The 55759-nt window shown below is 68.2% G+C and carries 59 protein-coding genes (2 of these 59 cut by a window edge); 20 read left to right on the top strand and 39 right to left on the bottom strand.

What is annotated here, in order from left to right:
* On the bottom strand, nucleotides 1-376 hold the beginning of the coding sequence (locus tag AWC31_RS29960; RefSeq protein ID WP_067852556.1) for a bifunctional riboflavin kinase/FAD synthetase. It extends 599 nt beyond the left edge of the window; only the first 376 of its 975 coding nucleotides appear in the window; its start codon is at nucleotides 374-376; its stop codon lies beyond the left edge, outside the window.
* An 81-nt stretch (nucleotides 377-457) separates the two neighbouring features.
* Between AWC31_RS29960 and mntR the strand changes: the two genes are divergently transcribed.
* The 3 genes from mntR (at nucleotide 458) to AWC31_RS29945 (ending at nucleotide 3619) form a co-directional block, all read left to right on the top strand.
* Nucleotides 458-1162 carry a manganese-binding transcriptional regulator MntR gene (gene mntR / locus AWC31_RS29955; RefSeq protein WP_085148180.1) on the top strand — a complete coding sequence of 235 codons (705 nt, stop codon included), beginning with the start codon at nucleotides 458-460 and terminating at the stop codon, nucleotides 1160-1162.
* Between the two features lie 73 nt (nucleotides 1163-1235).
* The gene (locus AWC31_RS29950; RefSeq protein WP_085148177.1) at nucleotides 1236-2405 is read left to right on the top strand and encodes an LLM class flavin-dependent oxidoreductase; all 1170 of its coding nucleotides are present in this window, start codon (nucleotides 1236-1238) and stop codon (nucleotides 2403-2405) included.
* Complete coding sequence (locus AWC31_RS29945; RefSeq protein WP_085148174.1) at nucleotides 2402-3619, top strand: SfnB family sulfur acquisition oxidoreductase; 1218 nt, start codon at nucleotides 2402-2404, stop codon at nucleotides 3617-3619. The genes AWC31_RS29950 and AWC31_RS29945 overlap by 4 nt, the downstream gene beginning before the upstream one ends.
* A 21-nt stretch (nucleotides 3620-3640) precedes the next feature.
* On the opposite strand, the gene truB is transcribed toward AWC31_RS29945, so the two are convergent.
* From truB to AWC31_RS29930, 3 genes are read right to left on the bottom strand one after another with little or no spacing between them, the layout of a single operon-like run.
* Nucleotides 3641-4531: a tRNA pseudouridine(55) synthase TruB gene (gene truB / locus AWC31_RS29940; protein WP_165766073.1), complete on the bottom strand. Its 891-nt coding sequence runs from the start codon at nucleotides 4529-4531 to the stop codon at nucleotides 3641-3643.
* A complete protein-coding gene (gene pptT / locus AWC31_RS29935; RefSeq protein WP_085148168.1) occupies nucleotides 4528-5202 on the bottom strand; it encodes a 4'-phosphopantetheinyl transferase PptT in 675 nt (224 codons plus the stop codon). Before pptT ends, truB begins: the two co-directional genes overlap by 4 nt.
* Nucleotides 5199-6161 carry an ACP phosphodiesterase PptH gene (locus tag AWC31_RS29930; RefSeq protein ID WP_085148165.1) on the bottom strand — a complete coding sequence of 321 codons (963 nt, stop codon included), beginning with the start codon at nucleotides 6159-6161 and terminating at the stop codon, nucleotides 5199-5201. The genes pptT and AWC31_RS29930 overlap by 4 nt, the downstream gene beginning before the upstream one ends.
* Before the next feature lie 158 nt (nucleotides 6162-6319).
* Here AWC31_RS29930 and AWC31_RS29925 point away from each other — a divergent pair, with 158 nt between their 5' ends.
* Nucleotides 6320-6904, top strand: a complete 585-nt coding sequence (locus AWC31_RS29925) for a DUF3558 domain-containing protein (RefSeq protein ID WP_085148162.1) — start codon at nucleotides 6320-6322, stop codon at nucleotides 6902-6904.
* A 16-nt stretch (nucleotides 6905-6920) separates the two neighbouring features.
* Entirely contained in the window at nucleotides 6921-8564 is a 1644-nt protein-coding gene (locus AWC31_RS29920; RefSeq protein WP_085148160.1) for a CocE/NonD family hydrolase, read from the top strand.
* Here AWC31_RS29920 and AWC31_RS29915 read toward each other — a convergent pair.
* Complete coding sequence (locus AWC31_RS29915; protein WP_085148158.1) at nucleotides 8553-9116, bottom strand: DUF1802 family protein; 564 nt, start codon at nucleotides 9114-9116, stop codon at nucleotides 8553-8555. The two genes, AWC31_RS29920 and AWC31_RS29915, sit on opposite strands and share 12 nt — an antisense overlap.
* Nucleotides 9113-9379: a DUF2277 domain-containing protein gene (locus AWC31_RS29910; RefSeq protein ID WP_085148155.1), complete on the bottom strand. Its 267-nt coding sequence runs from the start codon at nucleotides 9377-9379 to the stop codon at nucleotides 9113-9115. The genes AWC31_RS29915 and AWC31_RS29910 overlap by 4 nt, the downstream gene beginning before the upstream one ends.
* A 22-nt stretch (nucleotides 9380-9401) precedes the next feature.
* On the opposite strand from AWC31_RS29910, the gene AWC31_RS29905 reads away from it, so the two are divergent.
* The 3 genes from AWC31_RS29905 (at nucleotide 9402) to AWC31_RS29895 (ending at nucleotide 12171) form a co-directional block, all read left to right on the top strand.
* A complete protein-coding gene (locus tag AWC31_RS29905; RefSeq protein WP_085148152.1) occupies nucleotides 9402-10154 on the top strand; it encodes an enoyl-CoA hydratase in 753 nt (250 codons plus the stop codon).
* A gap of 72 nt (nucleotides 10155-10226) precedes the next feature.
* The gene (locus AWC31_RS29900; RefSeq protein WP_085148149.1) at nucleotides 10227-11144 is read left to right on the top strand and encodes a GNAT family N-acetyltransferase; all 918 of its coding nucleotides are present in this window, start codon (nucleotides 10227-10229) and stop codon (nucleotides 11142-11144) included.
* 187 nt (nucleotides 11145-11331) lie between these two features.
* Complete coding sequence (locus tag AWC31_RS29895) at nucleotides 11332-12171, top strand: EamA family transporter (RefSeq protein ID WP_234817043.1); 840 nt, start codon at nucleotides 11332-11334, stop codon at nucleotides 12169-12171.
* Here AWC31_RS29895 and AWC31_RS29890 read toward each other — a convergent pair.
* From AWC31_RS29890 to AWC31_RS29880, 3 genes are read right to left on the bottom strand one after another with little or no spacing between them, the layout of a single operon-like run.
* The gene (locus tag AWC31_RS29890; RefSeq protein WP_085148146.1) at nucleotides 12158-12997 is read right to left on the bottom strand and encodes a sugar phosphate isomerase/epimerase family protein; all 840 of its coding nucleotides are present in this window, start codon (nucleotides 12995-12997) and stop codon (nucleotides 12158-12160) included. The two genes, AWC31_RS29895 and AWC31_RS29890, sit on opposite strands and share 14 nt — an antisense overlap.
* Nucleotides 12994-14184 (bottom strand): dihydrodipicolinate synthase family protein, encoded by a 1191-nt coding sequence (locus AWC31_RS29885; RefSeq protein ID WP_085148143.1) that lies wholly within the window; start codon nucleotides 14182-14184, stop codon nucleotides 12994-12996. Before AWC31_RS29885 ends, AWC31_RS29890 begins: the two co-directional genes overlap by 4 nt.
* On the bottom strand, nucleotides 14181-15341 hold the full coding sequence (locus AWC31_RS29880; protein WP_067852511.1) for a Gfo/Idh/MocA family protein: 1161 nt from the start codon (nucleotides 15339-15341) through the stop codon (nucleotides 14181-14183). The genes AWC31_RS29885 and AWC31_RS29880 overlap by 4 nt, the downstream gene beginning before the upstream one ends.
* Before the next feature lie 168 nt (nucleotides 15342-15509).
* Here AWC31_RS29880 and AWC31_RS29875 point away from each other — a divergent pair, with 168 nt between their 5' ends.
* The 4 genes from AWC31_RS29875 to AWC31_RS29860 all read left to right on the top strand — a co-directional run bounded on the left by AWC31_RS29875 (nucleotide 15510) and on the right by AWC31_RS29860 (nucleotide 19444).
* Entirely contained in the window at nucleotides 15510-16541 is a 1032-nt protein-coding gene (locus tag AWC31_RS29875) for a LacI family DNA-binding transcriptional regulator (RefSeq protein WP_085148140.1), read from the top strand.
* 133 nt (nucleotides 16542-16674) lie between these two features.
* Nucleotides 16675-17556: an ABC transporter permease gene (locus tag AWC31_RS29870; RefSeq protein ID WP_085148137.1), complete on the top strand. Its 882-nt coding sequence runs from the start codon at nucleotides 16675-16677 to the stop codon at nucleotides 17554-17556.
* 19 nt (nucleotides 17557-17575) lie between these two features.
* Nucleotides 17576-18607: an ABC transporter substrate-binding protein gene (locus AWC31_RS29865; protein WP_085148134.1), complete on the top strand. Its 1032-nt coding sequence runs from the start codon at nucleotides 17576-17578 to the stop codon at nucleotides 18605-18607.
* Between the two features lie 15 nt (nucleotides 18608-18622).
* Entirely contained in the window at nucleotides 18623-19444 is an 822-nt protein-coding gene (locus AWC31_RS29860) for an ABC transporter ATP-binding protein (RefSeq protein WP_085148131.1), read from the top strand.
* A gap of 84 nt (nucleotides 19445-19528) precedes the next feature.
* Here AWC31_RS29860 and AWC31_RS29855 read toward each other — a convergent pair whose 3' ends face one another.
* Nucleotides 19529-19972: a MerR family transcriptional regulator gene (locus tag AWC31_RS29855; RefSeq protein WP_085148128.1), complete on the bottom strand. Its 444-nt coding sequence runs from the start codon at nucleotides 19970-19972 to the stop codon at nucleotides 19529-19531.
* Between the two features lie 45 nt (nucleotides 19973-20017).
* On the opposite strand from AWC31_RS29855, the gene AWC31_RS29850 reads away from it, so the two are divergent.
* The gene (locus AWC31_RS29850; protein WP_085148126.1) at nucleotides 20018-20626 is read left to right on the top strand and encodes a class I SAM-dependent methyltransferase; all 609 of its coding nucleotides are present in this window, start codon (nucleotides 20018-20020) and stop codon (nucleotides 20624-20626) included.
* A gap of 80 nt (nucleotides 20627-20706) precedes the next feature.
* Here the strand turns inward: AWC31_RS29850 and AWC31_RS29845 are convergent, their stop codons facing one another.
* The 7 genes from AWC31_RS29845 to rimP form a co-directional block, all read right to left on the bottom strand.
* Nucleotides 20707-22041: an MATE family efflux transporter gene (locus AWC31_RS29845; protein ID WP_067852497.1), complete on the bottom strand. Its 1335-nt coding sequence runs from the start codon at nucleotides 22039-22041 to the stop codon at nucleotides 20707-20709.
* Entirely contained in the window at nucleotides 22034-23035 is a 1002-nt protein-coding gene (locus AWC31_RS29840) for a DHH family phosphoesterase (RefSeq protein ID WP_110775333.1), read from the bottom strand. The genes AWC31_RS29845 and AWC31_RS29840 overlap by 8 nt, the downstream gene beginning before the upstream one ends.
* Nucleotides 23004-23504 (bottom strand): 30S ribosome-binding factor RbfA, encoded by a 501-nt coding sequence (rbfA, locus tag AWC31_RS29835; protein ID WP_067852495.1) that lies wholly within the window; start codon nucleotides 23502-23504, stop codon nucleotides 23004-23006. The genes AWC31_RS29840 and rbfA overlap by 32 nt, the downstream gene beginning before the upstream one ends.
* A 2-nt stretch (nucleotides 23505-23506) precedes the next feature.
* Nucleotides 23507-26305 carry a translation initiation factor IF-2 gene (infB, locus tag AWC31_RS29830; RefSeq protein ID WP_085148120.1) on the bottom strand — a complete coding sequence of 933 codons (2799 nt, stop codon included), beginning with the start codon at nucleotides 26303-26305 and terminating at the stop codon, nucleotides 23507-23509.
* Between the two features lie 102 nt (nucleotides 26306-26407).
* Nucleotides 26408-26632, bottom strand: a complete 225-nt coding sequence (locus AWC31_RS38005; protein ID WP_234790936.1) for a DUF448 domain-containing protein — start codon at nucleotides 26630-26632, stop codon at nucleotides 26408-26410.
* 177 nt (nucleotides 26633-26809) lie between these two features.
* Nucleotides 26810-27838 (bottom strand): transcription termination factor NusA, encoded by a 1029-nt coding sequence (nusA, locus tag AWC31_RS29820; protein ID WP_067852491.1) that lies wholly within the window; start codon nucleotides 27836-27838, stop codon nucleotides 26810-26812.
* Complete coding sequence (gene rimP / locus AWC31_RS29815; protein WP_085148117.1) at nucleotides 27835-28383, bottom strand: ribosome maturation factor RimP; 549 nt, start codon at nucleotides 28381-28383, stop codon at nucleotides 27835-27837. Before rimP ends, nusA begins: the two co-directional genes overlap by 4 nt.
* A gap of 127 nt (nucleotides 28384-28510) precedes the next feature.
* Here rimP and AWC31_RS29810 point away from each other — a divergent pair, with 127 nt between their 5' ends.
* Nucleotides 28511-29086, top strand: a complete 576-nt coding sequence (locus AWC31_RS29810; RefSeq protein ID WP_234817042.1) for a hypothetical protein — start codon at nucleotides 28511-28513, stop codon at nucleotides 29084-29086.
* Nucleotides 29083-29550 (top strand): ferritin-like domain-containing protein, encoded by a 468-nt coding sequence (locus tag AWC31_RS29805; protein ID WP_085148115.1) that lies wholly within the window; start codon nucleotides 29083-29085, stop codon nucleotides 29548-29550. The genes AWC31_RS29810 and AWC31_RS29805 overlap by 4 nt, the downstream gene beginning before the upstream one ends.
* Before the next feature lie 7 nt (nucleotides 29551-29557).
* On the opposite strand, the gene AWC31_RS29800 is transcribed toward AWC31_RS29805, so the two are convergent.
* The 10 genes from AWC31_RS29800 to AWC31_RS37680 all read right to left on the bottom strand — a co-directional run bounded on the left by AWC31_RS29800 (nucleotide 29558) and on the right by AWC31_RS37680 (nucleotide 41549).
* Nucleotides 29558-31303, bottom strand: a complete 1746-nt coding sequence (locus AWC31_RS29800; RefSeq protein WP_085148112.1) for a proline--tRNA ligase — start codon at nucleotides 31301-31303, stop codon at nucleotides 29558-29560.
* A 25-nt stretch (nucleotides 31304-31328) separates the two neighbouring features.
* The gene (locus tag AWC31_RS29795; RefSeq protein WP_234790934.1) at nucleotides 31329-32003 is read right to left on the bottom strand and encodes a VOC family protein; all 675 of its coding nucleotides are present in this window, start codon (nucleotides 32001-32003) and stop codon (nucleotides 31329-31331) included.
* Nucleotides 32004-32027: 24 nt separating this feature from the next.
* Complete coding sequence (locus tag AWC31_RS29790; protein WP_067852484.1) at nucleotides 32028-33632, bottom strand: MFS transporter; 1605 nt, start codon at nucleotides 33630-33632, stop codon at nucleotides 32028-32030.
* A 33-nt stretch (nucleotides 33633-33665) separates the two neighbouring features.
* Nucleotides 33666-34877 (bottom strand): uroporphyrinogen-III C-methyltransferase, encoded by a 1212-nt coding sequence (gene cobA / locus AWC31_RS29785; protein WP_067852482.1) that lies wholly within the window; start codon nucleotides 34875-34877, stop codon nucleotides 33666-33668.
* Nucleotides 34878-34896: 19 nt separating this feature from the next.
* Nucleotides 34897-36270 (bottom strand): cobyrinic acid a,c-diamide synthase CobB, encoded by a 1374-nt coding sequence (locus tag AWC31_RS29780; protein ID WP_085148109.1) that lies wholly within the window; start codon nucleotides 36268-36270, stop codon nucleotides 34897-34899.
* A 72-nt stretch (nucleotides 36271-36342) separates the two neighbouring features.
* Nucleotides 36343-36957 (bottom strand): cob(I)yrinic acid a,c-diamide adenosyltransferase, encoded by a 615-nt coding sequence (cobO, locus tag AWC31_RS29775; RefSeq protein WP_067852478.1) that lies wholly within the window; start codon nucleotides 36955-36957, stop codon nucleotides 36343-36345.
* Between the two features lie 12 nt (nucleotides 36958-36969).
* On the bottom strand, nucleotides 36970-38838 hold the full coding sequence (locus AWC31_RS29770; protein ID WP_234817041.1) for a magnesium chelatase subunit D family protein: 1869 nt from the start codon (nucleotides 38836-38838) through the stop codon (nucleotides 36970-36972).
* Nucleotides 38835-39308 (bottom strand): GNAT family N-acetyltransferase, encoded by a 474-nt coding sequence (locus tag AWC31_RS29765; RefSeq protein ID WP_067852474.1) that lies wholly within the window; start codon nucleotides 39306-39308, stop codon nucleotides 38835-38837. Before AWC31_RS29765 ends, AWC31_RS29770 begins: the two co-directional genes overlap by 4 nt.
* 13 nt (nucleotides 39309-39321) lie before the next feature.
* On the bottom strand, nucleotides 39322-40854 hold the full coding sequence (gene mqo / locus AWC31_RS29760) for a malate dehydrogenase (quinone) (RefSeq protein WP_374214014.1): 1533 nt from the start codon (nucleotides 40852-40854) through the stop codon (nucleotides 39322-39324).
* A gap of 80 nt (nucleotides 40855-40934) precedes the next feature.
* Nucleotides 40935-41549, bottom strand: a complete 615-nt coding sequence (locus tag AWC31_RS37680; protein ID WP_085148107.1) for a TetR/AcrR family transcriptional regulator — start codon at nucleotides 41547-41549, stop codon at nucleotides 40935-40937.
* Nucleotides 41550-41645: 96 nt separating this feature from the next.
* Between AWC31_RS37680 and AWC31_RS29750 the strand changes: the two genes are divergently transcribed.
* Genes AWC31_RS29750 through mtr form a run of 3 tightly spaced genes read left to right on the top strand, consistent with a single transcriptional unit; the run spans nucleotide 41646 to nucleotide 45013 of the window.
* Entirely contained in the window at nucleotides 41646-42572 is a 927-nt protein-coding gene (locus AWC31_RS29750; RefSeq protein WP_085148102.1) for a TIGR03564 family F420-dependent LLM class oxidoreductase, read from the top strand.
* Between the two features lie 27 nt (nucleotides 42573-42599).
* Entirely contained in the window at nucleotides 42600-43619 is a 1020-nt protein-coding gene (locus tag AWC31_RS29745; protein ID WP_067852469.1) for an alpha/beta hydrolase, read from the top strand.
* An 8-nt stretch (nucleotides 43620-43627) separates the two neighbouring features.
* Nucleotides 43628-45013 carry a mycothione reductase gene (gene mtr, locus AWC31_RS29740; RefSeq protein ID WP_085148099.1) on the top strand — a complete coding sequence of 462 codons (1386 nt, stop codon included), beginning with the start codon at nucleotides 43628-43630 and terminating at the stop codon, nucleotides 45011-45013.
* On the opposite strand, the gene AWC31_RS29735 is transcribed toward mtr, so the two are convergent.
* The 5 genes from AWC31_RS29735 to AWC31_RS29715 are packed head-to-tail and all read right to left on the bottom strand — an operon-like array spanning nucleotide 45010 to nucleotide 47984.
* Entirely contained in the window at nucleotides 45010-45765 is a 756-nt protein-coding gene (locus AWC31_RS29735; RefSeq protein ID WP_067852465.1) for an energy-coupling factor ABC transporter ATP-binding protein, read from the bottom strand. The two genes, mtr and AWC31_RS29735, sit on opposite strands and share 4 nt — an antisense overlap.
* The gene (cbiQ, locus tag AWC31_RS29730) at nucleotides 45762-46541 is read right to left on the bottom strand and encodes a cobalt ECF transporter T component CbiQ (protein WP_085148096.1); all 780 of its coding nucleotides are present in this window, start codon (nucleotides 46539-46541) and stop codon (nucleotides 45762-45764) included. Before cbiQ ends, AWC31_RS29735 begins: the two co-directional genes overlap by 4 nt.
* A gap of 3 nt (nucleotides 46542-46544) precedes the next feature.
* On the bottom strand, nucleotides 46545-46904 hold the full coding sequence (locus AWC31_RS29725) for a PDGLE domain-containing protein (RefSeq protein WP_085148093.1): 360 nt from the start codon (nucleotides 46902-46904) through the stop codon (nucleotides 46545-46547).
* Entirely contained in the window at nucleotides 46901-47602 is a 702-nt protein-coding gene (locus AWC31_RS29720) for an energy-coupling factor ABC transporter permease (RefSeq protein ID WP_085148088.1), read from the bottom strand. Before AWC31_RS29720 ends, AWC31_RS29725 begins: the two co-directional genes overlap by 4 nt.
* Before the next feature lie 58 nt (nucleotides 47603-47660).
* Entirely contained in the window at nucleotides 47661-47984 is a 324-nt protein-coding gene (locus AWC31_RS29715; protein ID WP_198538928.1) for an ArsR/SmtB family transcription factor, read from the bottom strand.
* 112 nt (nucleotides 47985-48096) lie between these two features.
* On the opposite strand from AWC31_RS29715, the gene AWC31_RS29710 reads away from it, so the two are divergent.
* Nucleotides 48097-48843 carry a FadR/GntR family transcriptional regulator gene (locus AWC31_RS29710; RefSeq protein ID WP_067852457.1) on the top strand — a complete coding sequence of 249 codons (747 nt, stop codon included), beginning with the start codon at nucleotides 48097-48099 and terminating at the stop codon, nucleotides 48841-48843.
* Here AWC31_RS29710 and AWC31_RS29705 read toward each other — a convergent pair.
* Genes AWC31_RS29705 through AWC31_RS29690 form a run of 4 tightly spaced genes read right to left on the bottom strand, consistent with a single transcriptional unit; the run spans nucleotide 48829 to nucleotide 52263 of the window.
* A complete protein-coding gene (locus AWC31_RS29705) occupies nucleotides 48829-49689 on the bottom strand; it encodes an alpha/beta fold hydrolase (protein WP_085148084.1) in 861 nt (286 codons plus the stop codon). The genes AWC31_RS29710 and AWC31_RS29705 overlap by 15 nt on opposite strands.
* Nucleotides 49686-50513 (bottom strand): 3-methyl-2-oxobutanoate hydroxymethyltransferase, encoded by an 828-nt coding sequence (locus tag AWC31_RS29700; RefSeq protein ID WP_234817040.1) that lies wholly within the window; start codon nucleotides 50511-50513, stop codon nucleotides 49686-49688. The genes AWC31_RS29705 and AWC31_RS29700 overlap by 4 nt, the downstream gene beginning before the upstream one ends.
* 11 nt (nucleotides 50514-50524) lie before the next feature.
* On the bottom strand, nucleotides 50525-51034 hold the full coding sequence (locus AWC31_RS29695; RefSeq protein ID WP_234817039.1) for a 3-methyl-2-oxobutanoate hydroxymethyltransferase: 510 nt from the start codon (nucleotides 51032-51034) through the stop codon (nucleotides 50525-50527).
* Nucleotides 51031-52263 carry an aromatic ring-hydroxylating dioxygenase subunit alpha gene (locus AWC31_RS29690; protein WP_234817038.1) on the bottom strand — a complete coding sequence of 411 codons (1233 nt, stop codon included), beginning with the start codon at nucleotides 52261-52263 and terminating at the stop codon, nucleotides 51031-51033. The genes AWC31_RS29695 and AWC31_RS29690 overlap by 4 nt, the downstream gene beginning before the upstream one ends.
* Nucleotides 52264-52435: 172 nt before the next feature.
* Here AWC31_RS29690 and AWC31_RS29685 point away from each other — a divergent pair, with 172 nt between their 5' ends.
* Nucleotides 52436-53290 (top strand): NAD(P)-dependent oxidoreductase, encoded by an 855-nt coding sequence (locus AWC31_RS29685; RefSeq protein WP_085148070.1) that lies wholly within the window; start codon nucleotides 52436-52438, stop codon nucleotides 53288-53290.
* On the opposite strand, the gene phtC is transcribed toward AWC31_RS29685, so the two are convergent.
* The 3 genes in view from phtC to AWC31_RS29670 are tightly spaced (each overlapping or abutting the next) and all read right to left on the bottom strand, a layout consistent with a single transcriptional unit that may run on beyond the window.
* Nucleotides 53285-54001, bottom strand: a complete 717-nt coding sequence (gene phtC / locus AWC31_RS29680) for a 3,4-dihydroxyphthalate decarboxylase (RefSeq protein WP_085148068.1) — start codon at nucleotides 53999-54001, stop codon at nucleotides 53285-53287. The genes AWC31_RS29685 and phtC overlap by 6 nt on opposite strands.
* Nucleotides 53998-55533: an ethanolamine ammonia-lyase reactivating factor EutA gene (locus tag AWC31_RS29675; protein ID WP_085148066.1), complete on the bottom strand. Its 1536-nt coding sequence runs from the start codon at nucleotides 55531-55533 to the stop codon at nucleotides 53998-54000. Before AWC31_RS29675 ends, phtC begins: the two co-directional genes overlap by 4 nt.
* Nucleotides 55530-55759, bottom strand: the 3' end of a protein-coding gene (locus AWC31_RS29670) for a cupin domain-containing protein (protein WP_085148064.1). It continues 922 nt past the right edge of the window; 230 of the gene's 1152 nt are visible here — the last part of the coding sequence; its start codon lies beyond the right edge, outside the window; its stop codon occupies nucleotides 55530-55532. Before AWC31_RS29670 ends, AWC31_RS29675 begins: the two co-directional genes overlap by 4 nt.

Raw genomic sequence — 55759 nt, 5'->3', positions numbered from 1 at the left:
AGTTCTCCCCCACCACGACCTCGACCACATGCAGGTTCTCCACGAGCAGCTCATGGATGTAGCGCTCGGGGGTGAGCTTCATGAAGTCCGAGGTGAACGGCATCACGAGGAACACGTCGACGCCCAGCTCCTCGACCAACTCGGCCCTGCGAGTCAGGGTGGTCAACTGAGCCGGGTGACTGCCCGGGAACACCACTTCCATCGGATGGGGGTCGAAGGTCATCAGAACCACGGGTACCCCGCGCGATCGGCCCGCCTTCACCGCGTGACTGATCAGCTCGGCGTGTCCGCGGTGAACACCGTCGAACACCCCAATGGTGACAACACACCTGCCCCAGTCCGTGGGGATCTCGTCCTGCCCACGCCAGCGCTGCACAGCAGCTAGCCTACGGCCCGGCCGCGCCGTGGTCTGCTCCAGATCACCAAGTCAGGTGACGATTGCCTAAACTTCCTTACTGTGAGTCCAGACGGTAACCATCGCGACCTCTCGACGGTTGCCCAGGACTATCTGAAAGTCATCTGGACAGCCCAGGAATGGTCGCGCGAGAAAGTCAGCACCAAACTGCTGGCCGAGCGGATCGGCGTGTCGGCTTCGACCGCGTCGGAGTCCATCCGCAAGCTCGCCGACCAGGGGCTGGTGCACCACGAGAAATACGGTGCGGTGACCCTGACCGAAGAGGGCAGGCGGGCCGCGTTGGCAATGGTGCGTCGCCACCGCCTGATGGAGACCTTCCTCGTCCAGGAGCTGGGCTACGGCTGGGACGAGGTGCACGACGAGGCCGAGATCCTCGAACACGCGGTGTCCGACCGCATGCTCGACCGGATCGACGCGAAACTGGGCCACCCCACTCGCGACCCGCACGGTGACCCCATCCCGGCCGCCGACGGGCAGGTGCCGACGCCGCCGGCCCGCCAGCTTTCCGTGTGCCAGGACGGCGAGGCCGGGACGGTGGCCCGCATCTCCGACGCCGACCCGGAAATGCTGCGCTACTTCGACAGCGTGGGCATCAGCCTCGATTCGCGGCTGCGGGTGCTGGCCCGGCGCGATTTCGCCGGCATGATCTCGGTCGCGGTCGAATCCCCGACGGGTTCGGGCGATCCCGACACCACCGTCGACCTGGGCAGCCCCGCCGCAGAGGCCATCTGGGTCGTCGCCAGCTAGCTCTCGAAGATCTGCGATCACGGCGATTCTTAGTCGTGCCCTGATCGCGTTCGCCGACAATGATGACCTCTTTGTGACTGTCACATTGCACTGGTTTCTGCCCACCTACGGCGACAGCCGGTTCATCGTCGGCGGCGGCCACGGCACGCCGGCCGGAGCCGCCCACAGCGACCGCGATGCCAGCATCGACTACCTGGCCTCGATCGTCCGCGCTGCCGAGACGTTTGGCTTCACCGGCGCACTCATTCCGACGGGGGCGTGGTGCGAGGACGCGTTCATCACCGCATCGCTGCTGGCCCGCGAGACCACGTCGCTGGCTTTCCTGGTGGCGTTCCGGCCCGGCCTGGTCAGCCCGACGCTTTCGGCGCAGATGGCCGCGACGTTCGCGCGGCACGCACCCGGCCGGATCCTGCTCAACGTCGTGGTCGGCGGCGAGGCACACGAGCAGCGCTCCTTCGGCGACCACCTCGACAAGGACGCCCGCTACGCGCGCTGCGATGAATTCCTCGACGTGGTGCGGCGACTGTGGGCGGGTGAGACCGTGACCCACCGCGGTCAGTACATCGACGTCGAAGAGGCATCGCTCGCCTTGCCGCCGAACCCGGTGCCGCCCTTGTACTTCGGTGGCAGCTCCACGGCGGCCGGGCCCGTTGCGGCCCGGCATTCCGACGTATACCTGACGTGGGGCGAGCCACCGGAGGCCGTGCGCGAGAAGATCGACTGGATCCGGGCACTCGGCGAGGAGCAGGGGCGCAAGCTGCGGTTCGGCATCCGGTTGCACACCATCTCCCGCGACACCTCCGAGGAGGCGTGGGCTCAGGCCGACCGGCTCGTGGCGGCCCTCGACGAGGACACCGTGCGCAACGCCCAGCAGGGTCTAGCACGCAGCCAGTCCGAGGGCCAGCGGCGCATGCTCGCCCTGCACGAGGCCAACCGGCGCAACGGCACCTGGAGCGACGCCCGCAGCCTGGAGATCGCGCCCAACCTGTGGTCCGGCGTGGGCCTGGTACGCGGCGGCGCCGGAACCGCACTGGTGGGTAGTCACACCGAGGTGGCCGACCGGATCGCCGAATACGCCGCGATCGGGATCGACGAGTTCATCTTCTCGGGCTATCCCCACCTGGAGGAGTTGTTCTGGTTCGGCGAAGGCGTCGTCCCGATCCTGCGCAAGCGCGGCCTGTTCGACAACGGGGCGCGCAGTGCGGCGCCCGCGTCGATTCCGTTCGTCGGCGCGGCGCGATGACCGAGCTCGCGAGCGCCGCCCGAATCACCTCCGCCGATGACGCTCTGGCGACCGCCGCGCGGTTGTCGGCGGCCTTCGCGGACGGTGCGAGCGCACGTGACGCCGACCGGGTGCTGCCCCACGAGCAGGTGCACGCGCTGAAGGAATCCGGGCTCCTGGCATTGACGGTGCCCGCCGAATACGGCGGGCCCGACGTCGGGGCCACCGTCCTCGCGGAAGTCATCAGGCTGTTCGCCCACGGTGATCCGTCGCTCGGGCAGATCCCGCATTCGCATTTCACGTTCCTCGAGGCGTTGCGGCTGCAGGGCACCGATGCGCAACAGGCGTTCTTCTACGGGCTGGTGCTCGACGGCGCACTGTTCGCGAACGCACAGTCCGAACGCGGTCCGCACCCGACCGACGTCGACACCACGACCCTGGTGGCGTCCGGTGACGGGTACGTCCTCAACGGCCGCAAGTTCTATTCGACGGGTGCGCTGTTCGCCGACTGGCTGATCGTCCGCGCATCGCTGTCCGACGGCTCGGGCGCGATACCGACGGCTTCGACGCCCAAGGCCATCGTGTTCGTGCCGCGTGATGCGGTGGGCCTGACCGTGATCGACGACTGGGACGGAATGGGGCAGCGGACGACGGCGTCCGGCAGCGTCACGCTGGACGGTGTGCGGGTTCCCGCCGAGCACGTCGTGGATTTCACGCCGATCTTCGCGCGGCCCACGGTCTACGGCGCACGGGCGCAGTTGCTGCACGCCGCGATCGACGTCGGCATCGCGACGGCTGCCCTCGACGAAGGAGTTCGTCAGGCCGTCAAGGCCCGGCCGCATTTCGAGGCCAAGGTGTCCGATGCCGCCGATGACCCGACCTTGGTCCAGGTGGCCGGCGAACTGGCGGTCACGGTGCGGGGCGCGCAGGCGTTGTTGGCCGAGGCGGCTCGCCAAGTGGACGCCGCGCGTGCCGATCTCACCGAGGACACCGCGGCGGCCGCCTCGATCGCGGTCGCGATCGCCAAGGTGTCGGCCGTGCGTGCGTCACTGGACGCGTCGACCAAGCTGTTCGAATTCGGCGGCACCCGCAGCGCATCGGCCGGCGGGAACCTGGCGCGCTACTGGCGCGACGCCCGCACTCACACGTTGCACGATCCGACCCGCTGGAAGCTGCGCCACATCGGGCGCTACACGTTGTCGGGAACGAATCCGCCGCGCCACGGCCAAATCTGAAACGCGCCTAGAGCAACCGACTTACAGCGTCGCGGGACGCAGTACCACGACGTTCTTGGTGCGGGCCGAACCGTCCTGTAGCAGCGCGATGACCTGACCGTCGGGTGCGGTGGCGGCGTACACGCCGTCGATGCCCGCCGGTTTCAGCGCCCGACCGTGCCGGGTGTCCTCGGCCTCGTCCGCGGTGAGGTCGCGGCGCGGAAACCCGAGCAAGCAAGCCTCGTCGAGCGAATAGCTGAGCCGCGCCCGCTCGGCAAGCCCCTCGAGCGTGCGAGCCTCGTCCAGGCCGTACCGGCCGACCTTGGTGCGCCGCAGGGCGGTCAGGTGCCCGCCGACGCCAAGGGCCGCACCGGCGTCGCGGGCCAGCGCCCGGATGTAGGTGCCCGACGAACAGTCCACTTCGACGTCGACATCGACGAACTCGCCCTCGCGCCGGACGGCGAGCACCTCGAAGCGGTCGATGCGCACCGGGCGCGCGGCCAGCTCGACGGCCTGCCCCTCGCGGGCCAGCTTGTAGGCGCGCTGCCCGCCGACCTTGATGGCACTCACGGCCGAGGGCACCTGCGCGATGTCGCCACGCAGCGCGGCCACCGCGGACTCGATCTGCGCGTCGGTGACTGCGGCGGCCGAAACATCTTCGACCACTTCGCCTTCGGCGTCTTCGGTCGTGGTGGTGCGGCCGAACCGGATCGTCGCGGCGTACGACTTATCGGTGGCGGTCAACAGGCCGAGGATCTTGGTGGCCCGTTCGATGCCGATCACCAGCACGCCGGTCGCCATCGGATCCAGGGTGCCGGCATGCCCGACCTTGCGGGTGCCGAACAGTCGCCTGCACCGGCCGACCACGTCGTGGCTCGTCATGCCGGCGGGTTTGTCGACGATGACCAGCCCCGCTTCGGGAACCGCCGTCACAGCACGATCGCCGTCAGCGTCACGCCGTCGCGCACCGACCAACGGCCGTCGAGCGCGGTCAGTGGCGGGCCGTGCTCGGCGGCCGGATCGATCAAAATCTGGGAGCGAAACCGGCCCGCGGTACCCGAATCGTCCACCGCAAAGGTGATGTGGGCATCCTCGAAACCGAGCCAGCGGTGTGTGAGCGGGTACCATGCCTTGTACGTTGCCTCTTTGGCGCAGAACAGAATTCGGTCCCAATGCAGATCGCCGGGCATGGTACTCAGCTCGGTGCGCTCGACCGGCAGGGTGATCGCGCCGAGCACGCCGTCGGGCAGCACATCGTGGGGTTCGGCGTCGATTCCGATCGACCGGACGTCACCCGCACGGCCGACGACCGCACCGCGGAATCCCTTGCAGTGCGTGAGGCTGCCGACGACACCGTCCGGCCAGCACGGTTCGCCCTTGTCGCCCTTGAGGATCGGGACCGGACCGATGCCCAACTCCCCCAGTGCCTGGCGTGCGCAGTACCGCACCGTGACGAATTCGTTGCGCCGCTTGGCAACCGAACGCGCGACGAGCGGCTCTTCCTCCGGTAGCGGGGCCAGGCCGGGTGGGTCGTCGTACAGCTCTGCCGACGCCACCGTGTCCGAGCCGTCCGGCAGCACCTGCGCCAACAGCATTCCCGTCATGCGCGCCGCGCCTTGATCCGGTCCTGCATCGCCTTGGCGTTGGCCCGCATCTCGGGCGTGATCTCGAAGTGTCCACCGAACTCGTTCAGATACCCGGGCGCGTACTTGGGATCGGGAAGGATCTGGCGCAGCCACCGATACGGCTTGCGGCGCCGCCATTCTCGCGGATAGCCGACCGACACCTCTTCGAAGCGGACGTCGTCGTACCACGTGGTGCGCGGTATGTGCAGGTGGCCGTACACCGAACAGATCGCGTTGTAGCGCGTGTGCCAGTCGGCGGTCGCGGTCGTGCCGCACCACAACGAGAACTCGGGATAGAACATCGCGTCGCATGGTTCGCGCACGAGGGGGAAATGATTGACCAGTACGGTCGGCGTCATCCAGTCCAGGTCCTCGAGCCGCTTGCGCGTCTGAGTGACCCGATCGCGGCACCAGGCGTCGCGCGTGGCGTACGGCTCGCACGACAGCAGGAACTCGTCGGTCCCGACGACGTTGCGCTCCCTGGCGATGGCAAGCCCCTCGGCCTTGGTCGACGCACCCTCCGGCAGGAAGCTGTAGTCGTAGAGCAGGAACATCGGCACGATCGTGGCCGGACCGCCCTGTTCGGTCCACACCGGGAACGGGTGCTCGGGCGTGATGACACCCATCTGGTCGCACATGTCGACCAGATAGTCGTAGCGCGCGCGCCCGAAGATCTGCATCGGGTCCTTGTTGGTGGTCCACAGTTCGTGGTTTCCCGGCACCCAGATGACCTTGGCGAACCGCTTGCGCAGCAGGTCGAGCGCCCAGCGGATCTCGTCGGTGCGCTCACCGACATCGCCCGCGACGATCAGCCAGTCGTCCGGCGAGGCCGGATACAGCGACTCCGTGACCGGCTTGTTGCCGGTGTGTCCGGTATGCAGGTCGCTGATCGCCCACAGCACCGGCTGCCGGTCCCGCGACTCCTGGTCCGTCACCACAGTTGCACCACCACAACCGACCAGCCTAACTGCGCACCGCGCGGCGAAGGCCCTCGCAACTAGAACATGTTCTCGTTTATGGTCGAGTGGGCTGTGGCTGACCGCTACACTCCCCGCAAGCCGGGGACGAATATTCACCGAGTCTGCTAGGGGGTGTGATGGCCGCCAGGTTGCGCCTGCTGTCGGCTTTGTCTGCGCTGGTTGCGGCGGTGATCCTGGTATGCCAGACCGGGCCGTCGGCGGGCTCGCAGGGCGGGGTCCTGCAGCTGGAGTCGACCGACCTGCCGATGACCAACGTGTCGACGACCATCAAATGGCCGGTGATCGAGACCACAGACCCGTCCCCGTTCGATCCGTGCCGCGACATCCCGCTCGACGCCGTCCAGCGAATCGGCCTGGCGTTCACGCCGCCGACCCCGGAGGACAGCCTGCGCTGCAAGTACGACGCGGGCAACTACCAGATGGCCGTCGAGGCGTTCGTGTGGCGCACCTACGAGGCGACGATCCCGCCCGACGCGCTCGAGCTCGACATCGACGGACATCGCGCCGCGCAGTACTGGATCATGAAGCCCACCGACTGGAACGACCGCTGGTGGATCACCTGCATGGTGGCGTTCAAGACCAGCTACGGCGTCATCCAGCAGTCGCTCTTCTACTCGCCGATCTACTCCGAGCCCGATCCCGACTGCCTGCAGGTCAACCTGCAGCGCGCCCACGAGCTCGCGCCGTACTACAAGTTCTGATCCGTAATCTGGTGCGGTGACCAGATTCCGCAGGTTCACCGGCCAGACCATCAGCCGTCTGCTGGGGCTTCCGCCCCACGAAACCGGCCACACCGTCGAGCACGGACTGCGGGTCCCGATGCGTGACGGCGTCGAACTGATCGCCGACCACTACGCGCCCGACACCGACCGGCAGGCGGGCACCTTGCTGGTGCGCGGACCGTACGGCCGCCGGTTCCCGTTCTCCACGCTGTTCGCCGAGGTGTATGCCGCGCGCGGCTACCACGTGGTGTTGCAGAGCGTGCGTGGGACGTTCGGCTCGGGTGGTGAGTTCACGCCGATGGTCCACGAGATGGACGACGGCGCCGACACGGTCGACTGGCTGCGCGTACAGCCGTGGTTCACGGGCTCCTTCGCGACCGTCGGGATCTCCTACCTCGGCTTCACGCAGTGGGCGTTGCTGGCCGATCCCCCACCGGAGATGAAGGCGGCCGTCATCACGGTCGGCCCGCACGACTTCAGCCAGTCGGCGTGGGGCACCGGCTCGTTCACCCTCAACGATTTCCTCGGTTGGAGCGCGATGGTCGCCCGCCAGGAGGAGCCCGGCCTGCTCGCGGCCCTCACGAGGGAACTACGTGGGCCCCGTGAACTTGCGCGCGCGGCCAGTGGCCTGCCCATGGGTGCGGCCGGGCGGCAGCTGCTCGGCAGCGGCGCGCCGTGGTTCGAATCGTGGCTCGAGCATCCCGAACGCGACGACCCGTTCTGGAAACTGCTGAGATTCGACGAGGCGCTGGAGCACGTCGATGTGCCGATCCTGCTGCTGAGCGGGTGGCAGGACCTGTTCTTGGACCAGACGCTGGAGCAGTACACCCAGTTGCACCGGCGCGGCGTGCCCGTCGCGCTGACGGTCGGGTCGTGGACGCACGGGCAGTTGATGACCAAGGGCGCGCCGACCGTGCTGGCCGAGTCACTAGACTGGCTCGGCACGCACCTGGCCGGGCGCCCGAGCTCGCGGCGCAGCCCGGTCCGGATCCACGTCAACGGGGACGGCTGGGTCGAGCTACCCGAGTGGCCTCCCGTCATGCCGGAGCGGCAACTGTTCCTGCAGCCCACCGGGCGGCTCACCGACACGCCGCCCGCACCCACCGGGCCGCCGTCGTCGTTCACCTATCACCCGGCGCGCCCGACTCCGGCCGTCGGCGGCCGCCAGCTGGCCCGGCAGGGCGGCTACCGGGACGACACGTCGCTCGCGCAGCGCAGCGATGTGGTGACGTTCACCGGGGACCCGTTACCGGCCGATCTGTATGTCGTGGGCACGCCGGTCGTCGAACTCGCCCACAGCTGCGACAACCCAAACAACGACGTGTTCGTCCGGGTCAGCGAGGTCGACGCCAAGGGCCGCTCCCGCAACGTCACCGACGCGTTCCGCAGACGCACGGAGCAGTCCGGGACGATACGGCTCGAACTCGACGCCGTGGCACACCGTTTCGCGGCGGGCTCGCGGATCCGCCTCCTGGTGGCGGGTGGCTCGCACCCCCAGTTCGCCCGCAATCTCGGCACCGGTGAGCCCCAGATCTCGGGCTCACGACTGGCCCGGGCCCGCCACACCGTGCATCACGGGGACGGCGGGGTCTCGCGTCTGCTGTTGCCCGCCGGTCCGCAGCCGCCGTCAGCCGACTGAGGTGCGCACGCGCTCGGCGATGTCCGCCAGTGTCGCGTCGTCGTGCACGGGTGTCCCCCACTCGGCCTGAACCGGAAGCTCGACCCAGCTCTTGCATCCCGCGTAGTCGGGGGTGCGGATCAGCCGGACCGGCGCGATGAGCGGGCTCACCTGCACCACGAGCACCGTGAGCCGGTGTTTGGGGCGGAAATCCAGCCGGTCGGCCCGCACGGATTCCGCCGTCCAGATATGCAGACCGGCCAGTTCATCGACCGCATCCGGCCGGTTGACCTCAACGGCGCCAACCACTTTCGCGCCGGCCCGTATCGTCACCGCATCCTCGGTGCTGTCACAGGCCGCGGCGGCGAGCAGATCGGCGTGCTCGGGCCGCACCCGCTCGGCATGGCTGTGCGCGATCGTCGGGAAGAACACGAATCGGGACGCGTTGACCTCGAATCGCTTCTCATGGATGCCGCCCTTGCGCAGCAGCACGGTCTGGCGCCCGTCGAGCAGCGCGTGTACGGCCGCGCTCCACTCCTTGAGCGCGGTCTGCGTGCCCGCTGGTGCGGTCACTTCGCCGCGAGCCGCGCGCGGACCTCTGGACGACGCAGCGGTGGGATGGTCTTGGGCGGTTGACGCCGCGGCGCCAGACCGTCCAGCAGGCGCGTCGTGGTGGCGGTGACCTCGGCGACCGCGGCTTCGAACGCCTCGATGTTCGCTCCGGTCGGCCTCGTGATGCCGCTGACCTTGCGGACGTATTGACGCGCGGCGGCTTCGATTTCTTCAGCGGTGGCGGCGGGTTCGAGCCCGCGTAGCTCGGTGATGTTCCGGCACATACCCCCACGATAGGTTGACCTCATGACCGACACGCTGCTCATCGACACCACCGACCGGGTCCGCACCCTGACGCTCAACCGGCCGCAGTCCCGCAACGCGCTCTCGGCGGAGCTGCGCACCGCCTTCTACGGCGCGCTGCGCGACGCGCAGGCCGACGATGACGTCGACGTCGTCATCGTCACGGGCGCCGACCCGGTGTTCTGCGCGGGGCTGGATCTCAAGGAACTGGGCGACACCACCGAGCTGCCCGACATCTCCCCGAAGTGGCCGGCGATGACCAAACCCGTGATCGGCGCCATCAACGGTGCCGCGGTCACCGGAGGCCTTGAGCTCGCCCTGTACTGCGACATCCTGATCGCCTCGGAGCAGGCGCGGTTCGCCGACACCCATGCCCGCGTGGGGCTGCTGCCGACCTGGGGCCTGAGCGTGCGGCTGCCGCAGAAGGTCGGCGTCGGCCTGGCCCGGCGGATGAGCCTGACCGGCGACTACCTCTCGGCCGCGGACGCGCTGCGCGCCGGTCTCGTCACCGAGGTCGTCGCGCACGACGAGCTGCTGCCCGCCGCACGCCGTGTCGCGGCGGCGATCGTCGGCAACAACCAGGCCGCGGTTCGTGCCCTGCTCGGGTCCTATCACCGCATCGACGAATCCCAGACGAACCAGGGCCTGTGGATCGAGGCCGCCTCGGCCCGCGAGTGGATGGCGACGGCGACCGGCGACGACATCGCGGCCAATCGCGCGGCCGTGATCGACCGGGGCCGCGCGCAGGTGCGCTGACCGGTTTGACGGTGGACTGACGACCGCAGAAATCAGTGGACGCGGCGTGCTGCGGCGGGAATCCTGTGGCACGTGGACGATCCCGTCGCATGGCCTTCGCTGTCCGATCAAATCGACATCGCCACGTCGCTGTTCGGCGAGCGCGGCGTCCGAATGGTGGGTGCCTGGCTCGCCGAACAGACGGCGCGGATCGACGACCTCCAGTTCGCCCGCACGTTCTCCGACCACATCACCTTGCCGGGGATCCGGCCTGCCGATTACGCGCATCGCCATCTGCGCACGGGTCGCGGCGATCTGATCGGCGGCATCCGGTTCTACTGCCGTGATCTCGCGCGGCCATTCGTCGAAGTGGTGGCGCACAGCTTCGATGACGTTGCGGCACTGGCTGATTGCGTACGAGCGGAATGGACGGCGTTCGTGCCTGGCTATCTGCGGTTGCGGGCGCGGCCGGGCCGTATCACCGGGCCCGGTGTGGTGCTCGACGTCAGCATCCACGCCGCCCGCCACCGTGACATGACGGCGTGCGACGGCCGGGTCCGGTTGCATCCGTTCACCGACGCGCAGCAGGCCGCCGATCTCGTCAGCCACCGCTACGAGCACCTCGCGGACGCCCAGCCCGCGTTGGCGCACAACATCACCCCCGCCGATCCGGCCGACATACGACAGTGGCACGAGGACGGACGGTTACGTGCCATCGAAGTGCGCGACGAGATCGTCGGAGCCATCGCCATCGTGCCCGGCGCGGTCGGCTGGCTGGACGGCGACGTGATCAACGAAGAAGTCATCAGCGCGGAGCACTGCGGCCACGGCTACGCGGTGTCGGCCCAAACGGCCTGGGCCGCATACGTTGCCACCGACCGCAGCCAGATGCTTGTCGGAACCATCGACCGCCACAATCCGGCCTCGCGCAGAACCGCCGAGCGGGCCGGGCGGCCACGCGTGCTCGACGACGTCTTCGTCGCTCTACCTGGCCGCGTAAAAGCGCACTGACGCATGCGGGTATGTTGAATTCGATTGCGCCTAGGGTTCCGCCGGCCGTCCGCCCGGTATCGACAATCAGGACGGTTCGGGACTGGACCGAGCGGCGCCAGGACATCGGTCCGCAGCTGACGGGATAAAAGCCTGGAGGCTTCCTTAACCCGCGCCCCGCCATGGGGCCGACCCAAGGGAGCCGTTGGTGTCCGCACCGATCATGCTTGCAGTGCTCGCGTCCGCCCTCATGCACGCGGTGTGGAACTCACTGGCCCACGCAATACCCGACCGCCTCGTCGGATTCGCACTGATCGGGCTGGTCGACGCGGTGGGCGGTGCGGTACTCGCCGCCATCGGCGGCCTTCCGCCCGCCGGGGCCTGGCCCTTCATCATCGCCTCGGCGCTCGCACACGTGGTCTACAACGTGCTGTTGCTGGCGAGCTATCAACTCGGCGAGTTCAGCCAGATGTATCCGCTGGCACGCGGAACCTCACCCTGGTTGGTGGCGGTGATCGCCATGGTGTTTCTGGGTCGCGAGATGCCCATCACCGAGTTGATCGGCGTGCTGACCATCTCGGCCGGCCTGATCGGCCTGGTATTCCTCGGTGGCCGGCCGAATCGCAAGGACCTGCCCGCGCTGGGCGCCGCGTTGCTCACCGGCGTGACGATCGCCGGCTACACCGTGATTGACGGTGTGGGCGTGCAGCATTCACCACTGTTCGCGTACGCCGGCTGGATGTTTCTGCTGCAGGGCCCGCCGCTGGCGATCCTTGCCGCGGTACGTCGCGGCCCACGGCTCGCCGGCGCCGTACGGGAGTGCGCGGTGCCCGGATTGGCCGGCGGGACCATCTCGCTCGCCGCGTACACGATTGTGCTGGCCGCGCAGACCAGCGGCGCACTCGCGCCGATCGCCGCACTGCGCGAGACCAGCATCGTGTTCGGTGCGTTGATCGGCTCGGTCTTTCTCGGTGAGAAGCTCGGCGCGCGGCGGGCCATCGCGGCCGGTGTGGTGCTTGCCGGAGTCCTGCTGATCAGCCTGCCGTGAGCGCGGGAGCCACGAGCTCGCGAAACCGCTGCTTCATGGTTTCGATGACGGCCGAACCTGCTGTCGCCCAGATCTTTTCGTTGAAGATCTCGACCTCGACATCACCCTGGTAGCCGGCATCGCGGACGAGCGCGGTGATCGCCGCGAAATCGATCACGCCGTCACCCATCATCCCGCGTGACACCAGCGGATCGGGCATCATCGGCACGAGCCAGTCACACACCTGGTAGGAGCTGATCCGGTCCTGCGCACCGGCGGCCGCGATTCCGGCCGCCAACTCGGGATCCCACCACACGTGGAACGTGTCGACGACGACTCCGACCGCGGCGGGCGGATACGGCGCCGCCATCGCGAGCGCCTGACCGAGCGTGGAGATCACCGCACGGTCCGCACAGAACACCGGGTGCAGGGGTTCCAGTGCGAGCCGGACGTCGTGTTCGACGGCGTAGGGCACCAATTCGTCGAGCCGGTCGGCCACCCGCCGCCTTGCCGCAACCAGGTCACGGTCGGGGATGCCACCCACCACGAGCACCAGCTCGCGGGTCCCGAGGGTGGCCGCCTCTTCGATCGCTCGACGGTTGTCGTCGAGCGCGGCCGCCCCGTCCACACCGGTCAGGAAGCCGCCGCGGCACAGGCTGGATACCCGAAGCCCGTTGTCGCGCACCAGTTTCGCGGCAGTGTCCAGGCCGGCCTCGGCCACGCGGTCCCGCCACAGTCCGATGGCTTCCAAACCTGCTGCGGCACTGGCCTCGACCGCCTCGCGCAGCGTGAACGCCTTGGTGGTCATGGTGTTCAGCGACAGCCTGCCGTTGGCATCGGGACTCATGCCCGCACTCCGTTCAGTTCCAGGATGGTCTGCATCCGGTGCGCAGCCAGCGCCGGGTCGGTGAGCAGACCCGCCCGGTCGGCCAACGCGAAGAGTCGGGCCAGGTGCCCGACCGATCGCCCGCTCGCCAAGCCGCCGACCATCGCGAATCCGGGCTGATGACCGTTGAGCCACGACAGGAATGCGATCCCGGTCTTGTAGTAGTAGGTGGGCGCGGCGAAGATGTGGCGTCCCAGCGCGCGGGTCGACTCCAGGATCTCACCTGCGCCTTCGACGTCGCCCGCGTCGAGTTCCTGCAGTGCGGTCGAGGCGGCCGGGTAGATCGCGGCGAAGATGCCCAAGAGCGCGTCGGAATGCCCTTGTTCGTCGCCGACGATCAACTCCGGGTAGTTGAAGTCGTCACCGGTGTAGAGGCGCACCCCGGGCGGCAGGGCACGGCGCAGGGCGATCTCGTGATCGGCGTCCAGGAGCGAGACCTTGACGCCATCCACCTTGTCGGCGTTGGACCCGATGAGATCGAGGAACGTTCTTGTAGCGGTGGAGATCTCGTTCGACCCCCAGTATCCGCGCAGTGCAGGGTCGAACATGTCGCCGAGCCAATGCAGGATCACCGGCTGATCGGCAGCCGACAACACCGCGTCGTACACCGTCACATAGTCGGCGGGTGACTGCGCGACGCAGGCCAACGCTCGTGACGCCATCAGGATCACCTGAGCCCCGGCGTCGCGCACGACATCGACCTGCTCGCGATAGGCGTCGATGATCGTCGCGAGCCCGCTCGAACCCGACGGAATGTCGTCGAGCACAAGCTGATCGGTTCCCGCCCCGCATGCGAGCCGACCACCCACCGCGGCCGCTTCCCGGCCGCTGCGACGAATCAGCTCGCGGGTGGCAGCCCAGTCCAGGCCCATCCCGCGCTGAGCGGTGTCCATCGCGTCGGCGACGCCGAGACCGTACGACCACAATTCATGGCGGTAGGCCATCGTGGCATCCCAGTCGAGGTCGGCCGGGGCGCCGGGGGTGTTGTCGGCCAGTGTTCGGGGCACCACATGCGCTGCGGCATAGGCGATCCGCGACGTGATCGGCTGTTCGGGCCGCCGCCACCGGCCCGGCTCGCCGAGCTCGACGCGGCGCATCTCGCCGTCGAGCGGCAGCGTGACGGTGATACCGGTTTGAGTTGCGGTCACAGCACGATCTCCGGCACCTCGATGCGCCTGCCCTCGGCCGAGCTCTGTAGTCCCAACGCGGCCAACTGCACACCACGCGCCGCCGACAGCAGACCGTAGCGGTGCGGCCGGCCGGCGAGCAGGTCGCGCAGATACTCTTCCCACTGCAACTTGAAACCGTTGTCGAGGTCGGCGTTGGCCGGTACGTCCAGCCACTGGTCCCGGAACGGCTCGGTGGCGGGAAGGTCGGGATTCCACACCGGTTTCGGGGTGTGGGACCGATGCTGGGCGACGCAGCGGCGCAGGCCCGCGACGGCCGACCCGTGGGTGCCGTCGACCTGGAACTCGACCAACTCGTCGCGGTGCACTCGCACCGCCCAGGACGAATTGATCTGCGCGACAATGCCGCCCGCCAGCTCGAAGATGCCGTACGCGGCGTCGTCGGCGGTGGCCTGGTACGGCTGATGGGCTTCGTCCCACCGGGTCGGGATGTGGGTCACGGCCTTGGCCGTCACCGCCTCGACCTTGCCGAGGATGCCCTCCATCACGTAGTTCCAATGGCAGAACATGTCGACGGTGATGCCGCCGCCGTCCTCGGCGCGATAGTTCCAGCTCGGGCGTTGCGCGGGCTGGCCGTCGCCCTCGAACACCCAGTAGCCGAACTCGCCGCGCATCGACAGGATGCGGCCGAAGAATCCCTCGTCGACGAGGCGACGCAATTTGACGAGCCCCGGCAGGTACAGCTTGTCGTGCACCACCCCGGCCGTGATCCCGGCGTTCTCGGCCATCCGGGCCAGTTCGACCGCCTCGGTCAGCGTTTCGGCGGTGGGCTTCTCGGTGTACACGTGCTTGCCGGCCTTGATGGCGGCGGTCAGCGCCTCGACGCGCCGCGAGGTCACCTGCGCGTCGAAGTACACGTCGACGGTCGGATCGGCGATCACCGAGCCGAAGTCGGTGGTCCAGTGCTCGATGCCGTGTTCGGCCGCCATGTCGGCGAGCTTGTCGGCATTGCGCCCGACCAGGATCGGCTCGACCGCTACGCGGCTGCCATCGTCGAGGGTCAGTCCGGAATCACGCAACGGCAGGATGGACCGGACCAGGTGCTGGCGGTAACCCATGCGGCCGGTGACGCCGTTCATGGCGATGCGCAGAGTGCGGCGTGCTGTGGTTGTACTCATCGAGTGATGCCTTATCTGATACGCCGGCGAGAACCGGCAAGCGCGGTCGATTGACCTGCATCGCGCTGCGACTCCGATCGGGAGTCAGCGATGTCAGCACTTCGGAATGCGCTTTCCACGGTAAGCTCATGCGACGATCCGGTCAACCCCAACGAGGCGGGAGCACAGATGGCAGCAGTGACACTGCAGGACGTGGCCGCCCGTGCGGGCGTATCGCAGGCGACCGCGTCGCGCGTGCTCAACGGTTCGAGCCGGGTACCGGGTGTCGGCGTCGCCGATCGCGTGCGCGCGGCCGCCCGCGAACTCGGATATGTGCCGAATGCGCAGGCCCAGGCTTTGGCGCGGGCGTCGACCGGCCTGCTCGGGTTGATCGTGCACGACATCGCCGACCCGTATTTCTCATCGATCGCCCGTGGCGTCCAGACCGCGGCCCGAACGGCTCGCAAGCAGGTGTTGCTGGCGAGCACCGACCGCGACTTCGACATCGAACGCGAATCGGTGAGTACATTCATCGCCCACCGCGCCGACGCGATCGTGCTGGCCGGATCCCGCCAGAGCGGCGATCTCGACCGCGACCTGGAGGCCGAGTTCGGGCGCTACCGCGCCAACGGCGGTCGCGTTGTCGTGATCGGTCAGCCGCTGGCGTTCGGCGGTGCCGTCGAACCCGAAAACTACTTCGCCTCAGCGGAATTGGCCGACACCCTGATAGCGGAGGGCCACACCCAGTTCGCGGTGATCGGCGGCCCAGGCAGCATCCGCACCGGCGTCGACCGCCGCAACGGATTCGTCGAGGCACTCGGCCGTCGCGGCCTGACGCCGCTCGTGGAGGTGTCGGGCGAGTTCACCCGCGACGGCGGCTACTCGGCGGCCCGCCGGCTGGCCGGGGCGTTGCAGATCAGCCCGGGTGCACAAGCCGAGCCGGTGTGCGTATTCGCCGTCACCGACGTGATGGCGATCGGCGCGATCGCGGCGTGGCGCGAGCTCGGGCTGTCGGTGCCCGCCGACATCGGCATCGCCGGGTTCGACGACATCCCGACACTGCGGGATTACACGCCGAGCTTGACGACCGTCGTCCTGCCGCTCGAGGAGATCGGCAGGCGCGCCGTCGAACTCGCGCTGCGCACCGACACCGACTGCGATGACCTGCGCGAACGGATACCCGGGCGGGTGATCCTGCGCGACAGCACGCGGCTGTCCTGACCCGCCGAACGGGCCGCAAAGCACAACGCCGTTGACAGTGTGCGCTGGGTCACGTTATGGTCGAGGCGCTTCGGAAAGCGCATTCCCAGATCGGGGCGAAGGCCCCGTGCCACTGCGACCTTAGGACTCATCCATGGCGGTAACCGCTTCGGCCGGTGTGCGCCCCTCCGGGTCCCCGGCCTCCGGGCCGGCACCCCGGCGTCGAACCTTCTCCCCCGCCCGGGCTTTCTCCCTGCAACGCACCGCCTCAGCGCTGTGGCGGCCGCTGGCGCTCGTCGCGGCGCTGCTCGCCGGCTGGTGGGCAGTCACCGAGGCAGAACTCGTCGCGCCCTACATCCTCCCCTCGCCGGCGGACACCTGGCGCACCGCCCAGGAGAACGCGGCATACCTCGCCCAGCACACCTGGGTGACCAGCTGGGAGACCGTGCTCGGTTTCCTCATCGCCGCGATCGTCGGCGAGTTCGTGGCCGTCGTGATGATCTACTCGGCCAGCCTCGAAAAAACCGTCTACCCGCTGATCTTGTTCGCCCAGGTGATCCCGAAGATCGCGATCGCTCCGCTGTTCATCGTGTGGCTGGGCTTCGGCCCGACACCGAAGATCCTGGTGGCCGTGCTGATGGCGTTCTTCCCGATCGTGATCTCGGGTTTGGCGGGCCTGCGCTCGGTGGACCCCGAGATTCTCGAACTGACCTCGACCATGGGTGCCAGCCGCTTCAAGACCTTCCTCAAGATCCGCTTCCCGGCATCTCTGCCGCAGCTGATGTCGGGTCTCAAGGTCGCGGCCACGCTCGCGGTGACCGGTGCCGTGGTGGGTGAATTCGTCGGCGCCAACGAAGGTTTGGGTTATGTGATCCTGCAGGCCAACGGCAACGTCGACACCGCGATGCTGTTCGCCGCACTGATCATCATGTCGATCCTGGGCATCGTGTTGTTCGCGATCATCGAGATCGCCGAAAAGCTGCTCATCCCATGGCATTCGTCCCGCCGCACCACCAAGTCCGCAACCTCCGCCTGACCGACCCAGGAGTAGAGTCATGATCTTTTCCCGACGCCGCGCCACCGCCGCGCTGGCCTGCACCGCAGCCCTCGTCCTCGCCGGATGCGGCGGCGGCGACACCGAAAACGCCCCCGCCGCAGAGGGTTCGGCCACACCGGCGACCCTGATGCTGAACTGGTATCCGTACGGCGAACACGCCCCCTTCTACTACGGTGTGCAAGAGGGTATCTTCGCCAAGCACGGCATCGACCTCACGATCGACGCGGGCCAGGGCTCCACAAAGACGGTCCAAGCGGTCGGCTCGCAGCAGGCCGACTTCGGTTGGGCCGATACGCCCGCCGTGCTCACCAACATCGACAAGGGCGTCAAGGTCAAGAGCACCGGTGTGTTCCTGCAGACCACGCCGTCGGCGGTGCAGGTGTTCGCCGACTCGGGCATCAACGAACCCAAGGATCTGGCGGGCCGCACCATCGCGGTCTCGGCCGGAGACGCGCCCACCACGACGTTCCCCATCTACCTGGACAAGGTCGGGGTACCCGCCGATCAGGTCACGCAGCAGAGCCTCGATGCGGCGGGCAAGATGTCGGCGATGCTGTCCGGCCGCGTCGACGGCCTGATCGGGTTCGCCCACGATCAGGGGCCCACCATCGCCAATAAGAGCGGTCGCGAGGTGCGCTACCTGAAGTACTCCGACGCCGGGCTGAACTTCTACAGCAACGGCCTGATCGCCAACACCGAAACCATCGGTGACAAGGCCGATCTCGTGCAGTCGATGGTCGACGCCACCAGTGAGGCGTTCACCGCGGCCGCCGCCGATCCCGAGGCCGCCGTGCAGGCGATGGCCGGTAAGGACCCGCAGATGCCGCCCCAGGAGGTGCTGCTCAACCAGTGGCAGCAGACCATCCCGCTGTTGAGCACCGCGGCGACCACCAACCAGCCGCCGGGCACCAACGCCGAGGAAGACTGGACCACCACGATCACCACGCTGACCGACGCCGGATTGCTCAAGACCGCGAAAGCTCCTGCGGAATACTGGGAATCGTCGTTCGCCCCTAAGCCGGCACAGTAAGAGGAGCCGATCGACATGACCACTGCCACCATCACCGCACCCGGGACCACGGTGACCGCCGAAGCCGCTGAAGCCATCACAGTCGACAACCTGTCCGTCCGGTTCGCTTCCAAGCGAGCCACGGTGACCGCACTCGAGGACATCGACCTGCGGGTGGCCGACGGTGAATTCCTCTCCATCGCCGGCCCGTCGGGCTGCGGCAAGTCCACGTTGCTCAAGGTGATCGCCGGGCTGACCGACGCCACCTCCGGCGAGGTCCGGCTGCGCGGCAACCGCGTCCGCGGTCCGCAGCGCGAGATCGGCTACGTGTTCCAGCGGGCAGCGCTGCTGGAATGGCGCTCGGTGCGCCGAAACATCCTGCTGCAGGCCGAGATGCGCGGGATGCCGCGCCAGGCCGCCGCGCGGCGCTGCGACTATCTCATCGAGATGACCGGCCTCACCGGCTTCGAGAACGCACTGCCGCACGAGCTGTCCGGCGGTATGCAGCAACGAGTTTCGCTGTGCCGGGCCCTGCTCCACGAACCCGACGTGCTGCTGATGGACGAGCCGTTCGGCGCGTTGGACGCACTGACCCGCGAGAAGATGAACGTCGAACTGCACCGCATCTGGCGCGAAACCGGCACGACCGTGGTGCTGGTGACGCACTCGGTCGCCGAGGCCGTGTACCTGGCCAACCGTGTCGTGGTCATGAGCCCGCGGCCCGGCCGGATCGTCGAGATGCTCGACGTCGACCTGCCCGCCGAGCGGGACTACGCCGAGACCATGGAACGCCCGGAGTTCATCCGCGTCGCCAACCGCGTGCGTGATCTGCTGGGCAGTTCCAGCGCCGCCGACTGATCCTTCACACCGCGAGCGACCGTGTTTGTACGCGACACGCCGCACTTCTGCGTACAAATGCGGTCGCTCGCGGGGGTCAACGGGTCAGTCGGCGGTCCACCGCGTCCCGGTCTGTTCGGCGGCGAGGTCCTCGACGCTCATGCCGTCGACCAGCCGGTCCAAGGCACCGGTCATGGTGGTGCAGTCGCGGGCGGGGTGATCGGTCGGGCAATGCAAAGCGTGCGTCAGGAACTGTTGTGCGCCTTGCGCTTGGGCGATCACGCGGTCCAGTTCGGCGATCTGCTCACGTACGGTCTGTCGCCACTGTTCGCTCGGTGCGTCGAGTACCGCGGCCGCGGTGTCGAGCGGCAGCCCCAACCGGTGCACGATCTTGAGAAATGCGAGCCGGCGCAGTTCGTCGGGGCCATACATCCGCTTGCCGCCCCGACGCATCCGCGGGCACACGAGCCCGCGCTCGTCGTAATACCGCAACGCCGACGCGCTCATCTGCAACCGCGCGGCCGCTTCGCCGATCGAAATCACGTCCATCCCGCCATTTGACTTCAACCCAGCTTGAACCGGCAAGGTCGAAGCATGAATGCCGCGCTTGCGATCAACCACCACGCCGACCATCCGGGATTCTCCGGGGCGACCGGCGTGCTGTTCGGGGTCATGTTCATGCTCGTCGGCCGCGCCAAAGCCAAACTCGCCGCCCGCGTCGCCGACGTCTCCCCCGCCGATCACATCGTCGACGTGGGTTGCGGGCCGGGCACCGCGGCCCGCGTCGCCGCCCGCAGCGGTGCGCGCGTGACAGGCGTCGACCCGTCCGCTGCGATGTTGCGCGTCGCCGGCTTCGTCACCCGCAAGGGCGACATCACATGGAGGGAGGGCACGGCCGAGGACGTGCCCGTCGAGGACGGCACCGCGACCGTTGTCTGGGCGCTGGCCACCGTGCATCACTGGCAGAACGTCGACAAGGCGGTCGGCGAGGCACATCGGGTGCTGTCCCCCGGCGGACGGCTGATCGCGATCGAGCGGCAGTCACCGGTCGGTGCGAAGGGCCTGGCCAGTCACGGCTGGACGCAGCAGCAGGCCGAGTCTTTCGCCGCGCTGTGCCGCAACACCGGTTTCGACAACGTGTGTGTGGGCACCCATGGAAGCGGCCGAGGCGCCGTGTGGATTGTCAGTGGGACGCGGCGCTGACGAATTCACCGCGTGAGCGACCACTGCTGTACGGAAATCCACGGCGTGTTGCGTACAAACACGGTCGCTCGCGGTGGGAACTAGGCAGTGCCCGGCACGAGCCAGCGGCCGGAGAATGCGCGCCAGCCGACGAAGACCAGTCGCAGGACCATGAAAGTGCTCAAGCCCGACCAGATGCCGAGCAGTCCCCAGCCGAACGCGAGTGACAGCCAGATCAACGGTAGAAAGCCGATCAGTGCACTGATCAGCGTGGCGTTGCGCATGAACTTCGCGTCACCGGCGCCGAGCAGGACCCCGTCGAGTGCGAAAACGATTCCGGCGACGGGCAATTGCGCGACGAGGAACCACCATGGCACGCCGATCGCCGCGAGCACCGATTCGTCGTTCGTGAACACCGGCGGCAGGATCGACGCACCGACCGCGAACACCACCGCGAGCACCACACCGGCCAACGCCGAGAACACCGTGACGCGCCAGGCCACCGACTTGGCGTGGGCGAGCTGGCCCGCGCCCAGCGCCGCCCCCACCAGCGACTGCGCGGCGATGGCCAACGAATCCAGCACCAGGGCAAGGAAACTCCACAGCTGCAGGACCACCTGGTGCGCGGCCACCGCGGCCGCGCCGAACCGGGCCGCCACCGCACCCGCGGACACGAAACACGCCTGAAAGGCCATGGTGCGCAACAGCAGATCGCGGCCCATCACGAGCTGAGCCCGTAGCACTGCGGGCTGGATTCGCAGGTTCACCTTCTCGGCGAGCAGCGCCCACATGAACAGCACCGCGGCCAGCCACTGGCCGACGAGGTTGGCCACCGCGGACCCGGGCAAGCCCATCCGGGGCAGGCCGAGCCAGCCGTAGACCAGCAGCGGGCACAACACCGCCGACACCGCGAAGCCGAACACCACGTAGCGCAGCGGGCGTACGGTGTCCTGCACGCCGCGCATCCACCCGTTTCCTGCCAGCGACACCAGGATGGCCGGGGCGGCCAGGATCGCGATGCGCAACCACGGCAGCGCCGCTTCGGCGATGTCGCCACCGGCCGCGAGCACCGAGACGAGCGGCCCGGCCACCGCCTGCACGACGATCACGATCGCCAAGCCGAGGGCCAGCGCGAGCCACGTGGCCTGCACGCCTTCACCGACCGCAGCGGGCCGGTCGCCCGCGCCGTAGAACCGGGCGGAGCGGGCCGTGGTGCCGTAGGACAGGAATGTCAGTTGTGAACTGACCAGGCTCAGGATCAGCCCGCCGATGGCCAAACCGGCCAGGCTGACCGCGCCGAGACGTCCGATGATCGCGATGTCGAACAGCAGATAGATGGGTTCGGCGGCCAGCACCCCGAGTGCGGGCAGGGCCAGACCCGCGATGCGACGGCTTGTGGCCGGGGCGACGGGCAGGTCGCCCGCTGGTTCAGCCAAGAGCTTGCGTGAGTGCCTGCACGACGTCATCGGCCCGGCCGGTGGCCGAGTACCCCGCCGCATGCGGGTGTCCGCCGCCGCCGAACGAACTGGCGATCTGAGCCAGGTTGACCGACTTGGCCCGCATGGACACCGACCAGTGCATCGGTTCGATCTCCTTGAACACCGCGGCGACCTCAGCCTGCTGTGTGGTGCGGACGATGTCGACGATGCTCTCGACTTCCTCGGGGCGGGCGCTCGCCCACTCGGAGTGCGCGACGACGGCGTACACGAAACCGCGGCCGTCCACGGCGTCGGGCAGCAGCCGGGCCGACGCCAGCACCCGCGACAACATCGGCAGCCACGCGAACGGGTGAGTGTCCAGCAGGGTGCGACTGATGGCGGCGTTGTCCACGCCGAGTTCGACGAGCCGGGCCGCGAGCCGATGCGCGCGTGCGGTGGCCCACCGGAACGAGCCGGTGTCGGTGGTGAGCCCCGCGTAGAGGCAGTGGGCGACCTGCTCGTCGATCGGCTTGCCCCAGGCGTCGAGCAATTCCGCCACCAGCATCGTGGTGGAATCCGCGGTCGGATCGACGTAGTTGGCGCTGCCGAACAATTGGTTGGATGCGTGGTGGTCGATCACGAGCACGCGGCGACCGTCCTCGGCGAGATCGCGCAGCGCGCCGAGCCGGTTGACACTCGGAATGTCCACCGTGACAACCAGTTCGGCGTCGTCGCGCATCGTCTCGGGTGCGACCAGCAGATGACCACCCGGCAGCGTCTGCAGTGACTCGGGAAGCTCGGCGGGAGCCGCGAACGCGACTTCGACCTGCTTACCGGCACCCTCCAGGACCTGGGCGAGGGCCAGCCCGGCGCCGATCGTGTCGGCGTCGGGATAGACGTGACAGACCACACTGACGCTCGACGCTTCCGACAGCAGGTCGGCGGCCTGGTGTGCGTTGACGCGCACGCCAGGAACTATGTCAGTCGTCCGATCGGTCGTCGTCACCGGCATCCTCAGCGTTTGCCCCGTCTGCTGGCCCGTTTTCCTCCGCCCCGTTCACACGGTACGGGTCGGCGTCGCCGGCGTGCGTGGCACCCTCCCGAACTCTGGCGACTTCCTCGTCGGCGGCCCGCGCCCGGGCCAGCAGCTCCTCCATCCGGTGGGCCGCGTCGGGCACGGTGTCGCGGACGAACGCCAGAGTCGGGGTGAACCGGACACCGAGGCTGGCCCCGGCCTTCGAGCGCAGTACGCCCTTGGCCTTCTCCAGCGCCGCCGCGGCACCCTCGTAGTCCGGGGCGTCGTCGAGCGTCGCACCCATCACCGTGTAGTACAGCGTGGCGTCGTGCAGATCCCCCGATACCTTCGCATCGGTGATCGTGACCCCGGCGAGACGAGGATCTTTGATCTCGTACTCGATGGCCGAGGCCACGATCGTGGAGATCCGCTTGGCGAGTCGTTTCGCGCGTGCAGGATCAGCCACTTCTAGGTACGTGCTTTCTCGACGAGCTCGTACGTCTCGATGACATCGCCTTCCTTGATGTCCGAGTACGTCAGCGTGAGACCGCATTCGTAACCGTCGCGCACCTCGGTGACGTCGTCCTTCTCGCGGCGCAGCGAGGACACCGTGAGGTTCTGGGCGACCACCACGTTGTCGCGGAGCAGACGCGCCTTGGCGTTACGCCGCATGATGCCCGAGGTGACCAGGCAGCCGGCGATGTTGCCGACCTTCGACGACCGGAAGATGGCGCGGATCTCGGCGCGGCCGAGCTCCTTCTCCTCGTAGACCGGCTTGAGCATGCCCTTGAGCGCGCTCTCGATCTCGTCGATGGCCTGGTAGATCACCGAGTAGTACCGGATCTCCACACCTTCGCGGTTGGCCAGCTCGGTCGCCTTGCCCTCGGCACGGACGTTGAAGCCGATGATGATCGCGTCCGAGGCCGACGCCAGGTTGACGTTGGTCTCGGTGACCCCACCGACTCCACGGTCGATGACCCGCAGCTCGACCTCGTCGTCGACCTGGATGCCCAGCAGGGCCTCCTCGAGCGCCTCGACCGTACCGGCGTTGTCGCCCTTGAGGATGAGGTTCAGCTGGCTGGTTTCCTTCAGCGCCGAATCCAGGTCCTCGAGGCTGATGCGCTTGCGGCTGCGCGCGGCCAGCGCGTTGCGCTTGCGCGCGCTGCGCCGGTCGGCGATCTGGCGGGCGATGCGGTCCTCGTCGACGACCAGGAAGTTGTCACCGGCGCCGGGCACCGACGTGAAGCCGACGACCTGGACGGGACGCGACGGCAGTGCCTCTTCGACGTCCTCGCCGTGCTCGTCGACCATGCGGCGGACGCGGCCGTAGGCGTCGCCTGCCACCACCGAGTCGCCGACCCGCAGCGTGCCGCGCTGGATGAGCACGGTCGCGACCGGTCCGCGGCCACGGTCGAGGTGCGCCTCGATCGCCACGCCCTGGGCCTCCATGTCGGGGTTGGCCCGCAGGTCCAGTGCGGCGTCGGCGGTCAGCACGACCGCTTCCAGCAAGGCCTCGATGTTGGTGCCCTGCTTGGCCGAGATGTCGACGAACATGGTGTCGCCGCCGTAATCCTCGGGAATCAGCCCGTATTCGGTGAGCTGACCGCGGATCTTCTGCGGGTCGGCACCTTCCTTGTCGATCTTGTTGACCGCGACCACGATCGGCACGTCGGCGGCCTGCGCGTGGTTGATCGCCTCCACCGTCTGCGGCATGACACCGTCGTCGGCCGCGACCACGAGGATCGCGATGTCGGTGGCCTTCGCACCGCGGGCACGCATGGCGGTGAACGCCTCGTGACCCGGGGTGTCGATGAAGGTGATCGGGCGGACGGTGCCGTCGAGGTCGACCTCGACCTGGTAGGCACCGATGTGCTGGGTGATGCCGCCGGCCTCGCCCTCGCGGACACTGGCGTTCCGGATGGTGTCCAGCAGTCGGGTCTTGCCGTGGTCGACGTGGCCCATGACGGTGACCACCGGCGGGCGGACCTCCAGGTCCTCCTCGCCGCCTTCGTCCTCGCCATAGGTGAGGTCGAAGGATTCCAGCAGCTCACGGTCCTCGTCCTCGGGCGAGACGACCTGCACGACGTAGTTCATCTCACTGCCGAGCAGCTCGAGCGTCTCGTCACCGACCGACTGCGTCGCGGTGACCATCTCACCGAGGTTGAACAGCGCCTGCACGAGCGATGCCGGGTTGGCGTTGATCTTGTCGGCGAAGTCGGACAGCGACGCACCGCGGGCCAGCCGGATGGTCTCGCCGTTGCCGTGCGGCAACCGCACACCACCGACGACGGGCGCCTGCATGTTCTCGTACTCGGCGCGTTTCGCGCGCTTCGACTTGCGGCCACGCTTGGGCGCACCACCGGGACGACCGAACGCACCGGCGGCACCGCCGCGCTGGCCGGGGCGGCCACCGCCGCCACCGCCACCGGGACGACCACGGAAACCGCCGCCACCGGCAGCTGCGCCACCGCCGCCACCGGCACCGCCGCCGCGGTAGTTACCGCCGCCACCGCCACCGGGACGACCGCCTTGACCTGCACCGGGGCGGGGTCCGCCGCCGGGACGCGGTCCGGGACGGGGTCCGCCACGACCGGGCGCACCCGCGCCCGCGGGACGCGGCGGCATATTGCCGGGAGACGGCCGCGGGCCGCCGCCCGGACGCGGAGCGCCGGGACGGGGCTGCGGCCGCGGGATCGGACGCTCCGCGGGCTGCTGCGTGGAGAACGGGTTGTTGCCGACACGCGGGGCGCGCGGCGCGGGCTTGGGCGCCGGACCCGGCCTCGGGCCGGGCGTGGCACCCGGAGTCGGGCGCGGCGCCGGGGTGGGCGTCGCGGCCGGAGCGCTAGCGGCGGGCGCGGGCGCGGCAGGCGCAGGCGCGCTCGGCGCGGCCGGGGGCTGCGGCGCAGCTGGCTTGGGTGCGGACGGCTTCACCGGCGCGGACGGCGTCGGTGCGGCGGCCGCGGGTGCTGGCTTGGCCGGCGGGCCCGGCCGGGCGGCCGTGGACGGCGTGGGGCCGGACGGCTTGGGAGCCGCGGCAGCACCGTTACCGGCGGCCGGCTGGCTACGGGGTTTGTCATCGGCTTTCTTGCCGGCCTTCGAATCAGACTTCGTGCCGAACGTTTCGCGCAGCCGACGCGCGACCGGCGCCTCCACCGTGGAGGACGCCGACTTGACGAACTCGCCCTGCTCTTTGAGCGTTGCTAAGAGTTCTTTACTTGTGACACCGAGTTCCTTGGCCAACTCGTGTACACGGGCCTTACCTGCCACTACATCTCCTCGTCTGGAGGCAACAGCGGTGGTAGGCGCCGCGCCTCGGGTTTAGCTATGACGCATGGTCATCGGGACTTCACGGTGTGCTCATGTTCTTCGCTACCTGTTCTCTTGACCGGGGTGGTCGGGCGTCCCAAGTCTCTCGACGAAGGCGACCACCGCGGATGTATCCGGTGAACCGGTGATTCGCAGTGCTCGTGCGAAGGCCCGCCGCCGGACTGCCACCTGTGCGCACTGCTGGTCGGGGTGCAACCAAGCACCTCGCCCGGGCAGGCTTGCCGTGGTGTCAACGGTGACGGCGCATTCGCCGTTCCCGTCTGTCACTGCGACTACACGAAGCAGTTCGGCGGCCAACTCTCGCTTCCGGCAGCCGATACATGTCCGCACCGGGCCGGCAGGGGTGCCGGAGCTGCGTTCACGCGTCGAAGCCGGAGTCTCGCGCTGGATCACGGCTGAGTCTACCGCCCCATGCCTTGTGATTTGAAACGCCGGTCACTGCCGTCAATCGTGTACCGCCCCGTGGCGGGCATCCGAGTCCGGCGCGGGGGCCGCGTCGCTGCGAATATCGATCCGCCAGCCGGTCAACCTGGCCGCCAACCTGGCATTCTGACCTTCCTTGCCGATGGCGAGCGAGAGCTGGAAATCCGGCACCACAACGCGCGCCGCCCGGCCGGCCTCGTCGATCACCGATACCGAGACCACCTTGGCCGGTGAGAGCGCGTTGGCGACGAACCGCGACGGGTCTTCGTCGTAGTCGATGATGTCGATCTTCTCGCCGGACAGTTCGCTCATCACGTTGCGCACGCGCTGCCCCATCGGCCCGATGCACGCGCCCTTGGCGTTGAGGCCCGGAACCCGGGACGTGACCGCGATCTTGGAGCGGTGCCCGGCCTCGCGCGCCACGGCCACGATCTCGACCGAGCCGTCGGCGATCTCGGGCACCTCGAGCGAGAACAGCTTGCGCACGAGGTTCGGGTGCGTACGCGACAGCGTGATCAGCGGCTCACGGGCACCGCGCGTCACACCGACGACGTAGCAGCGCAACCGGTCGCCGTGTTCGTAGCGCTCGCCCGGCACCTGCTCGGCGGACGGGATGACGCCTTCCGACCCCTTGGTCTCACTGCCCATCCGCACCACCACCAGGCCGCGCGCGTTGGCGCGGGCATCGCGCTGGATCACGCCGGCCACGATGTCGCCCTCGCGGGCGGAGAACTCACCGTAGTTCTTCTCGTTCTCCGCATCGCGCAGCCGCTGCAGGATCACCTGCCGCGCCGTGGTGGCCGCGATCCGGCCGAAACCCTCTGGGGTGTCGTCCCATTCATGGATGACGTTGCCGTCGGCATCGGTTTGACGGGCGATCACCTTCACCACACCGGTCTTGCGATCGATGTCGATGCGGGCGTCGGGTTCGTGGCCCTCGGTGTGGCGGTAGGCCGTCAGCAGTGCCGATTTGATCGTCTCCACGACCACGTCGACCGTGATGCCCTTGTCCGCTTCGATGGCATGCAGCGCCGCCATGTCGATGTTCATGTCCGGGCCCCCTTCCCAGTTTGTCCGGCAAGCTCCAACTCACGACGGTTGGGCGTTGAAAACTCCACTTGGACAACAGCTTTGGCGATCTCACCGAGCGGGATCTCGCGAATTGCGAAGTCCCGCGGCCCGTCTGGCACCACCACTTGCAACGTCTGGCCGTCAGTGGCGCCGAGCCGGGCGGTCAGCTGCGTACCGTCGGCGAGCGTCAGCTCGGCCTTGCGGCCGCGGGCGCGCCGAAAGTGCTTCTCGGTGGTCAACGGACGGTCGACACCCGGCGAGGTGACTTCGAGCACATACGGCGTGTTGCCCCGATCCAACTGGTCCAGCAGCTCGGAAGCCCTCCGCGACAACGTCGCGATCGAGTCCAGATCGAGACCCTCGTCGCCGTCGGCCACCACCGTGATCCGGGGTGGGCGCGCCGCAGCGTCGATCACGACATCGTCGATTTCATAACCGGCGCGCGCGAACTCGCCGTCAAGTAGCTCGATCACCTGCTTCTGCGACGGTAGATCCGCAGACCGCAAATTAGGATCCGGTGCCACGGCGAGCTCCTCATCTTGAGTTGTCCGGACACGATTCCCTGGTAACTCCCCCTGGAATCGCCTATCCACGATACGCCAGGCCCGCGGCAGCAAGCGTCAATCCGATTTCCTCCAGGCAGCGAATGCCATGGACCTGCACGTCCGGAGCCCACGCTGCGCCGCGGCCGGCCAATGGCAGGATGTTCTGGTGCCGAGCGCCCTGACGAACATCAGCCGGCGGCGGGCGTTGTTCTCGGCCGCGGCCCTCGCCCTGTTGGGCGCAACCGCAGCCGCTTGCGGTACGACGCCACCGCCGCCCGAACTCGCCGATCTCACCGCCCAGCTCGACCGCGCGCGGGCCGACAGCAAGCTCGCCGCCGACGCGGCCGCAGCGCTGCCACCGCAAGCGCCTGCGGCCCGGGCACTGACGGCCGTGGCCGACGAGCGTTCCGCACATGCCCAGGCGCTGTCGGACGAGTTGACGCGCATGACCGGCGAGCTCCCGGCATCGACCACGGCCACGCCGACGTCGGAGTCGCCCGCGCCCACCGCTGCCCCTGACCAGGCGCCGAGCGTCGACGACGTCGTCGACGCACTCGAGCAGTCCGCCAAGAGCGCGACAGACCTCGCCCCGCGGCTCTCCGGATATCGCGCCGGGCTCGTGGGGTCGATCGCGGCGTCGTGCACGGCCGCCCACACCGTCGCGCTGGGCGGTGCGCGATGACGTCACCCGAATCCGCACCGGCACGGCCGACCTCTGCCACCGACGGCGCACTGTTCGACGCGGTCGCCACCGAGCACGGCATCATCTACGGCTATGGGCTGGTGTCCGCGCACTCCAGTCCGGAGGAGAACTCGCTCGTCGCGGCGGCGATGGCCGAGCACCGGGCGCGGCGCGAGGCCGCGATCGCGATGCTCAACGGGCGCTCGGTCGCGGCGCCGCTACCTGCCGCCGGCTATCAGCTGCCTGCGGAGGTCAAGAATCCGATCGACGCCGCCAACTTGGCGGTCCGGATGGAACAGGACGCCGCGGTCGCCTGGCGCGCGGTCCTCGAACAGGCCACGACCAGCGAAGATCGCTCGTTCGCGGTGACCGCGCTGGCCCAGGCCGCGGTGACCGCGGCGAAGTGGAACGAGTTCCTCGACGTCTGGCCGGTCACCGTCGCGTTCCCGGGCGGCTCCGAGTGAGCGCCGGCTAGGTCGAGAGCGCCGACGAGATCTCGGCGGCCGCGCCGTCGACGGCAACCTCACGGGTCTCACCGGTGAACCGGTTGCGCAGTTCGACCACGCCGTCGGCCCAGCCGCGGCCGACGACGACGATCCACGGCATGCCGAGCAGTTCGGCGTCCTTGAACTTCACGCCTGGCGAGGCCTGGCGGTCGTCGAAGAGCACCTCGTGCCCGAGCCGGTCGAGGTCGGCGACCAGCTCGGCGGCGCCGATGCGGGCCGCGGCGTCCTTGTTGGCCACGACGACGTGGACGTCGAACGGTGCGACCGACGACGGCCAGCGCAGCCCGAGGTCGTCGTGCTGTTGTTCGGCGATCACCGCGACGAGTCGCGACACGCCGATGCCGTAGGAGCCCATGGTCAGCCGCACCGGCTTGCCGTCCTCCCCCAGCACGTCGGCGGTGAACGCGTCCGCATATTTGCGGCCCAGCTGGAAGATGTGGCCGATCTCGATGCCGCGGGCCGAGGTCAGCACGCCTGCGCCGTCGGGCGAGGGGTCGCCGTCGCGCACCTCGGCCGCCTCGATGGTGCCGTCCGGCGTGAAGTCACGCCCGGCGACCAGTCCTACGACGTGCTTGTTGGGCGCGTCGGCACCGGTGATCCACGACGTGCCCGATACCACCCGCGGATCGACGAGGTAACGAACACCATTGTCCTGCAACGCTTTCGGACCCACATATCCCTTGACGAGGAACGGGTTCTTGGCGAAGTCGGAGTCGTCGAGCAGGGCGAACTCGGCCGGTTCGAGCGCCGCGCCGAGACGCTTCTCGTCGACCTCGCGGTCGCCGGGCACGCCCACTCCGAGCAGTTCCCAGTCGCCGCCGGGCTCGCGCGTCTTGAGCAGCACGTTCTTGAGCGTGTCGGCCGCGGTGATCTCGCGGCCGAGATCGGCCGAGTTGGCCCATTCGACCAGCGTCGCGATGGTCGGCGTGTTCGGGGTGTCGTACACCTTCGCCTCGGGCTGCCCTTCGATGGGCAGTTCCTCTGGCGCGCGGGTGATCACGGCTTCGACGTTCGCGGCGTAGCCGGATTCCAGGCACCGTACGAAGGTGTCCTCGCCGACCTCGCTCTCGGCGAGGAATTCCTCCGACGCGCTGCCGCCCATCGCCCCCGACACCGCGGAGACGATCACGTACCGCACTCCGAGCCGGGAGAAGATGCGCTGATAGGCCTCGCGGTGTGCGTGATAGGCGGTCTTCAGCCCGTCGTCGTCGACGTCGAACGAGTACGAGTCCTTCATGACGAACTCGCGGCCACGCAGGATGCCTGCCCGGGGCCGCGCCTCGTCGCGGTACTTGGTCTGGACCTGGTAGAGGATGACCGGGAAGTCCTTGTACGACGAGTACTCGCCCTTGACCGTGAGGGTGAAGATCTCCTCGTGCGTCGGGCCGAGCAGGTAGTCGTTGCCCCGCCGGTCCTGCAGCCGGAACAGGGTGTCGCCGTACTCGGTCCACCGGTTCGTGGTCTCGTACGGGGTGCGCGGCAGCAGGGCGGGCAGCAGGATCTCCTGGCCGCCGATCGCGTTCATCTCACTGCGGACGATGTTCTCGATCTTGCGCAGCACCCGCAGGCCCAGCGGCAGCCAGCTGTAGATGCCCGGGCCCACCGGACGGACGTACCCGGCGCGGATCAGCAGCTTGTGGCTGGGCACTTCGGCGTCGGCGGGGTTGTCGCGGAGGGTTCGCAGGAACAGCTCGGACATACGGGTGATCACAGCCGACAACCTTAAAGCGTCGCCTTCAGTCGCGGCCCTGCCAGGTGCAGATGCACGCCTCGTTGCCCTCGGCGTCGGCGAGAACCCAGAACGCGGGCGCGGCCTTGTCACTGACGAGCGTGCCGCCCGCGGCGAGCGCGGCGTCGATGCGCGCGCGGGCCGCGTCGTGCGGCACGTCGATGTCGATGTGGATCCTGTTGCGTTGCGCGCGTGGGGAATCCATCTGCTGGAACCAGATGGCCGGGCCGCGCCCGAACGGGTCGACGAGCCCCGCGTTGAGATCCGACGGTCCCGGCTCGTCTTCGTAGCCGGTGATCGCCTTCCAGAACGGCCGGACGGCTTCGATGTCGAGTGCGTCGATCGCGATCTCGAACGACTGGATCACCTCGTGGCCGACCGCCATCTCGAATCCCCGGCCGGAGAGCGCCTGCGACACCGCGTGTGCCAACTCGAGGTCGCGCGTCGTCACCGTGCCGGCCTGCGCCGACCGCAGCCGCAGGATCGCGCGGTCGGCACGGATGTCGACGCTCAGATGCCCCGACGCGTCGGTGCCCGCCGCGGCGACCGCATGAGACGCGGCAGCCACGGCGTCGGACATCGACGGCACGAGCACCTCGGTGTACACGGCACCGAGCACCAGACGCCAGCCGAGTGGCCCGACGGTGTCGGAGATGTGTTGGCGGGTCAGCCTGTCGCCCACGTGGTCAGCGTAGCGGCGAACGGATCAGTCGACCTCGATCTCGCCCGCGTCCATCGCGTCTTTGACGTCCTGCGCGTGCGCGACCTGTTCGGAGGTGTAGCCGATGAACAGCGCCGCGCCGCCGACGAGTACCGCCACCGCGGCGACCCACAACAGGCCGTAGGTGTAGGCCGCGTCGAGTGCGGCCAGTTGAGGTTCGTTCATCTCCTTCACCGGGCCGTTGGTGCCGCCCAGATAGAGAGTGCGCGACGTGATCACGGCCTGGATCACGGCCAGCACGAGCGGGCCGCCCAGGTTCTGGAGCATGAGCGCGATCGCCGAGGCCGGGCCGATCCGGTCGAACCCGACGCCCGCGATGGCCGAAAGGGTCAGCGGGACGACGATCATGCCGATCCCGATACCGCCGATGGTGATCGGCAGAACCAGGTTCGGGAAGTACGGGATCCCCCGGTGCAGCGTCGAGCCGTAGATCATGGCGCCGAGCACGAGGATGCCGCCTGCGATCACGAGGACGCGCGGCGGGAACATCCGCACCAGCTGCGAGGACGCACCGAGGCCGATGCCCATACCGATCACGAACGGGATGAAGCCGATACCGGCGTGCAGCGCGCTGTAACCGAGGATGTCCTGCACGTACAGACCGATGAGCACGGTCAGCGTGAACAGCACACCGCCGGCCAGGAAGATCGCGGCGAAGGTGGCCACGCGGTTGCGCTCGTGGAACAGGTCGAACGGCACGACCGGGTTCTCGGCGTTGCGTTCGGCGATGAGGAACGCGAGGCCGAAGACCGCCGCCGCCGCGCCGGAGCCGAGCGTGATGGGCGACAGCCAGCCGCTTTCGGGTCCCTGGGTGAAGGCGAACACCGCGGCCGTGCAGCCGAGCGTGGCGAGCAGCGCGCCTGCGGCGTCGAGCTTCATCCGCTCGCGGTTCGTCTCGCGCAGCGCGGTGCGGGCCAGGTAGAGCATCACGAGCCCGATCGGCACGTTGACCAGGAAGGCCCACCGCCACGACACCTCGGTCAGCGCGCCGCCGACGACGAGGCCCATGACCGATCCGATCGCGGTCATGGCGCCGAACACCGCGGTGGCCGCGTTACGGGCCGGGCCCTTGGGGAACGTGGTGGCGACGAGTGCGAGTCCGGTCGGCGATGCGATCGCGGCACCGATTCCCTGCAGCAGCCGTGCGATCACCAGCGTGGCCTCGTTCCAGGCGATGCCGCACAGGATCGAGGCGATGGTGAACAGCGCGACACCGACGATGAATGTGCGCTTGCGCCCGATCGTGTCGCCCAGCCGTCCGCCGAGCAGCATCAGGCCGCCGAAGGTCAGCACATAGGCCGTGATGACCCAGCTACGGCCGGCGTCGGACAGGCCGAGCTCGTCCTGAATCTGCGGCAACGCGACGATCGCGACCGTGCTGTCCATGGTGGCGAGCAGCTGCATACCGCCGATGGCGATGACCGCCGACAGGAATCCCCAGGAGGGGAACCAGGACGGGAGACGGGCTGCCAGCCCCTCGCGTCGTCCGGCCTCGCCGGTGGCCGGCACGTACACGGGAAGAGCCCGGTCCGCCCCGCCATCAGCGCCTCGTTCGATGGCTGCGCGCTCTGCATCATTGAGAGCCGTCATACCGGGCTACCTTACAGTAATCTTAAGAATCCTTTAACCGGCGAAGCCCGCCACCTGGCCGATCACGATGATCGCCGGAGGTCGGATTCCTTCCTCACGAATCCGTTCCGGCGCGTCGCCGAGCGTCGCCCGCAGCGTCCGCTGCGCGACGGTCGTGCCGTGCTGCACCACCAGCACCGGGGTATCCGCAGGTCGTCCGCCGTCCAGCAAGACCTTGGCGAACAGCTCGATGCGCTCGACGGCCATCAACAGCACGATCGTGCCGCTCATCGCGGCCAGCGCATTCCAATTCACTAACGATTCCGGATGCCCCGGCGCAACATGGCCGCTGACCACCACGAACTCGTGCGTCATGCCGCGATGCGTGACCGGGACGCCGGCCAGCGCGGGTACGGCTATGGCGCTTGTCACACCGGGCACGACGGTGACGGGGATGCCCGCCTCGGCGCATGCCAGCACCTCCTCGTAGCCGCGCGCGAAGACGAACGGGTCGCCGCCTTTGAGGCGCACCACGAACTTGCCCTGCTTGGCCCGGTCGACGAGCAGCTGATTGATGGCGTCCTGCGCCATGGCGCGCCCGTACGGAATTTTCGCGGCGTCGATCACCTCGACGTGCGGGCCGATCTCGGCGAGCAGTTCCTGAGGCGCGAGCCGATCGGCGACGACGACGTCGGCGCGCGCCAGCAACCGGCGCCCGCGCACCGTGATCAACTCGGGATCCCCCGGTCCGCCGCCCACGAGGGCCACCCCGGCGGTCACCTCGCCCGGCACCTCCGCGGTGATGACGCCCTGCTGCAACGCCTCGTGGATCGCGGAACGGATCGCCGCGGAGCGGCGATGCTCGCCTCCCGCGAGGACACCCACCGACAGACCGTCGTAGTCGAACGTCGCCGGCGTCACCGCCGAACCTTCCCGCGCGATGTCGGCGCGGACGCAGAAGATGCGGCGCTGCTCGGCCTCGGCGGCGATGGCGGCGTTGACGTCGTGATCATCGGTGGCAGCGATGACATACCAGGCGCCGTCCAGGTCGCCCGTGCGGAAGTCCCGCAGCTGCAAGCTGATCCCCGGATCGTCTTTGGACAGGGCCTCCACCGCCGGGCTCGCGGCGCGCGCGATCACGTGTACGTCGGCGCCGTTGGCGATCAGCAGGGGCAGCCGGCGCTGTGCGACGGTTCCGCCGCCGACAACGACGACCTTCTTGCCCGACAGGCGCAGGCCGACGAGGTAGGCATCCTCGGTGTTCACATTGCTCCTCGCGTCCGCATCACCCGCCGAGCTTAGAGCGTGCCGCCGAGGCGACGAAGCGGGTGATGGCCTGCGGGTGCGCCGCGGGGTGGGTGTGCAGGTAGCCCGCATGCACACCGCGATGCACCGCGCCGTCGCGGTGGGCGGCCTGGCCGGGCTTGGCGAATGCCCAGGCGGGCGGATGATCGTCGGCGAATGTGACTGCGGTGCGGTGGAATTCGTGCCCGGTGACGCGGTCGCCCGCGGCGTGCAGCGATGAGTCGACCACCGCGACCGCGTCGCGGTAGCCGAGGGTGAGGCGCTCGGTGAACCGTGCCGAGCCCGCGAGCACGCCGCACATCGGCGCGCCGTCGAGATCGTCGACGAGGTAGGTGAGCCCGGCGCACTCGGCGTGCACCGGCGCCCCGCGCGCGGCGAGGTCACGAATCTGCTGGCGCACAGCGGTGTTGGCGGACAGTTCGGCCGAGAACTGCTCGGGGAAACCACCGGGCAGCACCAGGGCGTCGGTACCGGCGGGCAACGGGTCGACCAGTGGATCGAACTCGGCGACTCGAGCACCCGCGGCGCGCAGCAGTTCGCCGTGCTCGGTGTAGCCGAAACTGAATGCCTTACCCGCCGCCAAGGCGACGGTGACGTCGGTCACGGGCTCGGCGCCGCCCGGCTCCCACGGCTGCGCGGCCACCCGCGCATCGGCAGCGGACACCACGGCCGCGAGGTCGACATGCCGGGCCATGAGCTCGGTCATCGCCGCCACCGCGGCCCGCGCCTGCCTACCATGCTCGATGGCCGTGACGAGACCGAGATGCCGTGAGGGGACCGTTAATTCGTCGGATCGCGGGATCGCACCGAACATCTCGACGCCCGCATGTTCGCACGCCTGCCGCAGCACGGCCTCGTGGCGTGACGACCCGACCCGGTTGAGGATCACCCCCGCGATCCGCACCGCCGGGTCGAACGTGAGAAACCCGTGCAACAACGCCGCGATGCTCTGGCTCTGGCCCCGCGCATCCACGACCAGGACGACCGGTGCGCCGATCAAGCCGGCAACCTGCGCGGCCGACCCCCGCGGGGTGCCCGTCATCTGGTCTTCGATACGGCCGTCGAACAACCCCATGACGCCTTCGACCACCGCGAGATCCGCACCGGCGCTGCCGTGGCGATACAGCGGACCGATCAACTCCTCGCCCACCAGCACCGGGTCGAGGTTGCGTCCCGGGCGGCCCGCGGCCATGGCGTGGTAGCCGGGATCGATGAAATCCGGCCCCACCTTGAACGGGGCAACGGTATGGCCGGCCCTGCGCAGCGCCCCGATCAAACCCGTTGCGACCGTGGTCTTTCCACTGCCCGAGGCGGGCGCGGCGATCACGACCGCCGGAGTGGGGACAGCACTCACCTCAGCACCGCGAGCGACCGTGTTTGTACGCCGACACACTGCCAATTGCGTACGGCCGCGGTCGCTCGGCGCTCACCACTCGATGCCCTTCTGCCCCTTGCGACCGACGTCCATCGGGTGCTTGATCTTGGTCATCTCGGTGACCAGATCGGCGGCGTCGACCAAAGCCTGCGGCGCGTCACGGCCGGTGATGACGACATGTTGTCGGCCCGGCCGATCCGCGAGCGTCGCCACCGCGTCGTCGACGTCGACCCAACCCCACTTCAAGGGGTAGGTGAACTCGTCGAGCACGTAGAAATCGTGGCGTTCCTCGGCGAGCCTGCGGCGGATCTCGGCCCAGCCGTCAGCGGCGGCAGCGGCGTGGTCGTCCTCGCTGCCGTGCTTGCGCGTCCACGACCAGCCCGACCCCATCTTGTGCCACTCGACCGGGCCGCCGGCACCGTGTTCGTCGTGGAGCCGGCCGAGTTCGCGGAACACGGCCTCCTCGCCCACTTTCCACTTGGCGCTCTTGACGAACTGGAACACCGCGATCGAAAAGCCCTGATTCCATGCGCGCAGCGCCATCCCGAACGCGGCCGTCGACTTTCCCTTGCCCGGCCCGGTATGCACGGCCAGCAGCGGCGCATTGCGCCGGGCCCGGGTGGTCAGGCCGTCATCGGGTACGGCAACCGGCTGTCCCTGTGGCATTGACGGTCCTTCCTACGCGGCCTGCGACTGAGTCTTGACCAGCCGCGTCAGCTCAGTGGCCCGCAGCTGCTCGAGCCGCACCGCGGGCGCGCCAAGTTGCTGGGCCAGGTCCTGCGCCAAACCCAGTCGGACGAAAGACGTTTCGCAATCGACCACCACCGCCGCAGCGCCCTCGGCGACCAGCCGGGCCGCGGCCTGCCTGCTGCGCCCGAGCGGATCGGCTCCGCCGGTTGCGCGCCCGTCGGTGAGCACCACCACCAGGCTGCGGCGCGCGCGGTCACGGGCCTTCTCCCGCACCACGACGTCCCGCGCGGCCAGTAACCCTTGCGCGAGTGGGGTTTTCCCGCCGGTGTCGACGCGCGACAGGCGGCGGCTCGCGATGTGCACCGACGACGTCGGCGGTAGTAACACCTGAGCGTCCTGCTGACGGAACGTGATCACCGCGACCTTGTCCCGGCGTTGATAGGCATCGCGCAGCAGCGACAGTGTCGCGCCGGTCACGGCCGACATCCGGTCGCGCGCCGCCATCGAACCCGACGCATCGACGACGAAGATGACCAGATTGCCTTCTCGGCCTTCGCGAATGGCGCGGCGCACGTCATCGGGTTGTGGCTGCAGGCGACCCGCGACCCGTTGCCGGCCTGCCGTCGCGAGCAGTGTGCCGAACACGTGCAGTCCATGCCCGGCGCCCGGTTCCGCGGTGGCCGCGATGGGCGTGCCCGTGCGGTTGCGGGCTCGCGACCGTCGACCCGGCGCACCCTCACCGACTCCGGGCACGACGAGCGCCCTCGTCCGGAACACCGCCGACGGCGGGCCGCTCTGCCGGGTGCCCGACGACTTTCCCGACGACTGGGATGACGAATCATTGTGCGACGCTTCGCCTTCGGCGCTCGCGCCGCCGCCCGGCGGATCAGGGTCCGGCTCGGGCTCAGGCGACTCAGCCGTCGACTCCCCCGCCTGCTGCAACGCCTCGTCGAGGCGGTCCGGGTCGAGCCCCGGATCGTCGAACGGATCGCGGCGACGCCGATGTGGAAGTGCCAGCTCGGCGGCGACCCGGATGTCTTCCTCCTCCACAACCGGACTTCCCCGCCAGGCCGCGTGGGCAACGGCGGTGCGCGCCACCACCAGGTCGGCACGCATGCCGTCCACGTCGAACGCCGCGCACAGGGCGGCAATGCGGCGTAATTCACTGTCGGGCAACTTCACCGACCCGACCGCCGCTTGCGCCGCGGCGATGCGCCGGGACAATTCGGCATCGGCGTCGGCGTATCGGCACACGAATTCCTCAGGGTCGGCTTCGAACTCCATGCGCGCGCGGATCACGTCGACCCGCACGTCGACATCGCGCGACGCCGTGACGTCGACGGTGAGGCCGAACCGGTCCAGCAACTGCGGGCGTAGCTCGCCCTCTTCGGGATTCATGGTGCCGATCAGCACGAAACGCGCCTCGTGCGAATGCGAGATGCCGTCCCGCTCGACGTGGACGCGCCCCATGGCGGCCGCGTCGAGCAGCACGTCGACGAGGTGGTCGTGCAGCAGATTGACCTCGTCGACGTAGAGCACACCGCCGTGCGCGCGCGCCAACAGGCCCGGGGAGAACGCGTGTTCACCGTCGCGCAGCACCTTCTGCAGGTCCAGCGACCCCACCACACGGTCCTCGGTCGCGCCGATCGGCAGCTCCACGAGTCTGGCGTCGGCATCGACCGCGGCGAGTATCGCCGCCAGGCCCCGTACGGCCGTCGACTTCGCGGTGCCCTTCTCGCCGCGGATCAGCACGCCGCCGATCTCCGGCCGCACCGCGCACAGCACGAGCGCCAACTTCAGGCGATCCTGGCCGACGAGCGCGCTGAACGGATACGTATGAATACCAGCGGAAGTCACGATTGCTCGGTGTCCACCCGCGATCCGGCGCGCACCATCGGCACATGCGGGATGCCGTCGTCGAGGAACTCGTCACCGTCGCGCACGAAACCGTGCTGGGCGTACATGTCCTCGAGATACGTCTGGGCATTGATGTGACAGGGGTAGTCACCGACTTCGGCCAGTGCGGCCTGCATCAGCCGGGTGGTGTGTCCGTGACCGCGGGCGCTGCGCTTCGTGCACACCCGGCCGATGCGGAACGCCTTTTCGCCGCCGGGATGCTCTTCCATGAGCCGCAGCGTCGAAATCACCTCGCCGTCAGGCCCTTCGAGCCAGAAGTGGCGGGTCTCGGCGAGCAGATCGCGGCCGTCCAGCTCGGGGTACGGCGTGGCCTGCTCGACCACGAACACCTCGATGCGCAGCTTGAGCAGCTCGTAAAGCGTTGGCACGTCGAGATCTTTGGCCCAGCTGCGGCGCAATGCGACCGTCATCTGCCTGCCGCCGTCACACCGTCACGGGTGTGCCGGCAGTGCCCGGCCCGGTGCCGGAATCGAGGGCCGCCGTGGGATCCAGCTTGAGTACCTTGGTACCCCAATCCCACACCTCCTGGAACAGGCCGGGTTCGTTGGACAGCTTGGTGCCGAGCGACGGGATCATCTCCTTGAGTCTGGGCACCCAGCCCTGGTAGCGGTCGCCGAAGCAGCGCTCGAGCACATCGAGCATGGCAGGCACGGCGGTCGAGGCGCCCGGCGAGGCGCCGAGCAACCCGGCGATGCTGCCGTCGGCGGCCGTGAGCACGGTGGTGCCGAACTCGAGCACGCCGCCGGCGCCCTTACGCCGGATGACCTGCACCCGCTGCCCGGCGATGACCAGCTCCCAATCGGAATCGACTGCGCTGGGCGCGAATTCGCGCAACGTGTCGACCCGGGCGGGCTCGCTGAGCAGCAGCTGGCCGATCAGGTACTTGACCAGTCCCATCTCGGTAAGCCCCACGCCGAGCATCGATGCGAGGTTGTTCGGTTTGACCGACAGCGGAAGATCGGTGAGCTTGCCCTGCTTGAGGAACTTGGGTGTCCAGCCGGCGAACGGCCCGAACAACAGGTAGGACTTGCCGTTGATCACCCGGGTGTCGAGGTGCGGCACCGACATCGGCGGTGCGCCCAGCGGCGGCAGGCCGTAGACCTTGGCGCGGTGACGTGCGGTCACGTCCGGATTGCCGGTGCGCAGGAACTGTCCGCCCACCGGGAAGCCGCCGAACCCCTTGGCTTCGGCGATGCCCGCCTTCTGCAGCAGCGGCAGGGCTCCGCCACCGGCGCCGACGAAGACGAATTTCGCGTTGATCTTGCGTTTCGCACCGGTGCGACGGTTGCGCACCTTGACCGTCCAGCTGCCGTCGGAGTTCTTGCTCAGATTGCGCACGTCGTGGCCGAACAATGTGGTCATGCCGCGCTGCGCGGTGTAGCCGATCAGCTGTCGCGACAACGAACCGAAGTCGACGTCGGTGCCGTCCTGGGCCCAGTTCAACGCGACGGGGTCGGAGAAGTCACGCTTGGCGGCCATGAACGGCAGGCGACGGGTGAACTCGTCCTTGTCGTCGATGAACTCCATCGACGCGAACAGCGGGTTGCCGACGAGAGCCTCGTAGCGGCGCCTGAGGTAGTCGACGTTGGCCGCGCCGTGGACGAAACTGACGTGCGGAACCGGGTTGAGGAAGCTACGCACATCCGACAGCACGCCGTTCTCCACGGCGTAGGCCCAGAACTGCCGCGACACCTGGAACTGCTCGTTGACGTTGACGGCTTTGGCGATGTCGATCGTGCCGTCGCTGCGCTCGGGCGTGTAGTTGAGTTCGCACAGCGCGGAGTGGCCGGTGCCTGCGTTGTTCCACGGGTCGCTGCTCTCGGCCGCCGCCCCGTCGAGCCGTTCGATGAGCGTGATCGACCAGTTCGGCTCGAGCAGCCGGATGAGGGCACCCAACGTTGCGCTCATGATGCCGGCGCCAACCAGCACGACGTCAGTCTTCGCGGTCGTACCCACGTTTGCCTCAGACACCCTGATCGCTCGTCCTTTGTAATCGCGCGGCCCGCCAGTGTTGACGGCTGATACTTATCCTCAGGTTATCGCGCGCCGGTTCCCGGTTGGCCGGGCATACCAGTGCCGTCGGTCACCCGCAGCCCGTCGAACAGCAGCGTCAGCAGGCGGTCGCACCTGCCCACGTCCTGATCCCGCCGTCGGCCCACCCAGGCGATCGCGGCGGCCATGTCCAGCACGTCGTCGACATCGGTATCCGGATCGATTTGCCGGTGATCGGCGGCGCGGCGGATCAGTTGTGCGCCGGCCGCGCGCGCCAGGTGACAACTGCTCATCGCGTCGCCGCCCGGTGCCACGTCGACGAGCGTCGCGGCCAGCCCGTCGTAGACGCTGCCCTGCCGGATGTAGGCGTCGAGCCAATTGCGGAGGGCGGCAACCGGATCGGGTTCAGCCAAGAGCGATTCGCCGTATTCACAGAGGCCGCACAGGCCGTCGTCGATCACCGCGAGTACCAACTGGTCACGGGTCGGGAAGTGCCGGTAGAGCGTCCCTGGCCCGACTCCCGCCGCGCGGGCGACATCGTCGAGGGACGCGGAGACGCCGTGTTTGGCGAACGCGTCGCCTGCCGCGGCCACGAGCGCCTGCCGGTTGCGCGCCGCGTCGGCGCGCAGCGGCCTGCCGCGGGATGGCGGTGCGGACATAGGCCCCCTCGGCAACTCGGTTCACGTGGACAACCGGAGATGGTCTCCATATATTGACCGGAGACAGTCTCCACATATTACGTCCAGGGAGAGCTCATGCACTTGTCCGTGATGGCGATGCCTGATCCGAACGATCCACGCGGACTGAGCGCGGTCACCGAACCCATCGTCGACGCCGATCGAGCGGGTTTTCACCGGGCGTGGCTGCCACAGCTGCCGCCGCTGGCCGGTATGGCGCCATGGGATGCGCTGACGGCCCTGACCGTCGCCGCCCGAGATGCCGGCAGGATCCGATTCGGCACCGGTGTCGTGGTCGCCTACACACAGCATCCGCTGGCGCTCGCCAGGCAGGCGTTGACCACCAACGCCGCCACCGGCGGCCGATTGACCCTGGGCATCGGCGTCAGCCATCCGTTCATGGTCGAGGCCTTGGGCTACTCATACGAGAAACCCGCGGCGTTCCTGCGCGAATACCTCGAAGTGCTGCTACCCGCCCTGGCCGGCGAGCCCGTCGCCCACCATGGCCGCCACATCACCGCGGTCGGGCAAATCACCCTCGCGGGCGCGCCCGCTCCGCGCCTCGTCACCGCGGCGCTCGGACCGCGCATGCTCGATCTGGCCGGTGAACTCACCGATGGCACGATCACAAGCTGGGCCGGGCCGAATGCGTTGGAAAAACACATCATTCCGGGTATCACGCGCGCGGCGGCACGATCGGGCCGCCCGGCACCCCAGGTGATCGCCGGCTTGCCGGTGGTTGTCACCACCGATCCCGATCACGCGCGCGAACAGCTGGCGACGAGATTCGAAATGGCGAGCCGGACGCCGGCCTACGGGGCCGTGCTGGCCAAGGATGGTGCGTCCACCGTCGGCGACGTCTGTGTCGTCGGCGACGAGACTCATGTCGAGCGGCAGTTGCGTCGTCTGAGCGAGATCGGCGTGACCGAGTTCGTGGCCTCAGCCCATGGCGACGCGGCCCAGGCCGCCCGCACGATCGAATTCCTGTCGTCCCTGCGGCTCTGACCTCTGGCGCGCCGTTAGGGTGGGATCGTGACGTCACGGGAGCCCACCTGGGAGCCGGATGTGCTGCCAGGCTTCTGGCAGCGGACAATTACGGTCGGGCCGGACCCCGACGGCGAAGGCGAGTTGGTGGCCACGCTGGTGCGTCGCGGCGACGCAGCGCCGAGCGCCCACGCCGTCCTGGGCTTGCACGGTTACACCGATTACTTCTTCCACACCGAACTGGCCGACCGGTTCGCCGAACGCGGTTTCGCGTTCTACGCCGTGGACCTCCACAAATGTGGCCGGTCCCGCCGCGAGGGCCAGACCCCGCATTTCACCACCGACCTCGCCCGCTACGACTCCGAACTGGAACAGGCTCTCGGCATCATCGCCGCGGACACCGGCGGGGCGCGCGTCTGCATGTATGGCCACTCGGCGGGCGGTCTCATCGTCACGCTGTTCACCGACCGGATGCGGCAACGCGGTCGATTGGCGACGCACAACATCGGCGGGCTGGTGCTCAACAGCCCGTTCTTCGATCTGCACGGTCCGGCGATCCTGCGCACGGCGCCCACCTCGGCCGCTCTGATCGCGCTGGCGCGGTTGCGCAAGCTGTATGTGATCCGCAAACCCACCGAGGGTGGTTACGGCACGAGCCTGCACCGCGATTACGGCGGCGAGTTCGAGTACAACCTCGACTGGAAGCCGCTGGGCGGATTCCCCGTCACATTCGGCTGGATCAACGCCATCCGCCGCGGCCAGGCCCGCCTACACCGCGGCCTCGACGTGGGCGTGCCGAACCTGATCCTGCGTTCCGACCACAGTGTCACCGAAACTCCGGACCCGGCCGCGATTCAACGCGGCGACGCCGTCCTCGATGTCAAGCAGATCGCCCGATGGGCGGGCTGCGTGGGCGACCACAGCACCATCACCCCGATCGTCGACGCCAAGCACGATGTGTTCCTGTCGCTGGCCGAGCCGCGGGCCGCCGCCTACCGCGAGCTGGACCGGTGGCTCGACCACTATGAAAGTCTGCAATCTTCTTCGAGCACAACACATTCCGGATAGGACATCGCGTGGAGCATTACGATCTGACGATCATCGGCACCGGCTCGGGCAACAGCATCATCGACGACCGCTACGCAGACAAGAAGGTGGCGATCTGCGAACAGGGCACGTTCGGCGGCACGTGCCTGAACGTCGGCTGCATCCCGACCAAGATGTTCGTGTATGCCGCCGAAGTAGCCAACACTGTGGCCCACTCCGCCCGTTTCGGCATCGATTCCCACATCGACAAGGTGCGCTGGCCCGACATCGTGTCGCGGGTGTTCGGCCGCATCGACCCGATCGCCGCGGGTGGCGAGGACTACCGCCGGTCGGCCTCCAACATCACGGTGTACGCCAGCCACACTCGGTTCGGGCCGAAGACCGACGACGGCCGCTACACCCTGCGCACCGAGGCCGGCGACGAGTTCACCAGTGATCAGGTGGTCATCGCCGCGGGTTCGCGTGCCTTTGTCCCGCCCAACATCGTCGACTGCGGCTGCAAGTACTACACCAGTGACGACGTCATGCGGATTCCCGAGCTGCCCGATCACCTCGTGATCGTCGGCGGCGGCTTCGTCGCGGCGGAGTTCGCGCACGTGTTCTCGGCGCTGGGCGTCCACGTCACGATCGTCGTGCGCGGTGCCGGTCTGCTCACCCACTGCGACGAGACGCTGTGCCACAAGTTCAGTGCGCTGGCCGCGGAGAAATGGGATCTGCGCACACACGAGAACGTCGTCGGTTCACACCAGGACGGCGACCGCATCGTCCTGGAACTCGACGACGGCAAGACCTTGGCCGCCGACATGCTGCTCGTGGCCACAGGCCGCGTCCCCAACGGGGATCTGCTCGATGCCGAACTGGCGGGCGTCGAGGTCGACGAGGATGGCCGGGTCATCGTCGACGAGTATCAACGCACCACGGCACGTGGGATTTTCGCGCTCGGCGACGTGTCCTCCGACTATCAGCTCAAGCACGTCGCCAACCACGAGGCCCGCGTGGTCAAGGAGAACCTGCTGCGCGACTGGGACGACACGGCGGCGCTGATGCGCAGTGATCACCGATTCGTGCCGTCGGCGGTGTTCACCGATCCCCAGATGGCGATGGTCGGCCTGACGGAGACCGAGGCCCGCGACGCGGGGTACGACATCGTGACGAAGGTCCAGGCGTACGGCGACACCGCCTACGGCTGGGCGATGGAGGACACCACCGGCATCGCCAAACTGATCGGCGACCGTGCGACCGGCAAGATCCTCGGCGCACACATCATGGGTTACCAGGCCTCGTCGATCATCCAACCCCTGATCCAGGCGATGAGCCTGGGACAGACCGCGCGCGAGATCGCGCGCGGCCAGTACTGGATTCACCCGGCCCTGCCCGAGGTGATCGAGAATGCGTTGCTCGGCCTGACGGACTAGTACTCGACGGCTCGCCGCACGGGAACCTCGAAACCCCAAGGCAATTCAAGCCGGTGCGCGGCCAGTAGGTCGGCGTCGGCCAGGACGGTGTCGATGGCGCCGTCGGCGACGATCCGGCCTTCGTCCATGATGACGGCCCGGCTGCACAGTTGCGCGGCGTAGGGCAGGTCGTGCGTCACGATCACCATGGTCACGTCCAGCGTCGCGAGGGTTTCGGCCAGTTCGCGGCGGGCCACCGGATCGAGGTTCGCCGACGGTTCGTCCAGGACGAGAACCTCGGCATCGCACGCGAGAACGGTGGCCAAAGCCGCACGTCGGCGCTGGCCTCCGGAGAGATGAGCCGGATTCCGGTCGGCATGTTCGGTCAACGACACCTGGGCGAGCGCTCGCCGCACCCGAGCCGCGAGTTCGTCGCCCGCCACGCCGAAATTGGCAGGCCCGAATGCGACATCCTGGGCAACGGTCGGCATGAAGAGCTGATCGTCGGGATCCTGGAACACCAACCCGACCCTGCGCCGGATCTCTCGGAGGTTTTCACGGGTCACCGGCAGGCCGGTGATCCGCACCGCGCCCGATGTCGCCCGCAGAACTCCGTTGAGGTGCAACATGAGCGTGGTCTTGCCGGCACCGTTGGGCCCCAGCACCGCGACTCGTTCGCCGCTCGCGATGGCGAGGTCGACACCCCTCAGCCCGACGTGGCCGTCCGGATAGACGTGGTGCAGACCTTCGATGTCGATGTCTGGAGTCGTCATTTCAGCACCCATGCACTGGCCGCGACCAGAACCGCTGCGGCGGCAGGCAGCATCGCCAGCAGCCACTGTCTGCCGCCCGCGGCCACCGACGATCCGGCGCCGAAGGCGAGCGCGGGAACTCGCCCGCCGTAACCGCGCGACAGCATGGCCAGATGCACCCGTTCCCCTCGCTCATAGGACCGAAGAAACAGCGCGCCAACGCCTTTCGCGATCGCCCCGGCCTGGTGGAGGCCGCGCGGCGAATCGCCGCGCGAGATCCGGGCCATGCGCATGCGGCTCATCTCGCCGGCCAGCACGTCGATGTAGCGGATCATCAACGTGAGCATCGAGACCACCAGACCGGGGACGCCGAGCCGGCTCAGCGCCAGGGGCAGTTCACTGGTTGCCGTGGTGGCGGCCAGGGTGAGCGAGGCCGCGACGCCGAGCGTCCCCTTGATCACGATCCCCCAGGCGGCATACAAACCGGCCACCGAAAGATGCAGACCCGCAACATGTATCCGCTCACCGCCCTCGGAGAACGGCAGCAGCACCGCCAGGATCAAGAACGGCGACTCGATCAGCATGCGCGGCATAACCCATCGAAGTGGAATTCGTGCGACGAGCCACAGTGCGACGATGATCGCCGCGTAGACGGCGTAGGGCCAGAAGGTTTCCCGCGGCGTGGCCACCACTGCGACGACAAAAACCACCAGACACACGATCTTGGCCTCGGGCGCCGTCCGATGCAGTGCCGAATTTCCGTCGCGGTACAGCGGATGCGCGTGGCCGGCCCCCATCCCTCAGCGTCCGGCGTTCGACTTGGATCTGCGGGCGATCAACCAGAACGCGCCGCCCGCCACCGAAACCGTGACCAGCACACCGACGACGCCTGCCAGGCCGCCGGTGCCGTGGCGGCCGCCGATCGAATAGTCAGCGAACGGCGAGCCTGCCATCGCGTGATCGGTGGCGTGTTGAGCGATGCAGTTGCCGGTGAGAGTCTCCGTGCCGCCGGTCTCGACAACCTCACAGCCCTGAAGCGTGGCCGAGTCCAGCCCGTCCGGGCTGGAGCTTGCGAAGTAGGACACCACGCCGGCGATGAACAGGGTTACCGCGGCGAATGCGATCCAGAACCGCGCGCGCCGGCCTGCGCGTGTGCTCATACGGCGACCTCCGTCTTCGTGGTGCGAAGTAGGTAGACCAGATCGGGCCGGGTGCGCGCGACCGCCGTCACCGTGAGCGCGGTAATGACCCCTTCACCGGCCCCGATCAACAGATGGGTGCCGAACATGTAGGCCGACACGGCGCCCAGCCCGGTCGAACCCGCCCCGCCGATGGCGTATTCGACGACGAAACCCATTGCCGCGCAGACGGTGCCGACAAGTGCGGACCCGAACGCGACCGTGCCGAGCACCGGCATCGATATCTGCTGCGTGCGGCGTTGGGCCAACCGGTACAGCAGGACCGCCGTGAGGTATGCGGCGGCGACCCCGATCAGCGCCATGTTGGTGATGTTGGCGCCGAGCGCACTCACCCCGCCGTCGGCGAACAGCAGAGACTGCACCACAAGCACGATCGCGATGCACAGCGCACCCGTGTAGGGCCCCACCAGGATCGCCGCGAGGGCGCCGCCGAGGAGGTGACCGCTGACTCCGGGCAGGATCGGGAAGTTCACCATCTGGACGGCGAAGGTGAACGCGGCCACGAGCCCGGCCAGCGGTACCGCTCGCTCATCGAGTTCGGCACGGGCCCGGATAGCGCAGTATCCGAGCGCGACGACCGCAATGACGCCGAATACCAATGATGTCGGCGCGTTGACGATGCCGTCGCTCATGTGCATGGCGACGTTTTGAATGGCCATACCAATAGCCTAAGCCCGCCACCGTCACCTGTCTAGATGAACAGATATACAGATGGCATCAGCCGTGTCGCGCGCCGATCCGGTGCAGCAGATCGTGCACGATCTCGTCCTCCAATCGGTAGCTCACCGCGCGGCCGACCCGGGTCGAGGTCACCCAGCCCTGCTGCCGAAGCACGCGAAGAGCTTGAGACACCGCATTTTCCGATCGTCCCAACGCGGCAGCGAGATCGCCGACGAAAATGCCAGGGGCGCGGTGGAGCACCAGCAGGATCTCCAGGCGATTGGGGTCCGAGAGCAGGTCGAAGCGCCGGGCCCAGGTGGCGGTATCGACATCGACGAGCGCCGATGTCGCCCGCTCGATCTGATTGTCCGACTCGTCCACATGTGGAATGTAATCCAATCCGCCTCCGATGCGACGCACACTCGGCTTGACATCACGCGCCGGTGACCACCCAAAGCCCCCGCTAAGGGTCTGGTGGCTTTATCATTGGGCCATGACGGCTGACGGTTCCATCACTTCGTCGCGGGGCGGATCCGACGACATCTTCACCCGGGTCAATCCCGGCCGGGCCTCGGAGATGATCGTCGACCAGGTCCGGTTGCTGATCCGCGACGGGCAACTGAAGCCCGGTGACCGGCTACCGGCCGAGCGGGAACTCGGCGAGAAGTTCGGCGTCAGCCGGGTGACGGTGCGCGAGGCACTGCGCGGCCTCGAAGCCAACGGCATGGTCACGATCAAGGTCGGTGCGCGCGGCGGCGCCTTCGTCACGGCACCCACGAGCGCCCGCGTCGGCGAGGGAATCATGGATCTGCTGACCATGTCGGGCCTCACCGACCGGGAGGTCACCGAAGCGCGGCAGGTCTTCGAACTCGGCATCATCCCGCTGGTGTGTGAGCGCGCCACCGAAGAAGACATCAAGGACCTGCTCGAGATCTGCGATCGCGGTGATGCCGCGGCCGAGAACGGTTCATACCCGATGGAGTTGTCGGCGGAATTCCACACCCGTGTCGCCAAGGCCAGCCACAACGCCGCGATCGTCATGCTTGCCGAGTCGTTCCACGGGCCGACGCTGATGTCGCTGCGCCACATCCAGGAAGGCCATCCAGAGATGGGTATCCGTGGAAATCGCGAGCACCGCCAGTTCGTGGCCGCCATCAAGAAGGGCGATGTCGAGAAGGCCACCGCCGTGATGCGCACCCACATCGGCCGCACCGCGCGGCACGTCTCAAAGGGCAACTGACGCCAGGAAATCGGTGACCCGCCCCGGCGCGGTCTCGGCGGTCTGTTCGGCCACGGGAACGTCCCAGTACTGACTCCCGGGTATGCACTCCTGCAGATAACGTGCCGCCGACGGGGCATGCGAGCTGTCCTGGCCCGGAACGATCAGCGCCGGAATGTCTGAGGCCAGAAGGTCTTCGGGCTCGGGCCCGGGAACCGTGTCTCGGTCGAACAGCGTTGTGCTCATCCCGGAGACGACGATTCGATAGCGGTCGGGATCCAAGCCGACGTAGTCCGCCGCGAATTCGGCATCGGAACGCAACACCGACACCCATGGGCCGACTCGCCCGTCCTCGGAGAATCCCGCCTCGGTCGTGCTCGTCAGCTTGGCGACGCCGTCCAGCCCGTGCTCGACGACATAAGCGAGATGCGCCAGGAAACGCCCATGTTGCTTGCGTCGGTAGTTCACCCCGCCTGCCGGCGAATACAACACCATGGCCGACACACGCCCCGCGTGTGTCGTTGCCATGAGCGCTGCGATCGAGCAACCCACACAGGCACCCATGACGTGCGCGCGTTCGATCCCCAGGTGGTCGAGCAGCCCGACGCCCTGGTCGACATAGTCCGACCACTTCACGCGCTCGACGCGGCCACCCGAGCCACCGGATTCCCGTTTGTCGAACGTGATACAGGTGAAACGCTCTCGGAGCTGCGCGAGCATCCGGGTGCGCCCGTACAGGCCGTGGTGTTCCCAGTTCGCCATGGTGGCGCTGAAACCGCCCGGAGAGAACATCAACAGTGGCGGCCCGGACCCCGCCACCTCGAAACGGGTCGAGATACCGTCGATCACCGCAGTGTTCACGTTCATCGTCCGATGCCACCCACGATCTGTCGTGCCGACCGAACGTCGTTCGCATAGGCGGCGATCGCATCGAATGCCACTTGCGCGACATTGGCATAGGTGTCGGGCGGATTGTCCAGCCCGTCGGCACTGTAGCCGATCGCGGCGGTCGCCATCCGGACCCGTCCGTCCAGCCACGGGCCACCGCCGAATCCACCGACCACCGGAATCGACACCGACTGAGCGACGGCGGGGCCGACGACCGGGCCCGAGTTGGTGAAGTTCAGCAGGACGGCCCCGGCCCCCTCGAGACGCTTTGCCTCCCCGACCATCTCGTCGAGAAGTTCGTCGGGCACCGTGTCACCGGCCCCCGGTGTCGCGCTGTAGGAGACGCCGTACTTCAGCGAGGTCTGCGGTGTGATGCCGAACTGAGCGAAGACCGGAATGCCTGCGCGCGTGACCGCTTCCACCGCATCGAGGTGCTCGGCCGCTGCGTCGAGTTTGACCATGTCCACTCCGGCGTCCTTGACGAACCGGATGGCCGCGCGCACTGCGCTCTTCGTTCCTTCCTGCACGGGGCCGAAGGGAAAGTCACAGCTGAGCAGGGCATGCCGGACGCCGCGGCGCACGGCCCGGCACACGACGAGCATCTCGTCCATCGTGATCTCAAGGGGATTCGGTTGGCCCCACAGGTTGGCGCCGACGGTATCGCCCACCGACACCAGATCGACGCCTGCGCGATCGACCACCCGTGCCATCTGGTAATCCCACGCGACGACACCGACGATCTTGCGGCCCGCGCGCTTCATCGTCTGAAGATCGCCGAGCTTCACCCGGTCTTCGACAATCACGTCGGCTCCTTTCATGCGCGTAGCGCGGTGAGTAGGTCGACCACGTCGCGTTCGTCGCCACTGACCATCAGCACCCGCGCGTGCGGTCGCAGCGTGGCCACGGTTGCCCCGATACGCTCCCGGTCGCCGATGACGAGCGCTGCCGTCATGATGGCTCGAACCGTGCAGGCAGCCCCGACGATCGTGGCCGCCGCGGTGTCGGCGCCGGTCGTCGCGACCATGATCACCACGTCGGCATCCTCGAGTTCGACCAGTAGGCTCGACACGTCACCGGCGGTGTCGCGCAGCGACACCGCCTCCGAACCGCGGTCGCCCACATCGCCGACGCGTTCGGCGAGCGACAGGAACCGGGCGTGCCCCCACGGTTCATGTGCGATCCGCTCGACGACCGCGTCCGCACCCGCATCGAGTCCGATGATGCGCGCCCCGTTGCGGCCGCGGATCGGGCGGTCGATGCGATAGCGCATCTCAGCGGCGGATGCCGCACGCGCGCAACTGCTTCCGAGTATCGGCCTACTCATACCGACGACTGCCGTACACCCTCGCGGACCGACAGGTCTTCGCGGCACGCCTCGACGAACGATGCGTCACGCGGCAACACGACGGCCGCCGACCGCACGCGGTGATGGGCCGGATCCACTCCCGGGGGTGTCGTGCCCTTGTCTCGCAACGCCTCCGCGGCCCGCTTCAGCTTCTGGCGCGCCTTGATGATGCCGCTGTCGGCCGAGACCAGCATCTCCTTGGTGCGATCCACGATCGGGCCCATGCTCTCCTGCAGCGAGGCGTCCTGCATCGCGATGCCTTTGACTCCCGAGTAGGTGTCCCCGCGCTTCTGCGCTTCGCGGTCGATCAGGTAGTCGTTGTCCTTGTTGGCCGCCGGCCGGTACGTCCCGGGAATGTTCTCGCTGTGCACACCGTGGCCGTCCTTCATCGCCTGCACCTCGGTCGCGGTCAGCGCGCGCACCGGGTGGTAATCGAATGAGTAGGCCCAGCAGTTCTCGTCATCGATGGGAATCCAGAAGTGACCGTGCACCGGGTGATCTCCGCGCGGCGGGACCATCGTGAAGCACGGCATCACCCACGGCGTGATGCGCCAGTAATAGGTGTCGTCCTCGGCGTTGCGACGCGCACCGACGAACAGTCCGCCATCGGAATCGGCGACCTCGAAGAAGGGCTTGAGGTCACCCATGTTGTACTCGTTGCCCTTGGTGCCCTTGAAGAGCGGATCTGACTTGAGTCCGCCCGAGTGCAGAAACGACACGTGGCTCGAGTCGATCCCGCCCTCGAACGCCTGCAGCCAGTTGCACTCCTGCCACCGCTTCGAGGTGTAGGTCTGCTCGGGCGGTACGAGCGCGAACTCGAATTCGGGCAGCGGAGGCTGCTTTTCGGGGTCTCCCATGTACGTCCACAGCACATCGCCGATCTTCACCAACGGGTAGGACGTCAGCTTGACGTGCGCACAGAACGTCGAGTTCTCCGGCTCGGATGGAATCTCGACGGCCTGACCGGTCACGTCGTACTTCCACCCGTGATAGGGGCAGCGCAGTCCGCCCTCCTCGTTGCGGCCGAACCACAACGACGCCCCGCGGTGAGCGCAGAACTCGTCGATGAGCCCGTGCCGGCCCTCGCTGTCCCGGAATGCGATCATGCGCTCGCTCAACAGCTTCACCCGCACGGGAGGGCAGTCGTCCTCCGGGAGCTCCTCGGCCAGCAGCGCCGGTATCCAGTACTGCCGGAACAATTCGCCCATCGGCGTCCCCGGCCCCGTCCTGGTCAAAAGCTCATTGATTTCTGCCCGTAGCACCCGTCCGCCCTCTCAGCTGTCCTCGCCCCACTCCAAGTGTGAGACCTTGAACACGATCAACCTAACTGTAATACCATTAGCTCTTAAGGCAAAGCGGTTCGGCGGAAAGGGCGACGAAATGATCGGATGGATCGGTGTCGGCGATATGGGCCTGCCGATGTCACGCCACCTTGTGGCAGGGGGATTCGAGGTCATCGCCCACGACGTCGAACCGGACCGACTGGCTGCCGCCGTCGCCGGTGGCGCATGCGCCGCCACGGCGCTCGCCGATCTCGCGCCGATCGCCGACATCGTCGTGGCGTGCCTGCGAACAGATGACCAGATGGCGTGCGTAGCCGAGGATCTGGCGGCGCATGGCAACCCCGGTCAACTCGTCGTCGTGACAGGCACTCACAGCGTGGGGTTCATGCGGCAACTGTCGCGCAGTGTCGAGACGAAGGGACTTCGTCTCATCGACGCCCCAGTTGTCTTCGGCGCCAGGGGTGCCCGTGACGGTGACCTGCTGTCGCTGTGCGGAGGCGACGCGGCGGACGTCGAGCGCGCCCGCCCGGTCATGATGACCTACAGCCGTGGCGTCGAGCATGTCGGCCCGCTCGGCGCCGGTCAGCTCGCCAAGACCTGTAACAACCTGCTGCACTGGATTCACTGCGTCGCGAACTTCGAAACGCTCGCGATCGCGAAGCGTTACGGCGTTGACGCCGCACGTATGCGCGAGGTGCTCATGAAGTGTCCCGGTGACAACGGCACCCTGCGGCGTTGGGACAGCACGCGGTTCACCTGGCAGGAGAAGGACATGGATTTCGTCATCGAGCTCGCGCAGGATGCGGGCCTGGTTTTGCCGCTCTCCGGGCATGTCGACCAACTCATCAAGACGATGAGCGCGGCCGACGTCGCCGAGTTGCTGTACGGGCCGGAATGCACCTACCTCGGTCGCCGGATCGCGCCGCTTCCCGAAGCCGAAGGCGGTCTATAGCGCCAGGCCGGCGATCTCCAACCGGCTGGCGTAGTGCCGCCAGCGTGAGCTGTCGTTGAACGATGCACCGAGATCGGGTAATTCGTCGCGGTCCTTGTCAGGCAAGGGTTCCGGTGCTCCGCCGAGTCGCTTGATCTCGGCCGTGATGCGCGACAGTTCGACGAGATCGAGCGCGCACATGGTCGCCTGCTCCACCGACTCCCCCGCCGTGACGATGCCGTGCCCCCGCAGAATGCACGCGGCGGATTCGCCGACCGCCGCCGCGACGGCTCGGCCCAGTTCCGGCGTTCGGATGAGGACAGCGCGTGGGTACACGGGCACACCGCGGTACGCCAGTCGGGACGCGGGAATGTTGTATGCGCCGAACACCTGTCGCGGTTCGAGTCCGGCCAGATCCGCGACCATCACATCGCTTGGGTGGGCGTGCACGATCGCCTGCACGTCGGGCCGTGCGCGAAAGAGTTCGGTGTGGATGTGGACCTCATTGGGCACGGCGTACCCGCCTGCGACGTCCGCGCGACCATCGAGGTGCACGACTCGGATGTCGTCGGGGACTGTGAACAACAGGCCGCGGTCCGCGGGGCCGCGGCAGCGCAACAGGATCCGGTCGGCATCGAGCCGGACACTGACGTGACCGAGCACGTCGGCCGCAAGACCCTGGTGTGCCAGCATCCGGCATGCGGTGGCGACGACGCCCCTCAGATCGTTCATGTCAGCGCCGGCGCGCAGGCCGCGGCCTGATCGGCGCCGAACACGAGCGACTTGATGGTGACCGGCACGGTTCTCGACGGCTCGCGCACACGCCCGAGGTCGACGAAATCGAAGTCGCGCAGCGCGATTCCGTCGAGGATCAGCAGGTCGTTGGTCACCGCGAGTTCGTCGCGCAGGATCGTGCCGAGGGTGAGCGCGATGTCGCCGTCGATCATCAGGTAGAGCGGCCTGCCCTCGGCCCTTCGGCGTCCGAGCCCCGTCACGACACCCTCGGCGAAGGCCCGCAGCCGCCGGTAGCTCGGCGCGCCGTTCCAGTGCAAGGCCACCGCCACGTCGGCGGACGTCTCCAGCAGGCCGAACAGTGTGAGGTGGGCAGAGATCGACGCTGCCACCGCATCCGGATCGACGGTCTCGCCGAGTTCGTACTGCGGTCGCGCGACCTGCAGGTTGCGGCGCGGCAGGGTCGATTCCGCCGACGGGATGAAGCTCGTGATTCCGCTGAGCTGCACGGTGTATTCGGATGCCCCGAGCACGGTCGCCCGGATCCGCTCGGCCGCGGGCAACACGGGTGCGGTCAGTGCGCCCGCCCCGATGCGGGCGGCCAGTGCCACGCCGAGCCGTCGGCCCAGGTCGCCGAAATCTCTGTGCTCAGTGCCGTACACGTACTCGGCGACACCTCCGGAGAAGATGATCCCGTCCACCTCGTCCATCGCCTCACCGCCGATGCGCTCGGTCAGATAGAGATGATCGGCCGCGGGTTCGCCCCGAACCGCCGCGATGACGAGATCGGCCATCGCCGAGGCGATCTCGTCAAGTTCCGGTTCAGACACCCGGTTGCCGAGCGCGAGGTCGAACCCGGCCGCCGCCGCGTGCATGGACCCGCCGGGCTCGATCCGCGTCACGGTGTCGCCCGCGACGGCGATCAGCCGCCCGCCGACATGGAAGGCCGCCGTCGCGACGACTCTGCCCTTGTCGATGAGGGCGAGCTTCGTCGTCCCGCCACCGATGTCGACGTTGAGGATGCGCGCGCCCATCTCATGAGACGTGAGTGCCGCGCCCGACCCGTACGCCGCCAACATGGCCTCCATATGGTGGCCGGCGGTGGCGCACACCAGATCGCCGGCCCGCTCAGCCACGACCGACGCGATCCGTTCGGCGTTGCGGCGCCGCAGCGCCTCGCCGGTCAGGATCACCACGCCGGTGTCCACATCGCGCGGTTCCTGCCCTGCGTCGGTGTACGCCGTATCGAGCATGTGCCCGAGGGTCTGCGCGTCGATCTGCAGATCGTCGGTGTACGGGGTCAGGTGAACCTCGGACTCGTAGATCGTGTCGCGGGACACCACCACGTACCGACTCGTCAGGTCCTCACCGCGCCTGCGCAATTGCAGGCGCGAAAAGGCCACCTGGGTACCGGAACTGCCGATGTCGATACCGACGCTGTACAGCGTGACATTGTCCTGCTGCCAGATCGGATTCTCCTCGAGTGGCAGGTCCGGTTCGTCATGGTGGTGGTGATCCGCGTCATGGGTCATGCGTGGGACGCCACCGCGATCGACTCGGCCGGCTTCGGCGGCAGATCCGCCAACTCGGCGGCATAGGCATCGTCCATCTTGGGCTCCAAACCGTTCTCCGCCAGGGCTTTGGCGAACGTCTCACGGACAACCGGGGATTCGTCGGCGTAGTCGATCTGATCACCGCCGATGCGCCTGCTGATCCAAGCCTTCGGAACACCCTGCGCGTTCCGGATCGACACGACCT

The organism is Mycolicibacterium wolinskyi, from assembly GCF_002101965.1.
GTDB classification, from domain to species: domain Bacteria; phylum Actinomycetota; class Actinomycetes; order Mycobacteriales; family Mycobacteriaceae; genus Mycobacterium; species Mycobacterium wolinskyi.
This window is presented reverse-complemented; position numbering and strand designations above follow the sequence as displayed.

What these genes read in the sequence shown, in the direction of transcription:
- AWC31_RS29945 (WP_085148174.1), top strand. Translation starts at nt 2,402, where the DNA reads ATGACCGAGCTCGCGAGCGCCGCCCGAATCACCTCCGCCGATGACGCT.
- pptT (WP_085148168.1), bottom strand. Translation starts at nt 5,202, where the DNA reads ATGACGGGAATGCTGTTGGCGCAGGTGCTGCCGGACGGCTCGGACACG.
- AWC31_RS29925 (WP_085148162.1), top strand. Translation starts at nt 6,320, where the DNA reads ATGGCCGCCAGGTTGCGCCTGCTGTCGGCTTTGTCTGCGCTGGTTGCG.
- AWC31_RS29910 (WP_085148155.1), bottom strand. Translation starts at nt 9,379, where the DNA reads ATGTGCCGGAACATCACCGAGCTACGCGGGCTCGAACCCGCCGCCACC.
- AWC31_RS29905 (WP_085148152.1), top strand. Translation starts at nt 9,402, where the DNA reads ATGACCGACACGCTGCTCATCGACACCACCGACCGGGTCCGCACCCTG.
- AWC31_RS29890 (WP_085148146.1), bottom strand. Translation starts at nt 12,997, where the DNA reads ATGAGTCCCGATGCCAACGGCAGGCTGTCGCTGAACACCATGACCACC.
- AWC31_RS29880 (WP_067852511.1), bottom strand. Translation starts at nt 15,341, where the DNA reads ATGAGTACAACCACAGCACGCCGCACTCTGCGCATCGCCATGAACGGC.
- AWC31_RS29875 (WP_085148140.1), top strand. Translation starts at nt 15,510, where the DNA reads ATGGCAGCAGTGACACTGCAGGACGTGGCCGCCCGTGCGGGCGTATCG.
- AWC31_RS29870 (WP_085148137.1), top strand. Translation starts at nt 16,675, where the DNA reads ATGGCGGTAACCGCTTCGGCCGGTGTGCGCCCCTCCGGGTCCCCGGCC.
- AWC31_RS29865 (WP_085148134.1), top strand. Translation starts at nt 17,576, where the DNA reads ATGATCTTTTCCCGACGCCGCGCCACCGCCGCGCTGGCCTGCACCGCA.
- AWC31_RS29860 (WP_085148131.1), top strand. Translation starts at nt 18,623, where the DNA reads ATGACCACTGCCACCATCACCGCACCCGGGACCACGGTGACCGCCGAA.
- AWC31_RS29855 (WP_085148128.1), bottom strand. Translation starts at nt 19,972, where the DNA reads ATGGACGTGATTTCGATCGGCGAAGCGGCCGCGCGGTTGCAGATGAGC.
- AWC31_RS29850 (WP_085148126.1), top strand. Translation starts at nt 20,018, where the DNA reads ATGAATGCCGCGCTTGCGATCAACCACCACGCCGACCATCCGGGATTC.
- AWC31_RS29840 (WP_110775333.1), bottom strand. Translation starts at nt 23,035, where the DNA reads ATGCCGGTGACGACGACCGATCGGACGACTGACATAGTTCCTGGCGTG.
- nusA (WP_067852491.1), bottom strand. Translation starts at nt 27,838, where the DNA reads ATGAACATCGACATGGCGGCGCTGCATGCCATCGAAGCGGACAAGGGC.
- AWC31_RS29810 (WP_234817042.1), top strand. Translation starts at nt 28,511, where the DNA reads ATGGACCTGCACGTCCGGAGCCCACGCTGCGCCGCGGCCGGCCAATGG.
- AWC31_RS29805 (WP_085148115.1), top strand. Translation starts at nt 29,083, where the DNA reads ATGACGTCACCCGAATCCGCACCGGCACGGCCGACCTCTGCCACCGAC.
- AWC31_RS29790 (WP_067852484.1), bottom strand. Translation starts at nt 33,632, where the DNA reads ATGACGGCTCTCAATGATGCAGAGCGCGCAGCCATCGAACGAGGCGCT.
- cobO (WP_067852478.1), bottom strand. Translation starts at nt 36,957, where the DNA reads ATGCCACAGGGACAGCCGGTTGCCGTACCCGATGACGGCCTGACCACC.
- AWC31_RS29765 (WP_067852474.1), bottom strand. Translation starts at nt 39,308, where the DNA reads ATGACGGTCGCATTGCGCCGCAGCTGGGCCAAAGATCTCGACGTGCCA.
- AWC31_RS37680 (WP_085148107.1), bottom strand. Translation starts at nt 41,549, where the DNA reads ATGTCCGCACCGCCATCCCGCGGCAGGCCGCTGCGCGCCGACGCGGCG.
- AWC31_RS29750 (WP_085148102.1), top strand. Translation starts at nt 41,646, where the DNA reads ATGCACTTGTCCGTGATGGCGATGCCTGATCCGAACGATCCACGCGGA.
- AWC31_RS29735 (WP_067852465.1), bottom strand. Translation starts at nt 45,765, where the DNA reads ATGACGACTCCAGACATCGACATCGAAGGTCTGCACCACGTCTATCCG.
- cbiQ (WP_085148096.1), bottom strand. Translation starts at nt 46,541, where the DNA reads ATGGGGGCCGGCCACGCGCATCCGCTGTACCGCGACGGAAATTCGGCA.
- AWC31_RS29725 (WP_085148093.1), bottom strand. Translation starts at nt 46,904, where the DNA reads ATGAGCACACGCGCAGGCCGGCGCGCGCGGTTCTGGATCGCATTCGCC.
- AWC31_RS29720 (WP_085148088.1), bottom strand. Translation starts at nt 47,602, where the DNA reads ATGGCCATTCAAAACGTCGCCATGCACATGAGCGACGGCATCGTCAAC.
- AWC31_RS29710 (WP_067852457.1), top strand. Translation starts at nt 48,097, where the DNA reads ATGACGGCTGACGGTTCCATCACTTCGTCGCGGGGCGGATCCGACGAC.
- AWC31_RS29705 (WP_085148084.1), bottom strand. Translation starts at nt 49,689, where the DNA reads ATGAACGTGAACACTGCGGTGATCGACGGTATCTCGACCCGTTTCGAG.
- AWC31_RS29695 (WP_234817039.1), bottom strand. Translation starts at nt 51,034, where the DNA reads ATGAGTAGGCCGATACTCGGAAGCAGTTGCGCGCGTGCGGCATCCGCC.
- AWC31_RS29690 (WP_234817038.1), bottom strand. Translation starts at nt 52,263, where the DNA reads ATGGGCGAATTGTTCCGGCAGTACTGGATACCGGCGCTGCTGGCCGAG.
- AWC31_RS29685 (WP_085148070.1), top strand. Translation starts at nt 52,436, where the DNA reads ATGATCGGATGGATCGGTGTCGGCGATATGGGCCTGCCGATGTCACGC.
- phtC (WP_085148068.1), bottom strand. Translation starts at nt 54,001, where the DNA reads ATGAACGATCTGAGGGGCGTCGTCGCCACCGCATGCCGGATGCTGGCA.
- AWC31_RS29675 (WP_085148066.1), bottom strand. Translation starts at nt 55,533, where the DNA reads ATGACCCATGACGCGGATCACCACCACCATGACGAACCGGACCTGCCA.